Origin of the sequence: Sphingomonas sp. NPDC079357 (genome assembly GCF_044901155.1) — a bacterium.
Taxonomy (GTDB): domain Bacteria; phylum Pseudomonadota; class Alphaproteobacteria; order Sphingomonadales; family Sphingomonadaceae; genus Sphingomonas.
Genome location: NZ_JBJDOM010000005.1, coordinates 163,183 through 214,320, shown reverse-complemented (window position 1 = coordinate 214,320; position 51,138 = coordinate 163,183). Strand labels below are relative to the sequence as shown.

The window sequence follows — 51,138 nt, the reverse complement described above, 5'->3', positions numbered from 1 at the left end:
GCCAGCGGAATATGCTGCATCAGCCGGGGTTAACCCCGGCTGATGCAAGCCGGAAGCTCGCATCACGCCCGGATGAGAAACCGGGGGACTGTCATACCAACCCCGGACTCCAGTTATAACTGGTAGAGCTTTGGGGAGCACGTCATGTCGCCTTCCCGACAGACCAGCCGATAGAACTTAACATGGAGAAGATGCCGGAATATGTATCGCATGTGAACGGTAGGTGGAGGAAGGCATGATCGAAGATGATGTCCTCTATTTCCAACGTCGCGCCGGAGCCGAACTGGAGTTGGCGCAGCGGGCGACCAAGCCTGAAGTCGTAGCGGCGCACCACCGGCTCGCCGAGGCCTATCTCGATCGTATCGCCTCCGTGGAACCGGCGAGGCAGGTGGAACATGCTTGACGAGTTTCGGTCCAGCGGGACCCTCTCACACCAGCGTTCGTCTCACCCGACGCTGCTAGGCACGCGGTTCGCCGCGTCTCCCTTCCTTTCGACGGAGGACCGGCTCGCGCTTGAGAGAGTCGCGCTTCCCGCAAGGTCGGTCGCAGCCGGCAAGGACTTGTTGCGGGAGAGCGAGCGCGCCGCCCACATCGAGGTTCTGATCGATGGGTGGGCGTGCCGCTACAAAATGACGCGAGACGGCCACCGTCAGATCGTGGCGCTCCTGACCCCCGGCGAAGCGGCGAACCTGGACGCTCTGCTCTTCACGCGCATGCATTATGCGGTGCGTACGCTCACCCCGACCAAGGTTCTCACCCTTCCGCGCGACCGCGTCCTGGCGCTGGCCGAGCAGCACAGCGGCATCGCCAAGACTCTCGGCTGGCTCGCGCTGAATGAGAACGCGATCCTCAGCCAGTGGGCGCTTTGCCTTGGCCGGCTGTCAGCCCGGCAGCGCTTGGCGCATCTGTTGTGCGAGATGAGCGCGCGGCTCGGCGATCTGGACGATGGGGAGAGCCGCTTCGAGCTGCCGCTGACCCAGGAGCAGATCGCCGATGTGCTCGGCCTCACTTCTGTCCACGTCAATCGCACGGTCCAGCAGCTGCGCGCCGAGAGCCTGATCGAGACGAAAGGGCGCACTGTCATGATCGCCGACATGGACGCGCTTCGTCAGATCGCGGGTTTCGATCCTGCCTATCTACAGGACGGGCGAGCATCCGCCCACCTCGCGCCATGAACGATTCCGAGATGGCAACGGCCTACGCCAATCCTTCTGCCGGTTATCGGGCCCTGTCGCCGGAAGCCGAGCTGCTGCTGCGCGAAACCAATCATCGGTGCAGCAACGACCTCCAGCTCGTCGTGAGCCTGCTCGCGCTTCAGAGCCGGAAGGCGGCAAGTGACGAGACGCGGCAGGCGCTGATCGACACGATGGAGCGGGTCGCTATCCTCGCGCGTGCCCGAGCGTCGCTCAAGGAAGAACGCCGACCGACGCTGGAGGCGGCATTGCGGCAGGTGTGCGAGGCGTTGCAGAGCCAGGCCGAGCCGCGCTCCATCTTCCTGTCGCTGGAAACGGCGAGCGCCGTGAGCGGCTTGTCGGCGGTTCAGGTCACGACACTGACGCTGATCGTCAACGAGCTGGCGACTAACGCCATCAAACACGCCTTCGCACAGGACCGAAGTGGTCGCATCCGCATCGTCGTGCGCCCGCACGACAGCCGAAGTCTGACGATCATCGTCGATGATGACGGTCTTCCTTTTCCCGAGATCGCAAGTCGAACGACGGGTGGACTGGGGCTCGGACTTGTACGGCGATTGCTCGAGTCGATCGGCGGGGTCGTCATTCTGCCCGCGAACGGATCAAAGTGTTTCGAGATCAGGGTGCCGATGGCGAGCCACTAGGCGTCATCTTGTCGTAGCCTTCGTGTGGAGAGTAGCTGGAGCAGACTGAAGAGGGCGACGTGACCAACGACAATCTCGAATATTATGAACGGCGCGCCCGAGAGGAAGCCGAGGCAGCAGACAGTGCGAAATCGGCCGAGGCGGGATCGGCGCACCGCCTGCTCGCGATCGAATATGAAGCGCACGCGCGCGAATTGCGCAGGCGCACAAAGACCCGTCCGAAGCTGACGATCCGATCAGCCTGACGGGCGAGCAGGAGAGAGCCGATACTCTAGGGAGACAAGGACGACTATACCGATAAGCAGAAGCGTAAGGCTGAGCACATCGAGGAGAGCTACGAGGAACGCGGCAGACCCAAGGATGAGGCCGAACGCCGCGCCCGAGCGACGGTCACCAAGGAGAGCGGAGGCGGCGACGAGCCGGGATCGGGTCGCGGCAAAGCCGACATGCATGACTCCTTGAAGACGGGCGGTAAGAAGGGCGGAGAAGCATCCGCGCACCGATCGGCAGCCGATCGCTCCGCGTCCGCTAAGGCGGCAGCGGCGACCCGCAAGCGCAACGTCGCGGGAAAGTGAGAGATGGGCGGGATGTGGCCGAGAAGATGGCCACCAGCCCCCAGGTCGTCGGCCCAAGGGGCGAGAACCGGAACGCCTCGGATCGCCGTGTTTTCTCACGGAAAGAACATCGCACGGAGAGCGGCAATGACCGACGTTCAACGCGCACGCGATCGCATGATGGACGTGCATATCAAGCGGCGTGGCGTTCGGGATCAGCGCGTGCTGGCAGCGATGCGTGCCGTTCCGCGGGAGCGCTTCGTCGAACCGGGCCTCGAGGAGTTCGCGTATGAAGACGCTCCGCTTCCCATCGCCGAGGAGCAGACCATCTCGCAGCCCTTCATCGTCGCGGCGATGATCGAAGCGGCGGAGGCGCGGCTCGCCAATGTTCGATTTGAGCAAGGAGACGCCGAACACCCCGCCTATGCTGCCAGCAGCTTTGATCGTCTGTTCTGCGCGTCCGCCCTTGTGTTGATGTCGGATATCAACGCGGCCTTGCGCTGTTGGCGTGACCTTCGGAAGCCGGGCGGTACGATCGCGTTCGACACAGCCGCCAAGCCATTCGGCTTTTCGCAACGCGCGTCGGAAGCGGCGCTTCGTCACGGGGTGAGGCTGTCCTACGGCGAAGTGGCGGACACGCCTGAACGGTGCCGGGACTTGCTGGTTCAGGCAGGGTTTGAGGTCGTCGATATCCGCAAAGCTTTCGCGAATACCAACCCAGTCGCGATCGACGACGTGATCGCCATGTACGACGAGCGCCTGGATCATCCGGCGTGGCGGGGCATCAAGGAGGCCAGAGCCGAAACGAGGGAGGCGATCAGGGCCGACTTCATCGGCAGCGCGATTGCCGACGCGGTGAGCGGCTATGTTCCCAATGATATGGCTTTGTTCTTCACAACGGGCAGAAAACAGCCGAGCTAAGGTCACTTGAGTTCGCTCGACCCTCGTCGCTCGCTGCGGCAAATAGCGCTATCAGAACGCCGCCACTTATCACGAGCGTTTACAGGAGTTCGGTGAGAGAAGGCCCGAAAACGTACGCTAAGTCCGGCGCTTGGCCGTGGTGGTGCACCGCCGTCGAAGTAGATCACGTCTCTTGGCTCAGAGGTCATGATATCGGCAAGACCGGCTGGACTGTGCGGACAAGCCCGGCTCGCTTCACGAGGTCGGCGCTGCTGGAGCCGTCCTGGCGCGGTAGAGTGCGGTGACGCGCTTGACATGCGCGATGCTGCATCCGGCAAGCTCCGCCGTCTTCGCGATGCTCATGCCCGCCTCGCGCAGGCCCACGATCCGGCGGTGGTGAGCGAGGTCGGGCTTGCGGCCGGTGTACCGCCCTGCCCGCTTCGCGATCTCGATCCCCTCGCGCTGCCGCTCGCGCCTGGTCTCGTAGTCGTCGCGCGCCGTCTGTAGCGCTACCCGCAGCAGCATGTCCTGCATCGCCTCCAGCACGATGCGCGCCACGCCCGCGCTGTCGGCTACCAGTTCGGACAGGTCCACGATGCCCGGCACCGCCAGGCGCGCCCCCCTGCCGCGGATCGTCTCCACCAGCAGCTCGGCCTCCGCCAGCGGCAGGCGGCTGATGCGGTCGATCTTCTCGGCCACCACCACCTCGCCCGGCTGCAGGTCCGCCACCATGCGCAGGAGCTCCGGCCGGTCGGGCCGCGCGCCGGACGCCTTCTCCCGGTACACGGCCGCCACGTAGAAGCCGGCCGCCCGCGCGCCGGCGACGATGCTCTCCTGCCGCGTCAGGTCCTGCTCGTCCGTGCTCACCCGCAGGTACACCCGCGCCGCCCTCACCTCGCTGCCTGCCACGTGCTCATCACTCTCGCCCGGCGTGCTTGGGTATACTCATCCGAGCTAACCAGCACGCCACCAGCTCAGGTCGGCTAAGCCCGATGCTGCGTAGCCTAGCTCATTATCCCGGATTTATTTGGCCGCCTTCTACTTTCACGTATAGCTGAAGGGTCTCTCTGTGGGCTTGGCGTCGAGAGGCACCTGTGCTCCTTGCTCGCTTGCCGCGGATGCAAGTCGGTGTCTCGCCGAGTTCCCTTAAGCAGCCTGCTAGACATTCTGCGACAGGAGGCATACGAACGTGGGTACACCCGCCGAGTACACCTGCCGGCTTCAAGGGCGGCGAGAACGACGGAAAACCGTGGCTTTCACAGCCGAGCGCCTCCTCCCGTAGGGGTCACCATACTAGGTTTTCCATAACTTGGATGGTCTGACAGCGAGATTGCCTCACAGCTTTGGGTCGCGCTACCGAGAGGCGACACGCCGCGCCGCCATTCACGACGCCGGACATGCGGTTGCAAGTCGGCGAACGCTCATCGCCGAAACATCAAAATTTCATTCGATTGTCGACCAACCTGATGGTCAGCGCGCTTTCAGCCAGCCTTCGGTCACCTCTCAGCCAAGCCTGCGCCGCGATCGACCTTGTTGAAGCTGCGCGACCGGACACGATCGAATTGCGCGCCGGTCGATCGCCGAACGTCGAATCGGGGGCTGAGTGAGGCAGACAGGCTTCTCGCCGCTCACAACCTTGCGGAAGGGCTAGCCAGTCGTCGCGATGGGGCGGTGGCTCCACCGGCAAGGCCGCATCGATAGGGACGAGCTACGTCAGTGGTGAAATACCCAGCGCCTTCGTCGATCGCGATAGCGGCGCCTCGTTGATCCGCTCGTCATCGTCTCCGTGTCGGCCGACCGGACGTTCTTTACAGACCGCAACCGCGGACCGCCGCCCTCCCCGGACATGTTCTCGCGCGGGGGTAGCGGACGGAGATCCGCTCCCGATCAGCCGCCGAAGGTCTTGCGCAGAAACGCATCGCTCCGTGACAGCATCTGCGCCCGCGCTTCACTGTCGTCGAGTTGATGGTCGAGCTTCGGAAATTCGACCAGCGTCGACTGCTTGCCCGCCGCGCGCAGCCGCTTGTCCATCAACCGCGACTGACCGATGCCGACATTGAGGTCGATATCGCCGTGGAACATCAGCACCGGCGCCTTGAAGCGGTCGGCGTGGCGCGCCGGTGAGCCCTTGGCGACATTCTCGCCCGAACCGATCTGCCGCTCGACCAGGTCGCGGTTGGAAAAACCTTCCGCTTCGCTCTTCGCGCGGCCGAAATCGGTCACGGGCGCGATCGCCACCACCGCCTTGAACAGATCCGGATCGACGACGTTGCTCTGAAGCGCGGCATAGCCGCCATAGGACCAGCCGACGATCGCCAGCTTGGCGGGGTCCGCGATCCCCTCCTTGACCAGCCAGCGCCCTGCATCGGTGACGTCGCCGATCGCCAGCTCCCACGATTTAAAGCCGTTGTCCGCGAACCACGCGTCGCCATATCCCGTCGAGCCGCGGAATTCAGGCTGCAACACCGCATAACCGCGCGCCGCGAAGAATTGCACCAGCCAGTCGAAGCCCCATTCGTCGCGCGACGCCGGACCGCCGTGCGGCATGACGATCGTGGGCAAGCCCTTGGTCGCCCCGCCAGGCGGCAGCGTCAGATAGGCGGGAATGATCGTTCCGTCCTTGGCCGGAAAGCGCACCGCCTGCATCGCACCCAGCGGCACGTCTTCCAGCTCGGGCCGCGCGGTCGTCAGCCCATCCAGCTTCCGCGTCGCCTTGGTGTAGAGATAATACATGCCCGGATCAGTATCGCTGCCCGCGTAGATCAGCAGCTTGCTCTCGTCGGCGGTCGCGCCGAGGAAGTGGATCAGCGGCGTCTTGGGCAAGGCGCGTGCCAGCGCGGCGGCGAGTTTCTTGTACTCGGGATCGAAATAATCCGTCTGCCGCCGTTCGGTGATATAGGTGGCGCCGATGATCCGCCCGCGCCGCCCGATCCGCACGATCGAATCGACGTCGACCGTTGGATTGCTCGAGACCAGCTCGCTCTTCATCGACCCGTCGAGCGCGACGCTGTAGAGCGCCAGCCGGCCGTCGAGCCGCCTTGTCGCGAACGCGACATTGCGGGTGCCGTCGACGCCAATCGGGTCGAGCGACTGGCGATCATCGCGCAGCGACTTGCTGAACAACGTCCATTTGCTCTGTCCGGTCGGGCGATAGGAATAAATCGCATCGCCCTTCAACTGCCCGTCGGCCCCGCGCGGCAGCTCCACCTTCAGACGGATATTACCCTGTCCGTCGGCATAATAGTCCTCGGTATCCCCATCGGGACGCTCGATCAGCTCGGCCTTCCCGGTCGCGGCATCGACCAGCTCCACGCCGAGCCCGTCGCGACCATCGTTCCCGAGATTGGAGCCAAGCTCGGCGCGTTCAGGAACGAAGTTTCGCTGCATCAGCACCTTGCCGTCGCCCATCCGCCAGTCGATCACATCGCCGTCGAACTGGTTGGGGCGCTCGGCATGATGGGTCTTGCGCCCAAGATACAGCGGATGGCTGCCGTCCGCATCAAAGGCGAGCAGCCGCGTGAACGGAATACGCTGCGCGCCATAATCACCGATGCCATAGAATTTGCAGATGAGACGCGACGCGGAGGCCCAGCCGCAGCGCTGGGGCGTAACCTTGCCGCCGTCGCCGAGGTCGAGCGGAGTCATCTTTCCACTCACAAGATCGACGATCACGGCCGCGCTGCCATGTGTCCCGCTCGGCACGATATAGGCGATGTGCGATCCGTCCGGCGCCAGGCTGACCTGCCGAACGGCTTCGCGCGCGCCGAACTTGGCTGCGAGATCCTCGCCGCCCGGCGCCGCCTGCACCGCCGCATTCGTCCCCGCCAGCAGCGCCGCCAGCGCTACCCCCGTTTTCCCCAGCAACGCCTATCCCCCGATATGGACCGGCGAACCGCGCCGGCTCCGCCTGTCTGCCAAGCATCAGGCCACTTTGTCGATCGTGTTTCCTCAGCAATTCGCCAGAAAGTGGCGCGCGATGGGTCAAGCGCCTGCCGACGCAACTGACCGCAAAATAATCTTTTAATTTCGATGGAGGTAAAAAAGCATAATCACTATTTAGAATCAGGCAAGCCTATGTATCTTGGCCTTTATTACAGGCTTTCACTTGACCACGAACCGATTACAGCCCGTGCATTACCAATATATCACGGTTAATTTGCTTTGTTAGCAGCAGTTTAGTCAGCTGGCGAAACTGCGATATGCTTGACGGGCGCGGGATCGGTCCGGCGCGCATCCGCAGCGTCGCGGTCGACAAGGGCGTCATCACCCGCGAACAGGCCGATGCGCTGTCGGATCAGGAAGCGATCAACCTCATTTATCGTCCCGGCCTCTCGACCGCGGCGAAGGTGTCCAACCTGCCGGGGCGCGGCGTCGGCATGGATGTGGTGCTCAGCGCCGTGTAGAAGCTGGCCGGGCGCGTCTCGGTCAGTTCGCAGCTCGGGCACGGCACCGTCACGCGGCTGTCGATGCCGCTCAGCATGGCGGTCACGCGCATCATGGTCGTCGACATCGGCGGCAGCCTGTACGGCATTCCGATCGACCATGTCGTCCAGCCGACGCGGCTCGACCCCGACGTGATCGCGCTGCGCCCGACCGGCCTCGACATGAAGGAGGGGTCCAGCGCGGAGGCGGCGCTGGACCCTCTCGCTAACGGCCTGACCACGCGAATGATTTTAACCGACCTCCACATGGACGGGATGAGCGGCATCGATCTGGTGAAGGCGGTACGCAAGCTGCCTGGGGATGGCCTTCACCCCGATCGTGCTGCTGACCACCGAATCACAGGAAGATCTGCGCAAAACCGCCAAGTCCGCGGCGCAACTGGTTGGTCAGTAAAGTCTTTTAACCCGACCAAGCTGGTGGCGCTGGTAAAAGAAGCTGGTCCCCTGACGGACCGCTGACGTCAACGCCCCACCGGATCGCCATACATGATCCCACGCCCGTCAGTTCCCACGTAAACCCTTCCGAACAGGCGTGGATCGCCGCTGATGACGCGCAGCCGCAGACCCCATTGATGCGCGTCGTCGTTGATCCGTGTCCAGCGCGCGCCACCGTCGATCGACCGATAGATGCCGCGCTGCGCTCCTACCGAACCGATCGCATAAAGCGCCGGCCAGTCGCTGCCTGCCGCGCCCTTCCCGAGCCCGAAGCGCGTAATTGCAATGCCTTGCGAGGCACGCGCCCAATGCTCTCCCCGATCGACCGAGCGATACAGATCTTCCCCGACCAGCAGCCACAAGCCGCCGGCGCGCCCCGGCACCGCCACCAGCGGGTTGGCCGCCTCCCGCCCGACCGTCCGCGCGCCCGACAGATCAGCGGGCAGCCCGACGCCTCCTGCGGCGTGGAAGGCCGCTCCCCCATCGTCGCTCCGCAACACGTGCCCCGGGTCCGCATCGACCGCGTAGAAGCGGCGCGCATCCGCCTTGTCGGCGGTCACACGGGTGCGCACTGGTAACCCACGGACAAGGGACCAGTTTTTCCCGCGATCACGCGTCAATAACGGCTGCTCCGTTTCAACCACGAAGGTTTCGCCATCGGCAGAAACGGTGATCGCGGCACTTCCGGTCTGCGCGCGCGACGGTTCTCCGCCTTCCCCGCCCTGCGCCGGAACACGCAACGGTTGCCACGTATCGCCGCCATCCGTCGACCAGGCAAGCGAGGTGTCAGGCACGACCGGCTTGTGCGTATTGCCGCTGCGCACCATCACCAGCGGCGCCATGCCGGCATAATCGAGCGAATTAGTGTTCGTCAGCATCGGGTTACGATGCACGTGCCGCGGCGAGCGCGTCATGTCGTCGTGCCGGAAGCCGCCGAGATCGCCGAAGCCCGACACCAGCGGCGCGCCGCCCGTCGGACTGACCAGGGTGATGATCGCCGTCTGCTCGATCCCGCGCGTCCACGGCGCCCAGCGCATTGCACGCGATTGCGCGAAGTCGTTGGTAGCATAGACCGTTGCGCCGGTGACGTAGGCCGCGTGGCCGGCATCGAACGGATCGATCGCCAGCCCGGCGATCCAGTGCCCGAAGTTAGCCTTGCCGTCGAAATCGAGGAACGGCGTGGCGGACACGTCACGGACGCTATCGCGCGCCAGTTCACGCCACGTCCGCCCGGCATCGGCCGACCGCCACACCGTATCTCCGGGGCGATAGCGATTGACCGTCGCGACCCCGATCACCCGCGGATCACGGGCCGCGACCGCCACGCCCATATAGCCGCCGGGCACTACCTTCGCGCCCTTCAGCGGGGTCACATCGTGCCACGCGCCGCTGCGCGGATCGAAGCGCCACACTGCGCCGCGCGTGATCCCGTTTGGACCGATCGCGTCGCAATAAGTGAGCGTCAGCACGCTGTCGGCACCGATCACGCCTTTCACCGGCAAGAGATCCGCCGCCGGCCCGCCCGCCACGGCCTGCCATTGCGAACCGCCATCGTCGGAGCGGAACAGATGCTGCGCCCCCGGATCGGCGCTGGCGACGAAGACCCGCCCGCGCTGCGCCGGATCGAACAACACGAACGACAGTCCGCCATGCGTCGTGCGCGGTCGATCGGGTCGCCCCAGACCGGCAAGCGGAAACGCCGCGACCTTCTGCCAGTGCACTCCTGTATCGTCGCTGCGCCACAATCCGTCATGCCGCGAGCCGAACATCAGCGTCGCGGTACGATGCGGATCGATCGCCAACCGCTCACCCAGCCCGCGGCCATCCTCGTTGCCGCCCATTGCAAACGGCACGACCGTCTTGCGCCAGTGCGCGCCGCGATCGGCGGAACGGAAGATCGCCGCCGGCCCGCGCCACGACATGCCCGCGGCCAGATAAACGACCTCCGGATCGTGCGGATCGGGAGCGATGCTCTCGATCCCCATGAAGTTTGATTCCGCCTCCTCGTCCTGCAACGGCTCCCAGCGGAGGCTGCGCGAGTCCCGGCGATACGCGCCGCCCATGTCGGTGCGCAGATAGGCGAGCCCGCGTTCGACCGGGCTGAAGACGATCCCGGGTGCGAACCCGCCACCACCGACCGTGACATTCTGCCACTGGTAGGCTGTTGCCGGCGGCGGTGCCGCACCGATAGTGCCCAGAAAGGCCAGCGCGAGCAAAGCCGGATAGCGCATCGCCGTCATCTCCCGTGTGCGCTCGCGCAATGGCGCGCGATGAAGGCGGCGTGATCCGGCATCGCCGCCGCGGTCTGTGCAATCACCCCGTGCAGATGGTGGAGGAAGCGCCCCGCCTCGTCACACGGCAGCGCGGCGAGCAGCGGATCAAGCGCCGCCGGCGCGGCATCCTGCCCGGCGAGCACCGCCACCCAGCTATCATCGGTGAACAGCTCGCCCGGCTCGGGCAGCACCCGCCCGCGCTCACGCCACAGCGCCAGCTTCTCGGCAAGCGTGTCGGGCGGCGGCGTGGTGCGGCAATGCTGCCAGAAGTCCGAGTCGCTACGTTCGGTGGCGTGGTAATGAAGGATAATGAAGTCACGGATCTGGCGGTATTCGGTGCCAAGCAGGCGGTTGTAGGTATCGCGCTCGACCGGGGCGGTTGCCGCGCCGGGAAACAGGCTCATCAATCGCGCGATGCCAGACTGGATCAGATGGATGCTCGTGGATTCAAGCGGTTCGAGGAACCCGCCCGCCAGCCCGATCGCGACGCAATTGCGCTCCCACAGCCGCTCGCGCACGCCCGCGGTAAAGCGCAACGCGCGCGGCTCGGCCGACGCCGCACCATCGAGCCCGCCGAGCAGCGCGTCCGCCGCCCGCTGATCGTCGACAAACGCGCTAGCATAGACATGGCCGTTGCCGACGCGATGCTGCAACGGGATGCGCCAGCGCCAGCCCGCCTTTTCTGCGGTTGCGCGCGTGTAGGGCAGCAGCGGCGCGGTCGGGGCACTCGGCACCGCCAGCGCGCGGTCACATGGCAGCCAACGCTGCCAGCTGACGAACGGCACGCCCAGCGCTTCCCCGAGCAGCAGGGAGCGGAAACCGCTGCAATCGACGAAGAAGTCACCAGCGACACGGCGCCCGTCGGAGAGGACCACCGTCGTGATGTCACCGCTATCTGGAGACAGCTCGACCGAGCCGATCCGCCCCTCCACGCGCGTCACGCCTTCGCCGACGGCCCGCTCACGCAGGAACGTCGCATACAATCCAGCATCGAAATGAAAGGCATAGCGCAGCGACGACAGCACCGCCGCCGGATCGCGCGACGGTCGCGTGAAGCGCGCCAGACGCGCGGCAACCGCGGTCAGGCAATAGTCTTCCAGCGTCCCTGCGCTGTCGGCATCCCGTTGTGCGCGCAGCAAAAGTTGGTGGAACTTCACGCCCTGCACGTCGCGTCCGAACGTGCCGAACGGATGCAAGTAACGCGCGCCGACGCGGCGCCAGTCGACGAACTCGATCCCCAGCTTGAAGGTCGCGCTCGTCGCACGGACGAACGCGTCTTCGTCGATGCCAAGTCGCTGATTATAGTCGTGTAACGAGGGGATCGTCGCCTCGCCGACCCCGACGGTGCCAATCTCCTCGGACTCGACCAGGGTCACGTCGATGCCCGCTGCCGTCAGCCGCGCGAGCACCGCCGCGGTCATCCAGCCCGCGGTGCCGCCACCGACGATAACGACGCTCTTCACGCTGCGCCGAACCCGCGAACACGCGCGTAATCAATAAGTTGTCGGTTGCTCGGCAGATTGGCGACCGCGAATGCCGCTTGCCGCTCAACCTCCGCAAAGGCACGCCGCGCCTCCTCGGCGTAGCGATAAGCCCCTGCGCGGGCGGACAAATCCGTCTTCCAGCCCATGCCGTACAGCACATATTGCCAGCTTGCGTCGGTGAAGATGTCGACGTTGGCGTCCATGTCGATCTCGGTCGGGGGGCGGTAACGCCAGCGTTCCAGCATGTCATGGAGGCTGTCCGGTACCGAGGATGCCGCAATATTATCGCACCAGAAATCGGAATCGCGCCGCTCGGTGATGCAATAATGTAATTTGATGAAGTCGCGTGCGCGTTCGTACCGCTTCAGCATGTTTGCGTTGAACTGCCGTGCGGAGGTCTCGTAGTCGCCGCCCCACGGAAACAGGTTGGCAACCATCCCGGCGGCCACTTCGGAAAAGACGATCCCGGTCGCCTCCAGCGGCTCGAAGAACCCGCTCGACAATCCGATCGCAACGCAGTTGCGGTGCCAGTTGACCTCGCGATAACCGGCCTCGAAGCGAATCTTGCGCGGCTCCAGATCCTGCCCGGTGTAGGCGCGCAGCAATTCCGCCGCGCGCGCATCGTCGGTGTGCGCCGACGAATAGACGTGCCCCACCCCGCGGCGGCGATCGAGCCCGATGTCCCACATCCACCCCGCCTCCTGCGCGGTGGCGACGGTATAGCTGACGATCGGCTCGCGCTCGTCGCGATACGGCACCTGCACCGCCAGCGCGCTGTCGCAGAACAGCACGTCGCGGCAGGACCGATATGGCATCCCCAGCGCCTTGCCGATCAGCTCGGCGCGGAAGCCGGTGCAGTCGATGTAGAGATCGGCGGTCAGCGTGCCGTGGCGGTCGGTGACGATCCCGGCGATCGCGCCGTCCTCACCAACGGTCACCTCGTCGACGCGACCGTCGAGATGCGCCACCCCGCTCGCCACCGCCTTGTCGCGCAGCAGCGCGGCGAGCGCGACCGCGTCGAAGTGGAACGCATAGTTGAGCGGGGCGACATAATCGGGATGGCTGGGCAACTTGGGCGCGCGGTGCGCGTCGGCGGCCTTCTTCTGCGGGCTGCACACCGCGTCCCAATTGTCGGTGCCGCCGTGCCCGAGCAGCCAATAGGGCAGAAGCTCGACGCCGTTCGGCGCCTCGGCGACCTGAAACGGATGCGTATAATGGTCCGGCCCCATCGCGCCGGGGGTGAAGCGCCAGTGCGCGAACTTCGCGCCCTGCTTGAAGCTCGCGCCGCAATGACGGACGAGATCGGCCTCGCTGATCCCGATCGTCGCCAGCGTCTTGCGGATGGTCGGGAAGGTCCCCTCCCCGACGCCGAGAATGCCGATGTCGGACGACTCGATCAGCGTGATGGCGACCCCGCCGGGCAGGTCGGCGCTCAGCCGCTTCGCCAGATAGCCGGCGGTGAGCCAGCCGGCGGTCCCGCCACCGACGATCAGGACGCGCTTCTTCATTACCGACTCCTTCGCAGGCCCGCCCCGGGGGAGCGAGCCTGCGCATCCTATCAGAACGACAGGTTGATGCCGGTACTGATCCGGCGATCCGCCTGGAACCAGCTCCGCCCGACAAGCTCACCGCCGGGATAGCCGCCCATCAACGTCCGTTGCGTCGCCGCGGTCAGGTTGGTGCCCTGGATGCCGAACGAGAAATTCTCGGTCACCTTGAAGCGGACACCGGCGTCGAGAGAGCCGTACGCCGAACCATAGACCGGCAAGGCGATCTGGGTTCCGGCCCCACCGACGGTCGGTCCGTCCTGATCGGTGATCACGCCCGGCGCGCTGTAATAATTGTATGCCGGATTGGTGCCGTTGCTGTTGGTCGATTGCAGATATTTCGACCGCCACGAATAAGCGATCCGGAAGGAGATCGGATTGCGTTCGTAGAGCAGGGTGGCGTTGAGATTATGCTTCGACAGCCCGACCAGCGGCGCGTCACGCTTCACCACGCCGTTGATGTCGCGGTAGAAATCGCCGGGGTTCGAGCTTTCGATGAACGTGTAATTGCCCTCGAACCCGAAGCCGCTGAGCACACCGGGCAGCATATCGAGGAAGAAACGACCCCCGACCTCGACGCCCTTCACGGTCGCGGCACGATCGGCGTTGACATAGTCGCTGGCGGACGCACCGACGCTCTCGGTCGTGCCGTCGGCGAACACCACCGTTACCTGTCGCTGGGTCAGCGAGAAGATCGGCAGGTTGGTCAGACGCTTGTAGAAGGGCGCGAGGTGGAACGACGTGCCCGGCCGCAGATAATATTCCAGCGACAGGTCGAAATTGTTCGACATCGTCGGCTTCAGCAAGGGATTGCCGGTGTCGGCGGTAAAGTTGGTGAAGATCGGCGGGGTCGCCGATCCAGTGGTCGCCACACCGACCGACCCCGACGCGCGCAGCGCGTTGAACGTCGGCAGGTCGATTGTGATGTTGTAGCCGGCGCGCAGCTTGATCTTGTCGGTCGGCGCGAACTCGAGGTTCACCGACGGCAGGAAGCGCGTGAACTCGGCCTTGCCGCCGCGCGGGACGACCGCGGCCGCCAGCGTCTGCTGGACGCCGTTGCGAATGAAGGTGTTGCCGTTCTGGCGGATGAACCCCGAGCCTTCGTTCTTGATGTTGACGACGCGCAGCCCGACGTTGCCCGAAATCCCCGGCGTATCCCCCTGCGGCCCGAACCGCACCAGCGCATAGCCGGCGAGGTTCTCGGTGCGGTTGTTCACCTCGTCACCCAGCCGGAAGCCCGACGGCGTGATGCCCTGGTTGCCGCCATAGCCGCTGCCCGGCGGCAGCATCCCGGCCTTGGTGCAATCGCCCCCCGGGCAGAAGCCGGCCGGCGGTGATGCGACCAGCCCGGTGCGATCGCGGACGTAACGCCGCGCGAGCGCTTCGCTGGCGAACATCAGATTGCCCGGCAGCGTCGTGTCGCCGCGGAAGAAGTCGTTGAACGCGTGGTAGGACGTGTCGCCCGGCGCGGCATTGGCGTAGCTCAGCTGCGGGTCGCCGTTCCAGCCCTGCCCGAGCGCGGCCCAGTTATAGCCGTTCGCGAAATCGCGTTCGGTGCGCTTGGCATAGCGCCCGCCCATCTTCACCGAGCGGAAGAAGCCGTCGTCGAACTTGTATTCGAGATCGACCTGCCCGGCATCAAGCCGCCCGGTGTTGTTCTCGTTGTGCGGCATCGACGCGGTCCACAGATAGCTCGCCGGATCGGCGAACCCGCCCTGCGTCGCCTGCGACACGGTGATCCGCGGCAGATCGCCGGTCAGATCCATCCCGAAGCCGGAACCGAAGCTGACGCTGCGGAAGATGTCGAGCCGGTCGTAGATCTGCTTCGAATCGACGCGCTGCAGCGAACCGCTGATCCGCAGCCCGCTGTCGTCGGGGGCATAGGCGAAGGACAGCGAATAGTCGCGCGTCACGGTGTTGCTGGCGACATAGCCCTTGTTGCCGCTGCTCAGCACGGTGCCGCTCGGCTAGAAGGTGTTCGGGTCGCGGTTGAACAGCGAATTGGTCTTGAGCAGCAGCCCGTTGCTGTCGAACTCGCTGGTCGCGGGATCGACCGCCAGCGTCTGCGACGACACCTGCGCGCCGTAATCGCTCGACGTGCTCTTGTAGCGCGACTGGAAGAAGCTGCCGGTGAACGTCAGCGCCTCGGTCGGCGCCCATTGCACCGCGCCATAGATGCCGTAACGGCGATACTGGAACGCCTCGTCACCGTAGGTGAAGCCGCCGGGAATGTAATAGTCTTTCGAATCGATCCGCGTCTTGAAATACGGCTCGGTACGAATGAACTGCGACAGCGAGCTGAACTGGCTGTACGCAACGTCCGCCAGCACGCCGATCCGTCCGATGCCGGTGTCGAACGACTTCGTGACCAGCACCGAACCCATCGGATCGGCCTTGTTCGCCATGTCCCCGAGGCTCAGCTCACCGGTGCCAGCGACATGCCAGTCGCCGTTGAAGTCGAACGGCATCTTGGTGCGCAGGTCGATCTGCCCGCCGGTGCCGCCTTCGATCAGATCGGCGGTGGACGCCTTGTAGACATCGACCGCGGCCATCAATTCCGGGGTCACGTCGCTCCACAGGATCGCGCGACCGTTGTTGGCGCTGAAAATCTCGCGGCCGTTCAGGCGCGATGCGACGCCGGTCAGTCCGCGCACCTGCACGCCCGAGCCCTGCACCGAATAGTGATCGGGATCGCCCAGCGCGGCGAACCGGACGATCGACACACCCGAGACGCGCTGCAGCACTTCGGTAATCGAATTGTCGGGGAGCTTGCCGGCGTCGTCAGCGACGATCGAATCGACGATCGTCTCGCTACGGCGCTTGCGTTCATCGGCGGCCTGCAGCGCGGCGCGGCGGCCGGTGACGACCACGTCGCCCGCGCCGGCATCCTCACCGGCCGCTTCCTGCGTCGTTCCGACCGAACCCTGCGGCTCGATCTGCGCCTGTGCCGCGGTGGCGAGCACGACGGCCGCGAAAGCGATGGTCGATGCGCCGCGACGAAGCGCGCGCGAGTGACGGTGTGACAGCATATCCTCCCCCTTCGAAAATCAATGTTACGCTTGACGCGTTTTCGATAGCGCTCCCAATACTCTCGCCATTTTTAAAAACAAAGCATTTAAAGATGCTGTTTATCAGCCTGTTGTCCTGTCACGCCGGTCTTCCGCGCACGCCCAAAATGGTACATCGTGGTATGTTAGCGCCAACATTGAGAGATCGCGCCAAGCGCCGGGCGTACCGACAGCGCGCCGCGCCTTGTCGCGTGAGTTCTCGGCACCGAGGCAGCCGCGATGACGCATATGTTCGGGCTGCGATCCTCTTCCCCGCGCCATGTCGGACAATTAGGAGGGCGTGACAGCGTCACCGGGAGAGGGAAAAACATGACCATCACAGCGATCAACCGGCGTGAGGCCCTGCTCGGCGCGACCGCGGCCGGCGCGGCGGCGTTGACCATCACCGAAGCCGCGGCTGTCAAGGGCAAGCAGACGCCGGCCACGCACGATGCCGCCGTCCTTGCCCCGCGCCCGCCGATGGGCTGGAACAGCTGGAACAGCTTTGCGACGGCGATCACCGAAGCGCAGGCACGCGAAACCGCCGCGATCATGCGGGCGAAGCTGTTGCCGTTCGGCTACGACGTCTTCACCGTCGACATCCAATGGTATGAGCCCGAGGCGTCGAGCTACACCTACAACGCGAAGCCGAAGCCGGCGATGGACGGCTATGGCCGGCTGATCCCGGCGCCCAACCGCTTCCCGTCGAGCGCCGACGGCTCGGGCTTCACCAAACTGGCGCGCGACGTTCATGCGATGGGGATGAAGTTCGGCATTCACCTGATGCGCGGCATCCCGCGGCTGGCGGTCGAGAAGAACCTGCCGATCCTCGGCACCGCATATCGCGCCGCGGATATCGCGGACAAGACCAGTATCTGCGCGTGGAACCCCGACATGTACGGCGTCGACATGACGAAGCCGGGTGCCCAGGCCTATTACGACAGCGTGTTCGCGCTTTACGCGGGCTGGGGTGTCGACTTCGTCAAGATGGACGACATGAGCCGCCCGTACGACGCGCACGCGCCGGAGATCGAGGGCGCGCACAAGGCGATCCTCGCCACCGGGCGTCCGATGCTGCTCAGCCTGTCGCCGGGTGAGACGCCGGTGATCCGTGGCGGCCACGTCCGCGACCATGCGCAGATGTGGCGCATTTCCGACGATTTCTGGGACGACTGGGGGATGCTGGAGGCGCAGTTCACCCGGCTGGAGAACTGGAACCAGTGGCGCCGGCCCGGGGCATGGCCCGATGCCGACATGCTACCGCTCGGCCGGCTCGCGCTCGGCCAGCGCGACACCAAATTTACCCCGGACGAGCAGCGCACGCTGATGACGCTGTGGTCGATCGCGCGCTCGCCGCTCATCATGGGTGGCGACCTGCGCCATCTCGACGCGCCGACGCTGGCGCTGCTCACCAATCGCGCGGTGCTGGCGGTCAATCAGGCATCGACCGACAACCAGCCGCATTTCGTCGAGGATGGTACGCGCATCTGGTCGGCCCGCCCCGAAGACGCACCCGCCGATCGCTACGTCGCGCTGTTCAATACCACCGACAAGCCCAAGGAGGTCGGCATCGCACTGCGTCAGCTCGATCTGCCCGGCAGCGCGCGCGTCACCGATCTGTGGAGCGGTGCGGCAGTGGGTCGCGTCACCGCCCGCCTGACGCAGCAACTGCCCGCGCACGGTGCCGCCCTCTATCGCCTGACCGCGTGACATCCCGCGCCTCCCGGCAGCCCTTCGGCGGGTCGGGAGGTGCGCGCCAACCGCGTTGACTTGCCAGCAAAAAGACCCATATTCACGGCATGAAGGCTGACGTTCATCAGCGCTTTCGCGATCATGCAGGGCAGCTCGCCGCACGCCGCTAGCCCGGGTTCGGCGCTACGCCGCGCGGGCCCGGGATCACCTCGCCAGAAATAGCGCGGTCGTCGCCATAAGGTCCGCGCCGCCGAGCCAGCGGAACCCCTGCCATGAACAGCAATATGTTGCCGCGCGATGCCGCGCCCCTGCCCGCCGACCGTTCTTCCGCTGCGGTCAATCGCGACCCCCGCGTCGTGGTGCCCGGCCTCGACGCGCCACCCGCCGCAGCGCCACCGGCCTCCGAAAATGCGCTGGCGCTGGGGCTGCTGGTGACCATCCTGTTCTTCGGCATACCGTTGCTGCTCTATTGCGTCCTCACCTCGCCCTGACGATCCCGCAACGCGTGGACAGCGCCCGCGCCGCTTGGCAGAAGGCGGGCCTGTTCCCGCGGAGTCTCGTCCATGCGTTTGCGTCTTGCCGCCTTGCCCCTTCTCGCGCTGGCGACCGTCGCCCCGGCGCAGACGATCGTCGCGCCAATCTCCGAGCAGACGCTCAAGGACGTGACGAAGGAGCTGTCGTCCGACGCCTATGAGGGACGCGCGCCGGGCACCGCGGGCGAGGAAAAGACCGTCGCCTATCTCGCCAAGCGCTTCGCCGCTGCCGGGCTGAAGCCGGGCAACAAGGGCAGCTGGTTTCAGGACGTGCCGCTGGTCGAACTGACAGCCAAGAACGTCTCCCCGCTGGTGTTCACCGGCGCGGGCGCACCAATCAGCCTCAATTACGGCCCCGACATGGTGGTGGGCACGTGGCGGATCACCCCGCGCATCGAGGTGAAGGACTCGCCCGTCGTCTTCGTCGGCTATGGCATCAACGCGCCCGAGAAGGGCTGGAACGACTATGCCGGGCTCGACGTGCGCGGCAAGACGGTGTTGATCCTCGTCAACGATCCCGACTGGCGCACCCCCGGTCTAACCGGCACATTCGGCGGGCGCGCGATGACCTATTATGGGCGCTGGACCTACAAGTACGAGGAAGCCGCGCGGCAGGGCGCCGCGGCGGCAATCATCGTCCACCAGACCGAGCCCGCCGCCTACGGCTGGAACGTCGTGCAGTCGAGCTGGACCGGCCCGCAACAGGTCGCCGACGCCGCCGACAATCACGCCGGGGACAGCGCGGCGATCGGCTGGATGCAGGAGGCGCAGGCACGCAAACTGTTCGACCGCGAAGGACTGGACTTCGACGCACTCACCGCCGCAGCGGCACGCAAGGGCTTTCGTGCGCGGCCGCTGAACGGCGTCCGCGCCACGGTGTCGTTCGACGAGAACGTCCGTCGCCACCAGTCGCGCAACGTGATCGGCATCCTGCCCGGCACGACGCGACCGAATGATTACGTCCTCTATTCCGCGCATTGGGATCACCTCGGCCATTGTGAGGCCGCGCCCGACGGCGACGACATCTGCAACGGCGCGATCGACAACGCCACCGGCACCGCCGCGCTGGTCGCGCTGGCAGAGGCGAACGTGAAGGCCGGCCCAACCCCACGCAGTCAGGTCTTCGTTGCGGTGACGGGCGAGGAAAGCGGGCTGCTCGGCTCCGAATATTACGCGGCCAATCCGGTCTATCCGCTCAGCCAGACGGTCGGCGGCGTCAACATGGACGCGCTGTCGCTGGCGGGTCCGGCGAAGAACGTCGTGGTGGTCGGCAAGGGCAAATCCGATCTGGACGCCTATCTGGACGCCGCGCTCAAGACGCAGAACCGCGTCGCCAGCACCGAGCCGACACCCGAGAAGGGTTTCTACTATCGCTCCGACCACTTCAGCCTCGCCAAGCGCGGCGTGCCGATGATCTATTTCGACGCCGGCGACGATCTGGTCGCAGGCGGCAAGGCCGCGGGCGCGGCGGCGGCGAAGGATTATGAGGAACACCGCTACCACGGCCCCAAGGACGAGTACGACCCGAACTGGAACTGGTCGGGCACCGTGAAGGACGTGCAGCTCTATTACGGGATCGGCCGCGCGCTGGCGGAAAGCAGCGCCTGGCCCAATTGGGTGGCCGGCGACGAATTCCGTGCGATCCGCGACAAGAGCCGCGCGACGGCTACCAAGTAAGAGGGACGACGATGACCAAGACTCCGCCGCCCGAATGGGCTCCGCATGCCGCCGTCTGGATCGGCTATCCCAGCCATCCCGAATTGTGGCTGGAGGATCTGGACGAGGCGCGCGAAGAGGTGACCGCCTTTGCGCGCGCGGTCCATGCCGACGGGCGTGGCGAGCAGGTGTTGCTGGTCGCCGCCGATGACGAAGCCGCCAGCGACGCGCGCGAACGTGCCCCGTTCGCGGAGGTGGTGATCGAGCCGTTCGGCGACATCTGGCTGCGCGACACCGCCCCGATCCTCGGCGGCGACGGCAAGGCGCGCGACTTCGGCTTCAACGGCTGGGGCGGCAAGTACGAATTGGAAGGCGACGACGACGTCGGCGCACGCCTCGGACGGGCGCGGGGGTTGACGGTGGTGCCGTGCGACTGGATCCTCGAAGGCGGCGCGATCGATGGCGACGGCACCGGGCTGGTGGTCACAACCGAGCAATGCCTGCTCAACCCCAACCGCAACCCGCGCATGTCGAAGACGGAGATTGAACAGCGGCTCGCCGAGGATCTCGGGCTGACGCGCGTGCTCTGGCTCGGCAACGGCCTGCTCAACGATCATACCGACGGGCATGTCGACAACCTTGCGCGGTTCGTGGCGCCGAACCGGCTGGCGCTGCCCCTCGCCGAGGAGAACGATCCGAACTGGCAAGTCTATCAGGACGCCGCGATCCGCGCGCGCGCGATGGGTGTCGAGGTGGCGGAGGTGCCGTCGCCGGGCCGCGTGCTGCGCGACGAACAGGTCGTGCCGGCCAGCTATATGAACTTCTACATCGGCAATGTCGCGGTGGTCGTGCCAGTCTATGGCAGCGAATATGATGACGCCGGCGTGACGGCGATCCGCACGCTATTCCCCGATCGCGAGGTGATCGGCCTGCGCGCCGACGCGATCCTGACCGGCGGCGGCAGCTTCCACTGCATCAGCCAGCAAATCCCGGCCTAGCCGCGCCCGCGCGGCGGTGCGCGGACCTATGGGCCCGCGCAAGGCCGAGATCGGCCGGTGAGCGGCAACGCCGGTCGTCCGACGTGAAGGCGGCGGCGGCGCGGTCGCCCCCTCACCTCGCTGTCGCTCTCGACTTCCACCCGTCATTGCGAGCGTAGCAAAGCAATCCAGGGCCGGATCAGGACGCCCTGGATCGCTTCGCTACGCTCGCAACGACGACAGATTGAGAGGCGCTCACTCAGTCATCACCGTTCGTGCCGAGCCTGTCGAAGGACGGGCGACAAGGCACGTGCTTCGACAGGCTCGGCACGAACGGTGGGTGAGGCCCCGAACCCACCTCACCGATACATCGCCGCCGCATCGGCCTTGAACGACGCGCCGCTGTCGGTGCGGCTGTAGAACATGTGCCCGCCCGGATAGACGCGCAATTGCACCCGCTCGGGTACGCCAAACGCCGGCATCTGGTCGACGATCAGCCGCGACGCGAAGAATGGGCACGACAAATCGTCCCAGCCATGCACGATCATCACGCGCATCTTCGGATCGTTGGCGATCGCCTTGCGCAGATCGCTGACCGGCGTGTCGGCCGGCTGCCCGCGATCCCACGCCGCATTTACCGCGTATGACAGCGCATTGTAGCGCGCGTCGGTCTTCCAGCCGACCTCGCGCGTCACGAAGTCGACCATCGCGCTGGTGGTCGGCGCGATCAGCGAGTCGAGCAGCGGATCGTTCGACTCCTGGCGCGGCGACCATGGGAAGGGATCGAAGGCGGTGACGTTCGAATCATAGATGCTGCCGATCGTGGCATCGTTGCGATGCACCTCGCGCAGGAAGGTGCGGCTGTCGACGCGCCCGCCCATCCGCTGCACCAGCGCCGGATCGAGCCCGGTCAGCCGCGTCACGTTGCTGACGACGCGCTGCACCGCCTCGCTATTCGCGCGGCCGAGCAACAGGTCGCGCGCGAAGTCGCCGCGCGTATAGGCCTCGACCTCGGCCATCGCCGCCGGGGTCAGCTGCCCCTTGCGCTCCAGATTGGCGGCGGCCATCGACGGCAGGTCGATCATCCACGGCAGCGGCGACAAGGCGGTCGCGCCGTCACCCGATGCCGGGTCGAGATACGGCGACACCATGATCAGCCCGTTGATCCCGACCCCGATCTGCGATTGCAATTCGTAGGCGATGCGCGGCGCGCGATAGCCGCCATAGCTTTCACCCATCACGTACTTGGGCGAGCGCAGTCGCCCTTCCTTGACCAGCCAGTCGTAGACGACCTTCGACAGATATTTGATGTCGGGATCGTTGGCGTAGAACGCCTTCTTGGTCGCATCGGCATCGACCAGGCTGCGGCTGAACCCGGTGCCGATCGGATCGATGAAGACCAGATCGGTCATGTCGAGCCAGCTATTGGGATTGTCGCGCGCGATCGGCGCGTCGGAGGGAGAATCGCCCTGTGCGCCGAACTGCACGCGCTTCGGGCCGACCGCGCCCATGTTGAGGTAGACCGATGCCGCGCCCGGCCCGCCGTTGAACGCAAAGGTGACGGGGCGCGACGCGTCGCTGCCGGGCACGGTATAGGCGGTGTAGACCACCTGCCCGATCTCCTTGCCCTTTTCGTCGCGCACCGGGATCGTGCCGACCGTCGCCTTGTAGCTGATCGCACGACCGCCAATCCGTGCGGTCTGCGTGATCGTCTTGTCGGCGGGCAGCGGCGGTTGCTGCTGCTTGTCGTCCTCCTGCTTCTTCTCGACGGTGGTGGTGGTCTTGTCGGTCTGCGCCAGTGCGGGCGCGGCGGTGGAAAGCAGCAGGGCGGCGAGCGACAGCGTACGAACGATCATCGGCAGGGTGACATCCGAATGGAGGCGCCCCGGCGGAGTGCCGGTGGCTGATCGCGCCATGCTACACCCTCATCGCCGGCGCGCAATCCGCCGCTTGCCCGGATTGCCGCCGCCGTTTCCCCCTAATTGGCCCGCACGGTGGCGCGATAGGTCGTCACTTCATAGGTCGCCCGCCGGCACTCGGCGACGACGCGCTCCTCGGCGAGCCTGAAGCGCGCCCCGTCCCACACGAATTCACGCCGCACCCCGCAATCGCGACCCGGCGTGGCGGGCAGCAGCACCGCATAGCGATGCCGCGCCGGCACCCACGCACCGGTCGCGGGCAGATCGACGGCGGGCTGCGCGTCGCCCTTGTCCGGCACGACATAGGGCAGCGCGCCCGCGCCGCGACACGGCGATACCACCTCCAGCAGGCTATGCGCCGCATCCAGCCGATAGCTACGCGCATAAACCGTGCCGCATCCCTCGGCGGGCTTGCCGACCAGCTTTTCCAGTTGCTTGCGCGACAACGTACGCGGCGGGCGCGCGTCGACCGGCGGCACGTCGATCACCCCCGTCACGGGCCGCGCAGCCGCGCCCTCGACGATCGCGGCCAGTGCGGCGCTCAGGCCGGTCAGTGAGAGGCGCGCCCGCACCCGTCCGCCGGGGTCCGCGAGCGTCAGCGCGCGTCCCCGTCGCAGCGCCGTGGCCAGCTTTCCGGTGAACGGCAGCGACAATCCCGCCCCGCGCCCGGGCGCTACCAGTTGCGCGATCGTCCGGCCATCGACCGCCACCGTCATCCGCATCCCCGCCGCAACCGAGGCCGGGATCGGCAGGTCGATCGCCGCCACCGCGCCATCGCGCCGCAGCATCACCATAGGATAGGCTTCGGGCTCACCGCCCTCCGGTACCTGCGACAGGGCGACGCAGCGCTGGCGATCGTCGCAAAACACCCGCCAGTCGCCCGCGTCGACCGGTTCGATCGCGATCGCCGCCTGCAACGCCAGCATCAGCGCGGCGCTCACCCGCGCACCACCCGTGCGCGCCATACCGGCAGGTAATCGGGATTGCCGCGACACTCGCCCATGCTGCGCTGCTCGACCAGTCGCAACTGCGCGCCGTCCCACACGAACGACTGCATCACCCCGCAATCCCCGAGCCCGCGCCCCTTGGCATAGCTGTTCAGCACGCCACCTTCCACCTCGCCGTTGATGACGCTGTGCACCGGAGTTTGCGAATCCGCGCCGGTTTCCTCGAAGCCGGCGGGCGCATCGACCTTCGCTGGTTCCGCCTTGCCGTCCCGAACGATGAACAAGGCGTCGATCTCGTTATACGCGCCCGCCGAACAGGGCAGCAGCACCAGCGTCGCACCATCCGCCAGCCCGTGCGTGCGCGGTCCCGATCCCGTGAAGGACGGGTCGCATTCCGCCGTCTTGCGCAGCGAGGCGAGCAGGTCGGCGGACAGCGTCGCCGCCTTGCCCGCGAACGCCACCGCGCGCACGCGTGGCGCAGCGCGCGCCGCCGGCACCGTCGCCGCGGGCTTGTCGCCGCGCGCGACCAGCGCCGTCACCGTTCCGGCGCGCCCTTGCTGCGCGTCGATATAGCGGAGCGCCGCCGCTGCCCCGGCGGCAGAGATCGTACCGAGCCGCTTGCCACCCTTGTCGAGCGCCTCGATCGTCATGGCGTTCGCCAGCGCACGCGCGATCGCCTCGGCCGACGCATCGCGCTGCCCCTTGCCGGCAACCACGAACGTCCGGCCATCGATCCGCAACGTGGCGGGCGCGTCGCCGTCGCCCTGCGGCATGTCGAGCGCCACCTCGACCACACCGTCAGCGCCGGCAGCACGCGACACCTGCAACGTCACCGCCGGAAAGTCGGCATCGGTGCCGAGCGACGCCATCGCGCAGCGCGCAACATTGTCGCACGCCACCGTCCAGTCGCGGAACGTCTTCTGCTCGCCCGGCCTCGGCACGACCTGATCGTCGCTCACCGTCGTCGCGACCGGAGTCGGGCTCGCAGCAACCGCGGGCGCGGGTGTCGGTGATGCCGGCGCTTCCGCGGGCTGGCGCGAACAGGCGGCCAGACCCAGCAAGGCCGCAAACGCCACTCTTTTCATCGCCCTGCCCCCTGCTGCTGGCGCATCGTCGTCGCGGCAGGTTAAAGGCGCGTCAACATGAATAGGAGATGGCAGATGCAGGTGGTCGGCGTAATCGGCGCGGGGCAGATGGGCGCGGGCATCGCGCAAGTGTCGGCCGCGGCAGGCTATCGCGTATTGCTCAGCGACGTCGACGCGGCACGCGCGGAGGCGGGCAAGGCGGGGATCGCCAAGCGGCTGGCACGCGCGGTCGACAAGGGGCAGATCGACGCCGCCGCGCGCGACACGATGCTGGCGCGGATCGAGCCGGTCGCCGGCGCCAGCGACTTCGCGCCATGCGATCTGGTGATCGAGGCCGCGACCGAGCGCGAGGAGATCAAGCGCCGGATCTTCGCCGATGTCGGCGCGGTGCTGCGCCCCGACGCGGTGCTCGCCTCGAACACCTCGTCGATCCCGATCACGCGACTGGCGCAGGCCGCGCCCGACCCGGCGCGCTTCATCGGCGTGCACTTCTTCAATCCGGTGCCGGTCATGGGACTGATCGAGGTGATCCGCGGCCTCGCCACCGCCGACGCCACCGTCACCGCAATCGAGCAATATGCCGAGCGGCTCGGCAAGGCGGTGGTGCGCGCCAACGATGCGCCCGGCTTCATCGTCAACCGCGTGCTGATGCCGATGCTCAACGAGGCGATCTTCGCGCTCGGCGAGGGCGTGGCGACGATCCGCGACATCGACCTCGCCTGCCAGCTCGGGCTCAATCATCCGATGGGGCCGCTGACGCTCGCCGACTTCATCGGGCTCGACACCTGTCTCGAGATCATTCGCGTGCTGTTCGAGGGGACCGGCGATCCCAAATTCCGCCCCGCCCCGCTGCTCGTCAAATATGTCGAGGCCGGCTGGTACGGCAAGAAAAGCGGGCGCGGCTTCTATGACTATTCGGGTGCGGAGCCGGTGCCGACCCGTTGATCTAGATTATTTTCCGATCCCTCCGCCGGCCGGCGCGACCTTTCTTGCGCCGGCCGATCGGGGTGCGTAACAACCCGATAATGAACGACAAGGTGTATCCGTCCGACCCGAACCGGCATGACGATGTCGACCCCAGTGGACTGGCCGCCGGTCGTCCTGCCGAAGGCACGATGGATGTCGGCGCCAGCGAGCCGATCGAACGGCCCGGTCTGCACCACTGGCGCGAAAGCACGATCACCGATCCGAATCTCCAGGATCGCGGCGGGGTGTTCTTCGCCGCGATCGAGATGACGCGGATGCCGATGCTGCTCACCGATCCCAGCAAGGACGACAATCCGATCGTCTTCGCCAACAAGGCGTTCCTCGACCTCACGGGCTATGAGGAGGACGAGGTGCTGGGGCGCAACTGCCGCTTCCTGCAAGGCGCGCAAACCGATCGCAACGCGGTCGCCGAGCTGCGCGAGGCGGTGCGCACCCGCTCGTCTGTCGCGCTCGAACTGCTCAACTACCGCCGTGACGGCTCGCCGTTCTGGAACGCGGTGTTCATCGGCCCGGTCTATGACACGCAGGGCACGCTGCAATATTTCTTCGCCAGCCAGCTCGACGTCACCCGCCGCCGCAATTCGGAGCAATCCTACCGGCAGGCGCAGAAGATGGAGTCGATCGGCCAGCTCACCGCCGGGCTCGCGCACGATTTCAACAATCTGCTCCAGGTGGTGAACGGCAACCTTGAACTGGTCACGCATACCAAAGACCCGGAGCGGGTGAAGCGCTATGTCGCGGCGGCGCAGTCCGCTGCCGAGCGCGGCGCCAAGCTGACGCGGCAGTTGCTCGCCTTCGCGCGCAAGACCCGGCTCGAGCCGCGCCCGCTCAACCTCACGCATCTGGTGTCCGAATTCAGCGAGCTGATCGAAAGCTCGGTCAACAAGCAGGTCGACATCCACCTCAGCCTGCGCCGCGGGTTGCAGCATGTCGTGGTCGACCCCGACCAGCTTGAGATGGCGTTGCTCAACATCGTCAACAATGCGCGCGACGCGATGCCGAACGGCGGGCTGGTGACAATTTCCACCCTGCCCCGCCACCTCAACGGCGATGCCGCCGCGCACGATCTGCCGTCGGGCGACTATGTCGTGCTACAGGTCGAGGACAATGGCGAGGGGATGAGCCCCGAGGTGGTCGAGCGCGCTACCGAACCGTTCTTCACCACCAAGGGCACCGGCAAGGGCACCGGACTGGGGCTGGCGATGGCCAGCGGCTTCGTCCGCCAGTCGGGCGGGCGGCTGGAGATCGAGAGCACGCCGGGCACGGGCACGATCGTACGAATGCTGTTCCCGGTCATGCAGCCGGAGCGAAAGCCCGTGACCGAACAGGCCGAGGCCGAAGCCGCCACCAGCGCGCCGCGCGACGGCGCCGAACATATCCTCGTCGTCGAGGACAATGACGAAGTGCTGGCGATCGCGCGCGAAATTCTGGAGAGCGCCGGCTATCGCGTCTCGACCGCGATCAGCGCAGAGGCCGGGTTGAAGGTGTTCGAAGCGGTCCACCCGAAGGATCGCTTCGACCTGCTGTTCACCGATCTGGTGATGCCCGGCGGGATGAACGGGCTGATGCTCGCCGACGCGATCGTCGAGCGCGACGCCGCGGTGTCGGTGTTGATGACCACCGGCTACAACGAGGAACTCGTGGTCGGCGGCCCGCGCGCCCGTGCCACCGACGTGCTGAGCAAGCCCTACCGCCGCTCCGAACTGCTCGATCGCGTCCGGCTGGCGCTCAACCGCCGCGGCGAAGGCGGCAAGCGCCGCACCCGCTCCGATTTCGGCGCGGTACAGGCGTAAGCGCCGCCAGCCTCTCCGTCATTGCGAGTGCAGCGAAGCAATCCATAGCGTCCTGGTCAGCCCCTGGATTGCTGCGCTCGCAATGACGAAACACCGCAACCCCGTTCGTGCTGAGCCTGTCGAAGCACGTGCCACGCGGGACACGCCCTTCGACAAGTTCAGGGCGAACGGAGCGTTTCAAGTCCCCCGCGACAAAACAGGCATCACCCCAGCCGCGCCAGCGCCGCTGCGAACCGCTCGGCATCCGCGCTTTTTTCGGCGTGATCGGCGCGCGCCTTCTCGACCGCCTCGGGCTTGGCGCGCTCGACGAAGCTGGCGTTGCCCAGCCGTCCGGCCAGCGCATCGCGCTCCTTCTCCGCCGCCGCCAGCGACTTCTGCAAGCGCTGCCGCTCGGCATCGAGGTCGATCACGCCCTCCAGCGCCAGCGCGAACGTTTCCGCACCCCACAGGATCGGCGCGCGCGCGCCCTGCGCCTCGCCCGCGGTCAGCGTCACCCGCGCCAGCCGCTCGACATAAGGCGCGATCTCCGCCGGAACCGCACCAGCGCCGGTGTGCAGCGCGATCTTCGCGCCCGGCGGCACGTTGAGTTCTGCGCGCGCGCCGCGCACCGCCTCGACCAGCTCGACCGCGCGTCCGATCTGCGCCGTCGCCGCCGGATCGAGCGCACGTGCGTCCGCCATCGGCCAGTGCGCGACGATCAGCTCATGCTCGCGGGGAGCGAGCGCGTGCCACAATTCCTCGGTGATGAACGGCATGAAGGGGTGGAGCAGGATCAAGATCTGATCGAGCACCCAGCCCGCGACCGCCCTCGTCTCGTCGTCGATCGCGCCCTTGATCAGCTCAAGATACCAGTCGCAGAACCGGCTCCACACGAATTGATAGATCGCGTTCGCCGCCGCATCGAAGCGATAGTCGGCCAGCGCGAGGTCGACCGCCTGCACCGCCGCCACCGTTTCGGCGATGATCCACTTGTTGACCGCCAACGCCGCGACGGGCGGCTCGATCGTCGTCGACCCACCAATGCCGTTCGCCTGCGCGAAGCGGCTGGCGTTCCACAGCTTCGTCGCGAAGTTGCGATACCCCTCGACGCGCTTCTCATCCATCTTGATGTCGCGGCCCTGGCTTTCCATCGCCGCCATGAAGAAGCGCAGCGCGTCCGCGCCATAAGCGTCGATCAGCCCGAGCGGATCGACAGTATTGCCCTTCGACTTCGACATCTTCGCGCCGTCCGCCGCGCGGACGAGGCCGTGCAGGTAGAGCGTCTTGAACGGCACGTCGCCCATGAACTCGATGCCCTGCATCATCATCCGTGCGTCCCAGAAGAACAGGATGTCGAAGCCGGAAATCAGCACGTCATTGGGGTAGCGGCCGCCGAGCGTCGGGTCGGCGGCGTCGGGCCAGCCCATCGTCGCGAACGGCCACAACGCGCTGGAGAACCACGTGTCGAGCACGTCTTCGTCCTGCCGCAGCGCGACGCCCTCGCCCGCTTGGCGCTGCGCCTCCTCGGCGCTCTCGGCGACGAAGATGCGGCCATCATCCGCGAACCACGCCGGAATCCGATGCCCCCACCACAATTGCCGCGAGACGCACCACGGCTGGATGTTCTCCATCCAGTTGAAGAATGTCTTCTCCCACGTCTTCGGCACGATTTTGATCTTGCCCGAGCGTACCGCCTCGATCGCCGGCTTCGCCAGCGTTGCGGCATCGACATACCATTGGTCGGTCAGCCACGGCTCGATCACCACGCCCGAACGGTCGCCGTAGGGCGTCTGGATCGTCCGCGCCTCGGCGTCGTGCTCGACGCCCTCCTTGTCGACATGCGGGATCAGCACGTCGTCGGCCTTCAGCCGCGCGACGACCGCCTTCCGCGCCTCGGCGGTGCTCAGCCCGAGAAACTCCGCCGGGATCAGACCATCGGCGGTCTGCACGACCCGCGCCTGCGCATCGAGCATGTTGAGCATGTCGCGCGCCTCGATCCCGGCGCGGCGGCCGACCTCGAAGTCGTTGAAATCATGACCCGGCGTGATCTTCACCGCGCCCGACCCCAAAGCCGGGTCGGCATGTTCGTCCGCCACGATCGGGATCAGCCGCCCGGTGATCGGCAGCCGCACCTGCTGCCCGACCAGCGCGCGATAGCGCTCGTCCTCCGGGTGCACCGCGATCGCCATATCGGCGAGCATCGTCTCGGGCCGCGTCGTCGCGACGTCGATATGCCCCGATCCGTCCGCGAGCGGATAGCGCAAATGCCAGAAGCTGCCGCGCACCTCGCGCGTCTCGACCTCGAGGTCGCTGATCGCGGTGCCGAGGCCCGGGTCCCAGTTCACCAGCCGTTTGTCGCGATAGAGCAAACCGCGCGCGTGCAGCTCGACGAATACCTTCAGCACCGCCTTGCTGAAGCCCTCGTCCATCGTGAACCGCTCGTTGGCCCAGTCCATCGAGCAGCCGAGCCGGCGCAGCTGGCGCGTGATCTGCCCGCCGCTTTCCGCCTTCCATTCCCACACCTTGTCGACGAACGCCTCGCGCGACAGGTCGGTGCGCTTCTCGCCCGCCGCCGCCATCTGCCGCTCGACCACCATCTGCGTCGCGATGCCCGCGTGGTCGGTGCCGACCACCCACAAGGCATCCTTCCCCTTCAGCCGCGCGTGCCGCGTCAGGATATCCTGCAACGTGTTGTCGAGCGCATGGCCAATATGCAGCGAGCCCGTCACGTTGGGCGGCGGGTTGACGATCGTCCACGGCTCCGCATTCGGACGATCGGGGCGGAACAGGCCCTTGTCCTCCCAATGGGCGTACCATTTGGATTCGATGGCGGCGGGATCGAAGGTCTTCGGAAGCTCGGTCATGTCCGTGTCTGTAGCCACGGTCGCCCGCGCTGAGAAGCCGCCGCCCAACACTTGCTTAACCTGCGCGACCTATCAACCGGATCGACGGGGCAAGACTGACGAAATGAAGCGATTCCAGAACGATCATGATGAGATCCGCGCGGCGATGGAGCGCTTTGCCGCGCTGTTGACGCGCGGGCACGATGCGATCGCGGCCGAAATGTTGCGGGAGCGCGTGCTGTTTTCGCAGCTGTTGCACCGCCACCGGGTCGACGAAGACGATCAAACCTCCGCCACGCTACCCGGTGCACCGCTCGCCGCTGCGCTGGCAGCGGACATGCAGTCGTTGCTCGCCGAATATAGCGCACACGTCCGCGCCTGGCCGCCCGCGCGCATCCCCGCCGAGTGGGATATTTATACGAAGGCGGTGCTCAAGCTGCAGCAGCGGATGCGGATGCGACTGGCGTGGGAAGAACGCGAGCTGTTCCCGCGCCTCCCCGCCGCCTGATCTTCAATCAGCGAACGCCCGCCCCCTTCGTCCAGCGGTTCATCCAACCCAGCACCTCGCGATACCATTGCCGCGAATTCGACGGCTTCAGCACCCAATGGTTTTCGTTCGGGAACACCAGCAGGCGCGACGGGATGTCGCGCCGCTGGAGCGCGGTGAACGCCGCCAGCCCTTGCGTGTAGGGGATGCGGAAGTCCTTCTCGCCGGTGATCACCAGCTGCGGCGTCTTCCACTTGTCGACGTAATTGACCGGGTTCCACTTCTCGAAAGCCTGCGGGTCCTGGAAGTACGCCTTGCCGCCATGCTCCCATTCGTCGAACCACAATTCCTCGGTCTCATAGGCCATCGCGCGCGCGTCGAAGACGCCGTCGTGCTGGACGATGCACTTGAACCGATCGGGCCATCGCCCCTCGATCCAGTTCATCATATAGCCGCCATAGCTCGCGCCGAGCGCGCAGGCGTTGTCGCCGTCGAGCCACGCGAACTTCGTCGTCGCGGCGGCGAGGCCCTTCTGCAGGTCCTCGAGCGGCCAGCCGCCCCAATTGTTGCGGATCGCGTCGGTGAACGCCTGCCCGTAACCGGTCGAGCCGTGGAAATCGACCGCGACCAAGCCATAACCGGCACCCGCGAACACCGCGGGGTTCCAGCGGTACGACCAACTGTTGTTGCTCGATCCCTGCGGCCCGCCGTGCACCATAAACGCGACCGGAACCTTGCCCCCGGCGCCATATGGGCGCACCGCATAGCCCCAGACGGTGTCCCCGTTCGCGCCCTTGAAGCTGAACCGCTCCACCGTTGGCATCTCGATACCGGCCAACCGCGCCGCGTTCACCTGCGTCAACCGCAACGTGCTGCGCTGCGGCCCGACGCGATAAAAATCGTCGGGCGCGGTCAGGCTGTTCATCGCCACCACCACGCCCTGCGGACCGACCGCGACGCCCGAGACATGCCCCTCGCCGGTCAGCCGCGTGACCTGTCCATGCGCGATATCGACCTGGAACAGCGGCGTTTCCTGCGTGTCGTCGGCGGTGACATAAAGAGAGCGCGAATCGGGCGCCCATTGCAGGGACCCCGGCGAGCGATCCCAGCGCTCGGTCAGCGAGACGGTCTGCCCCGTCGCCAGATCGCGCACCATCACCACGAACCGATCCGCTTCATAACCCGCGCGCCGCATCGCCAGCCACGCCAGCTTGCGCCCGTCGGGCGACACCGCCGGCTGCGTATCGGTCGCCTGATTGGCGGCGGTCAGGTTCGTCGGCGCGGCGCTGCCGTCGGCAGGTACCGAAAAAATATCGAGATTCGTCGACAGCGGCTCGATCCGTCCGGGCTCGCGCAGCGCGAAATAGACGGTGCGGCCATCCGGGCTCCAGTTCACTTCCTCCGCGCCGCCAAACGGCTTGGACGGCGTGTCCCCCAGCAACGCGGGTGCCAGCGCCTGCCCGTTGCCGCGTGCACCCGCAGCCGTCAGCGGCAGCACGAACAGCTGCGAGCGATTGCCGTCCGCCCACGTATCCCAATGCCGCACGAACAATCGATCGTACGTGCGACCGTTGCCGGCATTGGCGGGCTTCTTGTCGGTCGCCGGCTCCAGCGACGGCGCGCCGGGGCGACGGTCCGCCCAGATCAGCACGCGGTCGCCGGTCGGCGCAACCTTGAAGCCGTTGAACCCGCCCTTGAAATCGGTCAGCCGCCGCGGCGTCCCGCCCGTTACCGGCACCGACCAGAGCGCATCGTCGGCGGTGAAATAGACGGTGTTGCCGACCAGCTGCGGATCGTTCTCGTCGAGCTGCGGATCGGCGGCGAGCTTCACCGCCGGCGCCCCCTTGCGCGACAGGTCGAGCTTCCACAGGTCGTACCGACCACGATCGGCAGCGACATCGGTTTCCCGCTGCGCCCAGACCAGCCAGCGACCGTCCTTTGACATTGTCGGCGCGCCGACGCGGCTGAGCGTGGTCACGTCATCGATGGTGAGTTGCCGGGCGAGCGCGGGCGCGGCGGCGGAGGCGGCAAGCACGAACAGAGTCGCGGAGGTCAGCATCTTCATGCCCGCGATGATAAAGCAGAAGGTTGCGTGAGAGACAATCAGGCCGTCGGGATCAGTTTCCCTGGCCTTCCTTCGTTGCCCCGGGCCCTTCGGCTGTTACCCCTGCTTGGTGATCTTGGCGATCTCGCGCGCCACCATCTGCTCGACCAGCTGCGGCAGGTTCTGGTCGAGCCAGTCGCTCAGCATCGGCCGCAGCATTTCGCGCACCAGACCTTCCAGCGTTCCGTCGCCGTCCGGCTCGGGCTTGACGATCAGCTTCGACAGCGCGCCCAGCGCGCCGCGCGTCGCCTGCACGGTCGCGGCCGACACGACCGGCGGGTCGTCGCGTGCCGGTTCCGGCACAGGCGCCGATGTCGGAGCAGCCGCTACCGGCGCGGGTTCGGGAAGCGGAGCGGGCGTGACGCCCGCAGGCGAGGCAGCAGCCGGAGCCGGAGCCGGAGCAACCGACGGCGCGATCCGCTCCTCGAACGCCTCGGCCATGCGCGGCGGCGCGAACGAGGCAGGCGGCGGAGCCACCGGCTCGGGCGCGCCCAGCGGCTCGTTCAGCTCCAGGATCTGGTCGCGGACCGGTTCGTCATCGTCGCGCGTCACCGGCGCGGGCGGCGGCGCACGCCGCGGCGCGGGCGCGTCGCCCTCCTTGATGACCCGCTTGATCGAGGCGAGGATGTCTTCCATCGACGGCTCGCCGCTCAAATCCCCCATCGGGTCAACCTCACAACGCTGCCCGAGTGATCACGGGCGTGGTGTGTCGACACCTGTCGTCAATGCAGGCGTCCTGTCAACATTGCTTTCGAGCAGCGGATCGAGCGGACGCGTCACGACCGCGGTCTGCGCGGGGCTGTCGGAGGTGCTTCGCGACACCGGAACGGCGCGCTGTCCGTCATCGAAGTCGTTCAGCTTGCCACGGACTTTGGCGAAATGGATCGTCGGATCATACAATGGTCCGCCGTCCAGTCCCAGATCCTCCGCTTCGGCATGGCCCATCGCCGCCAGCAGCGCGAAGCCCGCAACATAAGCGTCGCGGCGCGCCGAAACGAGCGTCACCTGGCTGTTGAGCAGTTCCTGCTCGGCGTTGAGGATGTCGAGCACGGTACGCGTGCCGACGCTGTTCTCGGCGCGCACGCCCTCAAGACTCAGCTTGTTGGCGTTGACCGCCGCCTCGCTCGACGCGATCACCTCCAGCGAGGAGCGCCACACCGCATACGCCGAGCGCGCCGAGGCGATCACCTGTCGCTCGGTCGCGGTCGCCTGTTCGATTGCCTGCCCGCGCAATTCCTGCGCCTGCCGCACCAGCGCCCCCGGACGCCCGCCCTGATAGAGCGGCACGTTCAGCGTTACGCCCGCGCTGGTCGCATTGCCGGTCTGGAGGCTGCCAAGTCCGGTCGCGCTGCCCTGCCCGAGCGAGCCGAGAAAATTGAAATAATTCTGCCCCAACGTCGCGTTCACCTGGGGACGACGGTTGGCGCGCGCGACGCGGATGTCGTAATCGGTGGCGTCGCGCACGCGCCGCGCCGCAATCAGGTTCGGATTGTCCTGCATTGCGATGTCGACCGCGCCATCGGCGGACGGCGGAAATGCCGGCAGCGCGGGCGGTGATTCCAACACACCCGGTGGCGATCCGACCAGCCGCACGTAATTCTCGCGGCTGGAGATTAGCGTCGCCTGCGCCGATTGCAGCTGCGCGCGCGCGAGGCTCAAGCGCGCCTCGGACTGCGCGACGTCGGTGCGGGTCAGATCACCGACCTCGAACCGGTCGCGGCTGGCGCGCAAATTGGTTTCCAGCACGCGGACGTTCTGCGTGTTGAGCCCGACGATCGCCTCGTCGCGAATCACATTGTTGTAGGCGCTGACCACGTCGGTAAAGGTCGTCGCCTCCGTGCCGCGAAGGTTCGCCTGCCCGGCCTCGACGCGCGTCTCCGCCGCCAGCACGCCGTTGCGGACGCGTCCGCCCTGATACAGCGGCACCGTCACGCCCAATTGCGCATCCAGCCGGCGTTCTGGCGTCGTGAAGCTGTTGCCGCCGCGCAGGAAATTGTCGGTCAGCCCGGTCTGCGCCGAAGCACTCGGTCGTCCCTGCGCGCGCGCGATCGGCACGTTCTCGTCGTTGGCGCGCTGCGCCGCGCGCTGCGCGTTGAGCGTCGGATTGTCGCGATAGGCGCGCACCAGCGCCTCGCGCAGCGTCTCCGCCGACGCAGGGATCGCCCCGGCCAGCACCAGCGTGACGGCAACCGATGACAGCAGCGACGGCGAGCGAAGGCGCAAGGGGGTGATCCTTAGAAGGTGAAATTGCGCGGGCGCGCGAAGCCGGGAAGCGGGACCGAATCGATGTCTGCGAACGGCGTCAGCGCAGTCGCCGCGCCGCGGTGCGTTCCTGCCGCCAGCCGGAACACGCCACGATCGACCAGTCCGCTGACGATCCGCCCGCCATCGGCGACCTGCGACGCCAGCGTCGACGGCAGCTCCTCGATCGCGCCGTCGACGATCAGTACGTCATAGGGCGCGCCGGCCGGATGGCCGTGCTCCAGCGGCCCTTCGACCAGCGTGACGTTAGGGGTCTGCGCCAGCGCGTCGCGCGCATGCGCGGCCAGCGCGGGAAGTGATTCCACGGCGACCACCTCGGCGACCAGCGACGCCAGCACCGCGGCGGTATAGCCCGCCGCCGCGCCGATCAGCAGCACGCGGTCACCCGGCTGCAACCGCGCCTGCACCAGCAGCCGCGCGGTGGCGAGCGGCGTGTTGAGCGCGCGCCCCTGCCCCAGCTCGACCGCGCGATCGACATAGGCGAGCGCGGCGGCGTGCGCGGGCACAAAGCGCTCCCGCGGCACCTCGGCCATCGCCGCGACGATGCGCGGATCGTTGACCTGCGTGGTGCGCAACTGGCTGGCGACCATCGCCTGGCGCATCGCGGTGAAATCGTCATTCCGGAGAGCGGGGGCGGAGAGGGTCATGAGCCGTCCTGTGGCATAGCTGTTTTATCGATGCAACACACGTTGCGCCAACGGGCTTGTATCGCGCGCGGAACACACTTTGCAATCGGCGGCTTGACATCATGCCGCCACGCCCGCATCTGCGCGCCCTCACCGGCCTCGAGGCGCGATGGCGGAGTGGTGACGCAGAGGACTGCAAATCCTTGCACCCGGGTTCGATTCCCGGTCGCGCCTCCAGCGGCCCGTGTCATCCGGGCCGCCCGACCGGAACAATGTAGCGCTGCCCCGTGGCGGTGATGCCGGTCTCGACGGTCAGCCCGTAGGTCTCGCCGACCAGCGCGGCGGTCAGCACGTCCTCCGCCGCCCCGGACGCCACCACGCGACCGTCACGTAGCAGCACGACATCGTCCGCCAGCCGCGCCGCGAGGTTCAGGTCGTGGACCACCAGCACCACCCCGCTACCCCCCGCCGCAACCGCGCGAAGCTGCGCGCCGACCTCGAGCTGGTGCGCCGGGTCAAGGCTGGCGAGCGGCTCGTCGGCGAGCAGCCACTCGGGCTGTCCGGCGAGCACCCGCGCCAGCAAGGCGCGCGCGCGCTCCCCGCCCGACAGATGCTCGACCCCGCGCCGCGCGAAGCCGGTCATGCCGGTCGCGGCAAGCGCCGCCTCCACCGCGACGCGGTCCGCAGCCGTCTCGCCCCAGCGCCCGCGCCACGGCAGTCGCCCGAGTGCGACCAGCGTCGCCACGTCGATGTTCCAGTGCACGTCCGCCGCCTGCGGCAGAAAGCCGATCCGCCGCGCCCGTGCCTGCGCCGACAGCGCCCGCACGTCGGCCCCATCCAGCGCCGCACGCCCGGTCGCGGGTACGTGCAGCCCGGCGAGGCACGCCAGCAGGCTGCTCTTCCCCGCCCCGTTCGGGCCGAGCAGCGCGGTGACACGCCCGCCCGCAAAGGCGGCATCGACCGACTCCAGAACGGTCTTGCCGCCTAGCGTCAGCGTGACGCCTTCCGCTGACAGCATGCTCATGCCAGCCGCCGCCGCATCGCGATCAGCAGGTAGAGGAAGAACGGCCCGCCCAGCATCGACATCGCGATCCCGAGTCGCAGCTCGCTGACCGTCGGGGCCAGCCGCACGAGGCTGTCCGCCAGCGTCAGCAGCAACGCACCGGCCAGCGCAGCGGGCAGCAAGGTCGCGGACGGGCGATGCCCCGCAAACGGCCGGACGAGATGCGGCACGATCAGCCCGACGAATCCGATTACCCCCGCCGCCGCCACCGACGCGCCGACCGTCAGCGCGACGCCGACGATCACCGCCAGTTGCAGTCGCCGTGGATCGACTCCCATCGACCGCGCCGCCTGTTCGCCCAGCGTCAGCGCGTCGAGCGACCGCGCGGTCCGTGCCAGCACCGCCAGCCCCAGCGCGATCAGTGGCACCGACACCATCACCTCGTCCCAGCTCCGGTCGGTCAGCGCGCCCATCAGCCATGTCATGATCTCCGACGCGGCGAAGGGCGTCGGCGCGAGGCTGAGCGCCAGCGCGGTCAGCGAGCCGGTGATACTGGTCAGAATCATCCCCGCGAGCGTGAACAGGATCAGGCTGCCCGACCGCCCCGCGATCAGCGCAAGCGCCCCCATCGTGACCGCGGCGCCGGTCAACGCGAAACCAGGCAACAGCCACGTCTGCGCCGCGTAACCGAAATACAGCGAGCACACCGCCCCGAACGCCGCCCCGGACGACACGCCGAACAGCCCCGGATCGGCGAGCGGGTTGCGCAGATAGCCCTGCATCGTCGCCCCCGACATGCCCAGCGCCGCGCCGACCGCCAGCGCAAGGATCGTGCGCGGCAGTCGCAGCTCGACGATGATGATCGAGCGCGGATCGGCGGCGGTCCAGCCGTCGAGCGGCACCCACACCTTGCCCGCCGCCACCGACAGCATGGCGACGAGCAGCACGCCCACTGCCAGCAGCATCGTCGCGCGCGTCATCGTGCCGCCACCTGCGCGCGCACGGCCCGCAACCGCGCTATCGCATCGACGATCGTCGGCCCGCCGCAATTCATCAGCCGCCCGGCGAACGGCGCGATCGTCACGCGCGTTCCCAGCCGCCGCAATGCGCGATGCCGCTCCATCCGCTCCCCCGCCCCTTGCGCGGCGGCGACCGACAGCACGACGCGCGGCGGATCAGCGAGCAGATATTCCAGCGGCAAAACGTCCCAGCGCTTCAGCCCATAGCCCGCGCTCGCGTTGCGAAACCCGGCCAGCCGCAGCATTTCGTCGGGCAGCGTCCCTGCCCCCGGCACCAGCCCGCCCGGCCCGAAGATGACCGCCGGCACCGGGCGCACGGCGGCGGGATGTGCGGCCGCGGTGATCCGCCCGGCCAGCGCCGCTCCCCGCGCGGGATGCCCGATCGCGTCCGCAAGATCACGCACCTGCTGTGCGCTCTCCGCGATCGAGTCGGGCAGCGCGAATTGCCGCAGCCTGATATGCATCCGCGTCAGCGCCGCGACCGTGGCAGGCGCGACATGCCCGCTCGCCACGACCAGATCGGGACGCAACGCCACCACTTCCTCCGCCGTCCCCGAGGTCGCCGGAAAGCGCCGCGCCCAGGCGATCGGCACCGAGGTGGCGCGCGGATCGTGCGAATAGTGGCTGACCGCCGCGATCTGCGCCGGATCGGCGACCTGCATCAGCATCGCGTCTAGACAGGGGTTAATCGACACGACGCGCGGGGCTCGCGCCGGTGCCGCACCGGTCAGCGCCGGCACGGCCAAGGCGACCGCCGCCACGCGCACAATTCGAGAATATCTGTCGCTCAATCCGTCATCCCCACGCCGACCCGACCCGTTCGTCGTCGCGCGGGAAAATTCCCGATCGCCCGGCACACCCCGTCCGCGCGAAGGACAACCGCGATCGGGCAGGTCTCCTGGCTCCCGGGTCGTCGCCGTTCGCCCGGCCTTCCCGGAACGCACGCGATCCAGTGGCACACGGGGGGCGAGCGGCTCGCCGGTCACAGTTGCGGGGGCAGCTCCGGATCGTTGCCTACCGGATTCCCTCACCTGATCGCATCGCCGGGCCTAGCCGTCCGCCAGGGCGCGGGCAAGCGCCGCCAGCAGCGGCACGTCGACCGGCGGCATCGGCAGCCGTGCCAGCACCGGCGGGCGCTCCCAGCACAGCGCCTCCGCCGCCAGCGCCCGCGGTTCGCCACGCCACGCGACGCAGTGATACAGCAGCATCGTCACCGGCATGTCGGTGGCAAAGCCGAGCGGCATCAGCGCGTCGACTGCCACCCCGATCGCCAGCTCCTCGTCCAGCTCCCGAACCAGCGCAGCGGCGGGATGCTCGCCGGGCTCCACCTTGCCGCCGGGGAATTCCCACAGCCCGCCATGGCGTTTGTCGCGCGGACGTTGCTGCATCAGACAGCGCCCGTCCGCATCCACCAACGCCGCGGCGACCACCAGCATCGCTTTCGATCCTTCCTTAACCTGCCGCGGCTATCCTGCCGCCCATGCCACGTCCAGCCGCCCGCCGCTCCCGGTCCGACTTGCTTCGGTCGCTCGCCCGACAGTCGCGCGGCGCAACGGTGGTTGAATACGGGCTGATCGTCGCGCTGATCGCGCTCGCCGCGATCGGCGGCATGTCCGCGATCGGCCATCCGGTGACCGGGCTGTTCGCGTCGATCAACAGCAATCTGACGATGGTGCGTTAGCGCGCGAGGATCTGCGCTGTCCCAGGTTGCTGAACAAAATCATAGGCTCGCACTTAAACCTTTATCAACCCTGCGCTTCTAGAACGATCACTGATGGACCTGAACGGGACGTCGGCGGGTACAGAATTTAGGTTGCTACTGGAGATCGACATGCAGAAGATTCGCTCGTTCCTGAAGAACAGCAAGGGCGCGACCGCGATCGAATACGGGCTCATCGCTGCCCTGATCGCGGTGGCTGCGATCGCCGCGATGCGCGGCATCGGCACGCAGCTCAACACCACCTTCTCCAACGTTCAGACGAAGATGGCGAACAATCCGGGCTAAGCGTTGAACGACGGTAACCAATAGGGCGGCGGGACAATGGTCCCGCCGCCCTTTTCTTTGTCACATTCACCGGGCGCCTAGCCGACGCGCCCCATCTTCAGAAACTTCATACGGCGATCCTGCCGCAGCGCGTCCGGCGTCAGCAACGCCAGATCCCGCAGCATCCGCTCGAGGCAATCGCCCAGCGCGCGGATCGCGCCGTCGCGGTCACGATGCGCGCCGCCCAGCGGCTCGGGGACGATCGCGTCGATCACGCCCAACGCCTTCAGGTCCTGCGCGGTCACCTTCATCGCTTCCGCAGCGTCAGGGGCCTTGTCGGCGGTCCGCCACAGGATCGACGCACAGCCCTCGGGCGAGATCACCGAATAGACCGCATGCTCGAACATCAGCACGCGATTGCCGCTCGCCAGCGCGATCGCGCCGCCCGAGCCGCCTTCGCCGACCACCGCCGCGACCATCGGCACGCCGAGCGCGAGGCACGCCTCGGTCGAGCGCGCGATCGCTTCCGCCTGCCCGCGCTCCTCGGCCTGGATACCCGGAAACGCGCCGGACGTATCGACCAGCGTCACCACCGGCAGCCCGAAGCGATCGGCCATCTCCAGCAAGCGGATCGCCTTGCGATAGCCCTCCGGCTTGCCCATCCCGAAATTGTGGCGCAACCGGCTGGCGGTGTCGTCACCCTTCTCATGGCCCAGCACCATCACGCGCTGCCCGCGAAAGGTCGCAAAGCCACCCAAGATCGCCTGATCGTCACCGAACGCGCGATCGCCGGCCAGCGGTACGAATTCGTCGAACAGCCCGGCGACATAATGCTTGAAGTGCGGCCGCTCGGGATGACGCGCGACCTGCGTCTTCTGCCATGGCGACAGCTTGCCGAACGTGTCCTTCAACAGCTTGTCCGACTTCGCCTGCAGCTTGGCGATCTCGGCGGAAATGTCGACGGTGCCCTCGGCGCCGGTCTCGCGCAGTTCGTCGATGCGCGCCTGCAGCTCGGCGATGGGCTTCTCGAAGTCGAGGAAAATTCGCATCGGGCGCAGCTAGGCGCGCTTTCGCAACGCGTCAACGAGTGGGTGACGCTCGTTGACCAGCTCGATCAGCCGGCTGCTGTCGACATGGGTGTAGATTTCAGTGGTCGCGATATCGGCATGGCCCAGCATCGTCTGCAGCGCGCGCAGGTCCGCGCCGCCTTCCAGCAGGTGCGTCGCGAAGGCGTGGCGCAGCACGTGCGGGCTGATCCGCTCGGGCGCGATGCCCGCTTCCGCGGCGAGCGCGCGCACCAGCTGGAACAGCCGCACGCGCGAGATATGCGTCGCGCCCGAGGGGAACAGGAACGCGCGGTCGGTGGCGACATGCGCGCGCCACGCCGCCACGGCCGCGCGCGCGCGGTCCGAGATCGGCACCAGCCGCTCGCGCCCGCCCTTGCCCTTGAGGATCAGGAACGGCCGATCGGGATGGATCGCACCGCGCGGCAGCGAGACGAGTTCGGTCGCACGCAGCCCCGATCCATAGAGCAGCTCGAACAGCGCCGACAGCCGCAGGTCGGTCGGGATCACCGGATCGCGCGCCAGCCGCGCGTCGATCGCCGCGAACAGCCGGTCGACGTCGCCGTGATCGAGCGTGCGCGGTAGCCGCCGCTGCATCCCCGGCCGCGGCAAGGCCGGCGAGGGATCGTCGGCGCGGTCGCCCTCGTCGATCAGGAACCCGAAGAACCGCCGCAGCGCCGCCGCCTTGCGCGCCACCGTCGCCTTCGACAGCGCGTCCCAGCCATCCGCCAGCCGCTCCAGCGCCGCGCCGTCCGCCGCCGCCAACCCACCGTCCAGCGCCGCGGACGCCAGCATCAGGTCGCGGCGATAGGCGGCCAGCGTGTTCTGCGCCGCTCCCGCCTGTGCCGCCATCATCTCCAGAAAGCGATCGATCGCGGCCGCGTCGCTCACAGCCGCGCGATCGCCTCCGCCGCGATCATCCGCGCCTCGCCGTCCAGCCCGACCGCGCGCAACGCCCGGACGATGTGGAACAGCGCGGCGGGCGGCACATTGGCCCAGCCATCGGCCTGCATCCCGACCGCCGCGAGCAGCAGGACCGTTCCCGCCTGCCCCTCGCCCGCGGCACGCTCCAGCGCGCTGGTCCAGGCGTTGCGCTGCGCGACCGGCACCGCCAGTTTCCCGGCGAGATCGTCGACGGCCGCCGCGGGCAGCCGCCCGAGCCCCGCCATGCCAGCAAAGAACAACTGCCGCTTGCGGTCGGCCAATCCGCCCGTGGGCGCATAGTCAGTGATCGTCGATGCGGACAATTGCGTGATCGCATCCGGGTCGGCGAGCAACAGCATCGCCCAGCCGTCGCTGCCCACCGGCACCGCGCCCTGCCAGCGCTGCGCGGTGCGATCCAGCCCCGCCGACAGCATCGACGCGATCAGCCGGTCGGCCTGCGCCTCGTTGGCGCGCGCCGGCAGCCGTGCGGCGGCGCGTGCGGTCAGCACCAGCCGCGCATAGCGCGTCGCGGGCGTCTCCGCCGCCTCCCACAGCTTGACCATCGCCGCGATCCGCGTCGCGCGATCATTGCCGACATAGGCGTCGCGCAGCATTGCCGCCGTGTTTGACAGCGCGGCGGGCGCGTCAGTCCCTTCGGCGATCGCCGCATAGAGATCGACCATTGCCGCGCTCGACAACACGCCCAGCGCCGCCGCGCGATCCGCGACGGCGGCGCGTTCGGCAAGCGGGATCGCCGGGGCCAGCGCCTGCCAGCCGCGCACCTGCGCACCGACCGTGCCGTAAAGCTCTTCCGGCACCGCGACCCCGGTCGCGGTCGCGAGCCCGAATCGCCACGCCGTCAGCTGGACCACCGGCGCCCACTCGATCGTCACCGCCTGCCGGCTGTTGAGCCCGGCACCCATTACCTTCTGCGCCAGCGCCAGATCGATCCCGCTCGCAACGCGGCGACGGCGAATGTCGGCGATCAACGGCTGGGTACGTCCGGCCCCGGTCAGCCCGGCGCACATCGCGCGCGCGACGATCCACGCCCGCTCGCTCTCACCCGCCGTCGCGGCGAGCGGACACAGCCCGGCGGGATCGCCGGTCGCGAGCGCCGCCTGCATCCACACTTCGCGCAGCTTCGGGGTCACCCGGTCGCTGTCGACCGCCTGTGCGACGGCCCGCGCGGACACCGATTCGCCCATTCGCAACAACAACCACGCGCGTTCGGCGGCGAAATCGGCACCGTTGACGCGCGGTGGCGTGTCGATTTGCGCCACCAACAGTCGCCGCAGGCTGATCGACAGCCACCGCGACGGCAAAGGCGCTGACAGATAGCGCATCAGCCGCTCGACATAGCGCCCGTCCGCGCTCCCGAACGCCTCGCCCACAAACCCCCGGTCGGCCCCGACCGCCGCCAGCGAGCGCCGCGCGAACGATGGCAGCACGTAGCTGGGGGTCGGCTGCGGGCTCGGACTGGCGGTCGGCGTAGAAAACGGAAGCGGCGGAAGCGGCGGCAACGGCCCGGCCGGGGTCGTCGCCTGGACGCGCGGCGCATTGGCCGGCGCGGTCGCGGCCGGGCTCGGCTGCGCGGCCGGCGCCTGTGCAGGCGCCGCGTCGCCGAAGCCGGGCGGCAACAGCGATTCGGGACGGTCCTGCGCGATCGCCGCCGCCGCAAGGCCGAGCGCCGCGACGCCGGCCAGCGCGGCGCGTTTAGCCGGCGAGATTGCCAAGCTCGACCGCCTTCTCGACACGCGTGACCGGCTGCTCGGTCGCGCGGCCCGCAAAGAAGAACAATGCGCCCACCACGATCACCAGCAGCACGACGACGGAGACAATCAACCGGGTCATGTAATTCCCAACCTGCACACGCGACCTGTGACTCAGCCCCGGCGGGCTGCGTGCCTGCTGTTGCCGGGGACGGAACGCGCTGTATAGCCGCAGGGACGATGTTGCAAAGCCCGCCCGTCCCGTCCCGCCGCCCGCCCCGCCGTCCGCCCCGCTGGACCGGCCGCCCGATCGTGCTTGTGGGTTTGATGGGCGCGGGTAAGTCGACGGTCGGCCGCCGGCTCGCGTTGCGCCTGGCGCTCCCGTTCGTCGACGCCGATACCGAGATCGAGACGGCGGCCGGCATGTCGATCCCCGACATCTTCGCGCAATACGGCGAGGCCTATTTCCGTGATGGCGAGCGCCGGGTGATCCAGCGGCTGATCGACGGCCGGCCGAAGGTGATCGCGACCGGCGGCGGCGCGTTCGTCAACGACGAGACGCGCGCGCTGATCCTGTCCGACGCGCTCGCGATCTGGCTCGACGCGCCGGTCGAGGTGCTCGCCGAGCGGGTCAAGCGCCGCGACACCCGCCCGTTGCTGCGCGGCAAGGACCCGGCGACCGTGCTGCGCGAGCTGGCCGCGGTCCGCAACCCGCTCTACGCGCTCGCGCATCTGCGCATTCCCAGCGCGAATACCCCGCACGATATGACGGTGCGCGCGATCATGGAGGCCCTGAGCAAATGACGACCGTGACCGTGGCGCTCGGCGACCGCAGCTACGACGTGCGGATCGAGCCGGGGCTGCTGGCGCGCGCCGGAGAGGCGCTCGCGCCGATCGTCGGCACGCGCCCGGTGGTGATCGTCGCCGATGCCGATGTCGTCGGGCATCTCGCCACGCTTACCGCCGCGCTCGACGCGGTTGGCCTTCGTCACGCCGAGATCGTCCTGCCCTCGGGAGAGGGCTCGAAGAGCTGGGCGACACTCGAGCGGCTCACCGACGAGCTGCTCGCGCTCGGCGTCGAGCGCGGCGATCATGTCGTGGCGCTCGGCGGCGGGGTGATCGGCGACCTGGTCGGCTTCGCGACCGCGATCCTCAAACGCGGCTGCGGCTTCGTGCAAATCCCCACCACCTTGTTGTCGCAGGTCGATTCGTCGGTCGGTGGCAAGACCGGGATCAACGCGCGCGCCGGCAAGAACCTGATCGGCGCGTTCCACCAGCCCAAGATCGTGCTGATCGACCCCGACGTGCTCGACACCCTGCCCGCGCGGCAGGTCCGCGCCGGCTATGCCGAGGTCGTCAAATACGGGCTGATCGACGACGCGGACTTCTTCGCGTGGTGCGAGGCGAACGGCGCGAAGCTCCTGGCGGGCGATCCCGACGCGCGCGTCCACGCGATCGCGCACGCGGTCGCCGCCAAGGCGCGGATTGTCGGCGAGGACGAGTTCGAGACGACCGGCCGCCGCGCGTTGCTCAACCTCGGCCATACCTTCGGTCATGCGCTGGAAGCGGAGGCAGGCTTCTCCGACCGGCTACTCCACGGCGAGGCGGTCGCCGCCGGCTGTGGCCTCGCCTTCGCCTTTTCCGCCGCGACCGGCCGCTGTTCGGCGGACGATGCCGCGCGCGTCGCCGCGCACTGGCGCGAGAGTGGTCTGCCCGACGGCCTCGCCGCCTCGGGCGTCACCGCCCCGCCCGCGCGGCTGGTCGAGCATATGCGCCACGACAAGAAGATGGCGGCGGGCACGTTGCCCTTCCTGCTCGCGCACGGCATCGGCCAAACCTATCTCGACAGTACCGTGGCGCTCGACCAGGTCGAGGCATTCCTCGGCGAGCCTGGGCGCTGACCCCTCCCACGTCATTCCCGCGCAGGCGGGAATCCAGACGCGCGGGTCCGTCGGTAGGAACGCAGCGGCAAAGATCCTGGATTCCCGCCTGCGCGGGAATGACGAAACGGGTGTTGGACTAGGCAAGGAACGCCCTTCCGAACCACCCGTTACGGCTGCTCTGCCAAGGAGAGCCACATGCCGTATATAAAGACGCGCGACGGGACCGACATCTACGTCAAGGATTGGGGCGAAGGTCGCCCGGTCATCCTCATCCACGGCTGGCCGCTGTCCTCGGACAGCTGGGACCCGCAGATGAAGGCGCTCGCCGACGCTGGCTTCCGTGCCATCGCCTACGACCGCCGCGGGTTCGGCCGGTCGGGCCAGCCGTGGTCGGGCTATGACTATGACACGCTCACCGACGATCTCCATGACGTCATGGAAGCTGCGGGTGCCACGGAAGATGTCACGCTCGTCGGCTTCTCGATGGGCGGCGGCGAGGTCGCGCGCTACCAGAGCCGCTACGACGGCAAGGGCGTGACGTCCGCCGCGCTGATCAGCTCGGTCGTGCCGTACATGCTCAAGACCGACGACAATCCCGATGGCGTGCCCGAAGAAACGCTGCAGCAGATCGCCGATGGCATAGTGAAAGACCGGCCAAACTTCTTCCGCTCCTTCTTCAAGGACTTCTTCGGCGTCGGCTATGTCACCAGTCCGGTCAGCGAAGCGACGCTCGACTGGGCGTGGCGGCTGGCGATGCAGGCAGGACTGCAGCCGACGCTGAAATGCGCCGAGAGCTTCGGCCACACCGATTTCCGCCCGGATCTCCCTGCCTTCCGCGTGCCGACGCTGGTTCTGCACGGCACCGCCGACAAAACCGTCCCGATCGACACAAGCGGCCGTGCCGCGGCAGCCGGGATCGCGAACGCGCAACTGGTCGAATATGACGGCGCACCGCACGGGCTGTTCGCGACCGAAGGCGAGCGGCTGACCCAGGATCTGCTCACCTTCCTCGGAAGGTAAGGTCGTCGTTTTCAGGCTTGACCCGGGATATCGCTTCTCCTGTCGCAAGAGAGCGGGGTCCCGGAGCAAGTACGGGACAACGACCCCTCGTCGTTGCGAGCGCAGCGAAGCCATCCAAGGCCGGATACCGGCCCCCTGAGTTGCTTCACTACGCCCGCAATGATGGAGGGACTTTGGTCTAAGGCCTATCTACCGACCGAGAACCTCACTTCAGCGGGACGATCACCTCGTCCGGATGCGCGACGTTCAGTTCCTTGCGCACCAGCTCGTCGACCATATCCGGGTTGGCGTGCCGCGGATCGAGCAGCGTCACGCGGTTCTGCAACATCGCCCGCCGCTGATCGAGCTGCGCGTATTGCTTCTCCCGCGCCACGAGTTGCCGCTTGTAATCGCCCAGCGCGATCAGCCCGTTTGGCCCCAGCACCGCATAGGCACCGAAAAACGCCATCACCGCCACCGCAAGGGCGGGGACGGCGGCACGCCGAAGCGTTTGCGAGAGGCGATTGGATGGGCGAGGCATAACGTCAGCGATTCTCGCGAGTCGCCTCGCCCTTTGCAAGCCCTATCAGCGGTTCCGCAGCACGTCCCGACCCGCATAGCGCGACATCGTGCCCAGTTCCTCCTCGATGCGGATCAGCTGATTGTACTTCGCCAGCCGGTCCGAGCGCGCGAGGCTGCCGGTCTTGATCTGCCCGCAATTGGTCGCGACCGCCAGATCGGCGATCGTCGAATCCTCGGTTTCGCCCGAACGGTGCGACATCACCGCGGTGTAGCCGGCGCGCTCGGCGACGCGGATCGCCTCAAGCGTCTCGGACAAGGTGCCGATCTGGTTGACCTTCACCAGCAGCGAATTGGCGAGCCCCTGCCCGATTCCGTCGCGCAACCGCTTCGGATTGGTGACGAACAGATCGTCGCCGACCAGCTGCACCTTCTTGCCGATTGCGTCGGTCAGCGCCTTCCAGCCCTCGAAATCGTCCTCGGCCATGCCGTCCTCGATCGAGAAGATCGGATAGCGCGCGGCGAGATCGGCGAGATACTCGGCCATCGCGCCCGGCTCGAGCGTCAAATTCTCGCCCGAGATGACGTACTTGCCGTCCTTGAAGAACTCGGTTGCGGCGCAGTCGAGCGCCAGCATCACGTCGTCGCCCGGCGTATAGCCGGCGCGCTCGATGGAGGTCATGATGAAGTCCAGCGCGTCGGTGGTGCTGGCGAGATTTGGCGCGAACCCGCCTTCGTCGCCGACTGCGGTCGCCAGCCCCTTCTCGCTCAAGCCCTTCTTGAGCGTGTGGAAGATCTCCGAGCCGCAGCGCACCGCCTCGGCCAGCGATTCCGCGCCGACCGGCACGATCATGAATTCCTGGAAATCGATCGGGTTGTCGGCATGTTCGCCGCCATTGATGATGTTCATCATCGGCACCGGCAGCACATGCGCCGCGACGCCGCCGACATAGCGGTACAGCGGCAGCCCACGCGCATCCGCCGCGGCCTTCGCTACCGCCAGGCTGACGCCGAGGATCGCGTTCGCGCCCAGCCGGCCCTTGTTCTCAGTGCCGTCCAGCTCGATCATCGTCTGGTCGATTTCGAGCTGGTCCTCGGCGTCGAGCCCGATGATCGCGTCGGCGATCTCGTCGTTGACCGCCTCGACCGCGTCGTCGACGCCCTTCCCGCCCCAGCGGGCCTTGTCGCCGTCGCGCTTCTCGACCGCCTCGTGCGCGCCGGTCGACGCGCCCGACGGGACCGCCGCGCGACCGAAGCTGCCGTCGTCGAGCAGCACATCGACCTCGACCGTCGGGTTGCCGCGGCTGTCGATGATCTGGCGTCCGTGCAGGTCGATGATTGCGGTCACGAAACGATCCTCCTATTTTCTGCCGGCGCGGCAGGGCATGGTGCCTCCTAGCGGGCGCCCGGCGATGCTGCAACGCGATGGAACCGGCAGCCCGGCCACCGGGTTGTTTGACCTCGACCAGGGAAGGATGAATCATGGCCGATGAGCAGGATCGCGACACGCTCCAGCATTCCACTCCGGCGGACGCCGCGCCGCCGCCCGCCGACGCGTCGTTCACGCCGGCGGAGCCGTTGAAGAATGCGGGTGTCGATTTCACGCCTGAAGACAGCAGCGCCACTGGCAGCGGCAGCACGCTGACCGATGCCAAGCAGTCCGCGCGCGACTATGTCTCCAAGGGCCGTGAGCAGGCCGCCGACAAGGCGCGTGGCTTTGCGGAGGACGGCAAGGCGAAGGCGACCGATGCACTGACGCAGCTTTCGCACTTGCTGACGGACGCCGCCGGGCAGGTCGATGAGAAACTCGGCGCCAACTACGGTCAATATGCCCGCTCGGCCGCCGATCGCGTGCAGGGCTTCTCCAGCGCGATCGACCAGAAGAGCGTTGACGATCTGATCGCCGACGCGCGTGAACTGGTGCGTAAGAGCCCCGAGCTTGCCGTCGGCATCGCCGCCGGCCTGGGCTTCGTGGTCGCGCGGCTGGTCGGAGCCGCCGTCGATCAGCGCGATGCCTGATCACCTCGACGTGCACGACCGCGTGCTCCCGGACAGCATACCGCAGCTCGTCACGCAGCTCGCTACAGATGCGCGCGACGTGGCGAAGGCGGAGATCGCGCTTGCCAAGGCCAAGGCGCTGTTCACCGTCACGCGGTACAAGGCGGCGGCGATCCGCTTCGCCATCGCGGGCGTGCTCGGGCTGGCAGCGTTGATCGCGCTGTTGGTCGGCACGATCTTTTCGCTGGCGACGCTGATCGGCCCCGGCTGGGCGACGCTTGCTGTGGTCGGCGTGGTGCTGCTGATTGCTGCATTGCTGGCGCTGTCCGGCAAGTCGGCGCTCAAAACGGGACCGGCCGCATGACCGCCGCCGATGTGACGCTCGCCGAGGCGCGCGCCGCCGAGGCGCGCCGTCGCCTTGATGGAACCGTTGAGCGCTTGCAGACCGAGCTGGAACCGCGCCGCCTTGCCCGCGTCGCGCTCGCCGAGGTGACGGGGAGCGGCGAACGCGCCGTGCGTGTCGGCACCGAGGTGGCGCGCCGCAACCCCGGCGTGTTCGCCGGCGGCGCGACGTTGCTGTTCGCGTTGGTGACCGGGCGACAGGTCGCACGGCTGTTCGGCAAGAAGAAGCGTCAGAAGCGCCTGCCCTCTCCACAAGATTCCGCCACACCCGCCGAAAGGATCGGATCATGACCGAACATACCCACGATCAGGACCAGCATGGCCGGCTCCGCGACGGCGTCGACCATGCGCGCGAAGCCGCCTCGAACGCGCTCGACACCGCGCGCCACCGCGCCAGCGACGCTGCGCACGCCACCGCCGAGACGCTCGAGTCGAACCCGCTCGGCGTGCTCGTCGGCGGGCTGGTGCTCGGGGCAGCGGTCGCCGCCGTCCTGCCGCGCAGCCAGCGCGAGAAGGACCTGCTGGCCGGCGTCGGCCGCAAGATCAACACCGCCGCAGTCGCGGCGCTCGCGGCGGCCAAGGATGCCGGCCGCGCCGAGCTCGACCAATTGGGTCTGACCCCCAATGCCGCCCGCGATCAGGCGAAGTCGCTCTTCCAGGGCGTGCTGAAGGCCGCCGGCACCGCCGGCTCCGCGGCGGCGCAGGCGGGCAAGGAACAGGTCAAGAGCGCGTCCTGACCCCTTCAAACGCGCCGCGCGCCGCGCTAGGGAAAGGTCAGGCCGACCGCCCGACCGCGGCGCCGATCGGGTGACGAGGGAGAGCCGCGGGGCAAGCGATCGTGCTGCCCGCGGCTTTTCCGTGTTCCGGTGGCGACGCGGGCGGGCAGCGCGGTGATGGTTCAATCCCAAGCGGGAGCGCGTGCATGAGCAAGCTTCATCTGGTGTTCGGCGGACGCGTCAGCGATCCGCGCACCCTCGAATACAGCGACCTGTCGTCGATCGATATCGTCGGCGTCTTCCCTGACTATGCCAGCGCCGAAAAGGCGTGGCGCGCCGCCGCACAGCGCACCGTCGACGACGCCGAGATGAAGTACGTTGTGGTCCACCTCCACCGCCTGCTCGAGCCCGATCTGCTCGCCAAGCCGGCGGCGTAAGGCGCGACGTCGTCCCGGACTTGATCCGGGACCCGCTTCTTCCCACCGTTCGCGAAGAAGCGAGGCCCCGGA

At 67.5% G+C, this 51,138-nt stretch carries 51 protein-coding genes, 1 tRNA gene and 1 riboswitch; of the genes, 27 read left to right on the top strand and 25 right to left on the bottom strand.

Annotated elements, in window-relative coordinates:
- Nucleotides 1–235 precede the first annotated feature (235 nt).
- The 6 genes from ACI2JO_RS15720 to ACI2JO_RS15695 all read left to right on the top strand — a co-directional run bounded on the left by ACI2JO_RS15720 (nucleotide 236) and on the right by ACI2JO_RS15695 (nucleotide 3,312).
- Nucleotides 236–403, top strand: a complete 168-nt coding sequence (locus tag ACI2JO_RS15720; RefSeq protein ID WP_404721548.1) for a hypothetical protein — start codon at nucleotides 236–238, stop codon at nucleotides 401–403.
- Nucleotides 396–1,175 (top strand): Crp/Fnr family transcriptional regulator, encoded by a 780-nt coding sequence (locus tag ACI2JO_RS15715; protein ID WP_375272264.1) that lies wholly within the window; start codon nucleotides 396–398, stop codon nucleotides 1,173–1,175. The genes ACI2JO_RS15720 and ACI2JO_RS15715 overlap by 8 nt, the downstream gene beginning before the upstream one ends.
- Nucleotides 1,176–1,186: 11 nt before the next feature.
- Nucleotides 1,187–1,837, top strand: a complete 651-nt coding sequence (locus ACI2JO_RS15710) for a sensor histidine kinase (RefSeq protein WP_404721547.1) — start codon at nucleotides 1,187–1,189, stop codon at nucleotides 1,835–1,837.
- Between the two features lie 59 nt (nucleotides 1,838–1,896).
- Nucleotides 1,897–2,082 carry a hypothetical protein gene (locus ACI2JO_RS15705; protein WP_375272266.1) on the top strand — a complete coding sequence of 62 codons (186 nt, stop codon included), beginning with the start codon at nucleotides 1,897–1,899 and terminating at the stop codon, nucleotides 2,080–2,082.
- A 78-nt stretch (nucleotides 2,083–2,160) separates the two neighbouring features.
- A complete protein-coding gene (locus ACI2JO_RS15700) occupies nucleotides 2,161–2,412 on the top strand; it encodes a plasmid stabilization protein (RefSeq protein ID WP_375272280.1) in 252 nt (83 codons plus the stop codon).
- Nucleotides 2,413–2,538: 126 nt separating this feature from the next.
- Nucleotides 2,539–3,312 (top strand): methyltransferase domain-containing protein, encoded by a 774-nt coding sequence (locus ACI2JO_RS15695; protein WP_404721546.1) that lies wholly within the window; start codon nucleotides 2,539–2,541, stop codon nucleotides 3,310–3,312.
- Nucleotides 3,313–3,546: 234 nt separating this feature from the next.
- On the opposite strand, the gene ACI2JO_RS15690 is transcribed toward ACI2JO_RS15695, so the two are convergent.
- Nucleotides 3,547–4,185 (bottom strand): recombinase family protein, encoded by a 639-nt coding sequence (locus tag ACI2JO_RS15690; protein WP_404721558.1) that lies wholly within the window; start codon nucleotides 4,183–4,185, stop codon nucleotides 3,547–3,549.
- 503 nt (nucleotides 4,186–4,688) lie between these two features.
- On the opposite strand from ACI2JO_RS15690, the gene ACI2JO_RS15685 reads away from it, so the two are divergent.
- Entirely contained in the window at nucleotides 4,689–4,898 is a 210-nt protein-coding gene (locus tag ACI2JO_RS15685) for a hypothetical protein (protein WP_404721545.1), read from the top strand.
- 280 nt (nucleotides 4,899–5,178) lie between these two features.
- Here ACI2JO_RS15685 and ACI2JO_RS15680 read toward each other — a convergent pair whose 3' ends face one another.
- On the bottom strand, nucleotides 5,179–7,155 hold the full coding sequence (locus ACI2JO_RS15680; RefSeq protein ID WP_404721544.1) for an alpha/beta hydrolase family protein: 1,977 nt from the start codon (nucleotides 7,153–7,155) through the stop codon (nucleotides 5,179–5,181).
- A 335-nt stretch (nucleotides 7,156–7,490) separates the two neighbouring features.
- Between ACI2JO_RS15680 and ACI2JO_RS15675 the strand changes: the two genes are divergently transcribed.
- Nucleotides 7,491–7,694 (top strand): hypothetical protein, encoded by a 204-nt coding sequence (locus ACI2JO_RS15675; protein ID WP_404721543.1) that lies wholly within the window; start codon nucleotides 7,491–7,493, stop codon nucleotides 7,692–7,694.
- A gap of 75 nt (nucleotides 7,695–7,769) precedes the next feature.
- On the top strand, nucleotides 7,770–8,192 hold the full coding sequence (locus ACI2JO_RS15670) for a hypothetical protein (protein ID WP_404721542.1): 423 nt from the start codon (nucleotides 7,770–7,772) through the stop codon (nucleotides 8,190–8,192).
- Nucleotides 8,193–8,194: 2 nt separating this feature from the next.
- Here ACI2JO_RS15670 and ACI2JO_RS15665 read toward each other — a convergent pair whose 3' ends face one another.
- Genes ACI2JO_RS15665 through ACI2JO_RS15645 form a run of 5 tightly spaced genes read right to left on the bottom strand, consistent with a single transcriptional unit; the run spans nucleotide 8,195 to nucleotide 16,501 of the window.
- Nucleotides 8,195–10,399 carry a WD40/YVTN/BNR-like repeat-containing protein gene (locus ACI2JO_RS15665; RefSeq protein WP_404721541.1) on the bottom strand — a complete coding sequence of 735 codons (2,205 nt, stop codon included), beginning with the start codon at nucleotides 10,397–10,399 and terminating at the stop codon, nucleotides 8,195–8,197.
- Between the two features lie 5 nt (nucleotides 10,400–10,404).
- Nucleotides 10,405–11,904 (bottom strand): tryptophan halogenase family protein, encoded by a 1,500-nt coding sequence (locus ACI2JO_RS15660; protein WP_404721540.1) that lies wholly within the window; start codon nucleotides 11,902–11,904, stop codon nucleotides 10,405–10,407.
- Nucleotides 11,901–13,433, bottom strand: a complete 1,533-nt coding sequence (locus ACI2JO_RS15655) for a tryptophan halogenase family protein (RefSeq protein WP_404721539.1) — start codon at nucleotides 13,431–13,433, stop codon at nucleotides 11,901–11,903. The genes ACI2JO_RS15660 and ACI2JO_RS15655 overlap by 4 nt, the downstream gene beginning before the upstream one ends.
- Nucleotides 13,434–13,483: 50 nt before the next feature.
- Nucleotides 13,484–15,427, bottom strand: a complete 1,944-nt coding sequence (locus ACI2JO_RS15650) for a TonB-dependent receptor (protein ID WP_404721538.1) — start codon at nucleotides 15,425–15,427, stop codon at nucleotides 13,484–13,486.
- Nucleotides 15,428–15,439: 12 nt separating this feature from the next.
- Complete coding sequence (locus ACI2JO_RS15645; RefSeq protein ID WP_404721537.1) at nucleotides 15,440–16,501, bottom strand: TonB-dependent receptor plug domain-containing protein; 1,062 nt, start codon at nucleotides 16,499–16,501, stop codon at nucleotides 15,440–15,442.
- 348 nt (nucleotides 16,502–16,849) lie between these two features.
- On the opposite strand from ACI2JO_RS15645, the gene ACI2JO_RS15640 reads away from it, so the two are divergent.
- The 4 genes from ACI2JO_RS15640 (at nucleotide 16,850) to ACI2JO_RS15625 (ending at nucleotide 21,398) form a co-directional block, all read left to right on the top strand.
- Nucleotides 16,850–18,229: a glycoside hydrolase family 27 protein gene (locus ACI2JO_RS15640; RefSeq protein ID WP_404721536.1), complete on the top strand. Its 1,380-nt coding sequence runs from the start codon at nucleotides 16,850–16,852 to the stop codon at nucleotides 18,227–18,229.
- 254 nt (nucleotides 18,230–18,483) lie between these two features.
- Nucleotides 18,484–18,702, top strand: a complete 219-nt coding sequence (locus ACI2JO_RS15635) for a hypothetical protein (RefSeq protein WP_404721535.1) — start codon at nucleotides 18,484–18,486, stop codon at nucleotides 18,700–18,702.
- 72 nt (nucleotides 18,703–18,774) lie between these two features.
- Nucleotides 18,775–20,421 carry a M28 family peptidase gene (locus ACI2JO_RS15630; RefSeq protein ID WP_404721534.1) on the top strand — a complete coding sequence of 549 codons (1,647 nt, stop codon included), beginning with the start codon at nucleotides 18,775–18,777 and terminating at the stop codon, nucleotides 20,419–20,421.
- Nucleotides 20,422–20,432: 11 nt separating this feature from the next.
- Nucleotides 20,433–21,398 carry an agmatine deiminase family protein gene (locus tag ACI2JO_RS15625; protein ID WP_404721533.1) on the top strand — a complete coding sequence of 322 codons (966 nt, stop codon included), beginning with the start codon at nucleotides 20,433–20,435 and terminating at the stop codon, nucleotides 21,396–21,398.
- A 338-nt stretch (nucleotides 21,399–21,736) separates the two neighbouring features.
- Here the strand turns inward: ACI2JO_RS15625 and ACI2JO_RS15620 are convergent, their stop codons facing one another.
- The 3 genes from ACI2JO_RS15620 to ACI2JO_RS15610 form a co-directional block, all read right to left on the bottom strand.
- Entirely contained in the window at nucleotides 21,737–23,233 is a 1,497-nt protein-coding gene (locus ACI2JO_RS15620; RefSeq protein WP_404721557.1) for a S10 family peptidase, read from the bottom strand.
- Nucleotides 23,234–23,355: 122 nt separating this feature from the next.
- Nucleotides 23,356–24,237: a DUF1176 domain-containing protein gene (locus tag ACI2JO_RS15615; protein WP_404721532.1), complete on the bottom strand. Its 882-nt coding sequence runs from the start codon at nucleotides 24,235–24,237 to the stop codon at nucleotides 23,356–23,358.
- Nucleotides 24,234–25,328, bottom strand: coding sequence for a DUF1176 domain-containing protein (locus tag ACI2JO_RS15610; RefSeq protein WP_404721531.1), 1,095 nt, complete (start codon nucleotides 25,326–25,328; stop codon nucleotides 24,234–24,236). Before ACI2JO_RS15610 ends, ACI2JO_RS15615 begins: the two co-directional genes overlap by 4 nt.
- A 75-nt stretch (nucleotides 25,329–25,403) precedes the next feature.
- Here ACI2JO_RS15610 and ACI2JO_RS15605 point away from each other — a divergent pair, with 75 nt between their 5' ends.
- Both ACI2JO_RS15605 and ACI2JO_RS15600 read left to right on the top strand, forming a co-directional pair.
- Complete coding sequence (locus ACI2JO_RS15605; protein WP_404721556.1) at nucleotides 25,404–26,273, top strand: 3-hydroxybutyryl-CoA dehydrogenase; 870 nt, start codon at nucleotides 25,404–25,406, stop codon at nucleotides 26,271–26,273.
- 80 nt (nucleotides 26,274–26,353) lie between these two features.
- A complete protein-coding gene (locus ACI2JO_RS15600; protein WP_404721530.1) occupies nucleotides 26,354–28,108 on the top strand; it encodes a histidine kinase famiy protein in 1,755 nt (584 codons plus the stop codon).
- 203 nt (nucleotides 28,109–28,311) lie between these two features.
- On the opposite strand, the gene ACI2JO_RS15595 is transcribed toward ACI2JO_RS15600, so the two are convergent.
- The gene (locus ACI2JO_RS15595) at nucleotides 28,312–30,951 is read right to left on the bottom strand and encodes a valine--tRNA ligase (protein ID WP_404721529.1); all 2,640 of its coding nucleotides are present in this window, start codon (nucleotides 30,949–30,951) and stop codon (nucleotides 28,312–28,314) included.
- Between the two features lie 103 nt (nucleotides 30,952–31,054).
- On the opposite strand from ACI2JO_RS15595, the gene ACI2JO_RS15590 reads away from it, so the two are divergent.
- On the top strand, nucleotides 31,055–31,438 hold the full coding sequence (locus ACI2JO_RS15590; protein WP_404721528.1) for a hypothetical protein: 384 nt from the start codon (nucleotides 31,055–31,057) through the stop codon (nucleotides 31,436–31,438).
- A gap of 7 nt (nucleotides 31,439–31,445) precedes the next feature.
- On the opposite strand, the gene ACI2JO_RS15585 is transcribed toward ACI2JO_RS15590, so the two are convergent.
- The 4 genes from ACI2JO_RS15585 to ACI2JO_RS15570 all read right to left on the bottom strand — a co-directional run bounded on the left by ACI2JO_RS15585 (nucleotide 31,446) and on the right by ACI2JO_RS15570 (nucleotide 36,430).
- Nucleotides 31,446–33,482: a prolyl oligopeptidase family serine peptidase gene (locus ACI2JO_RS15585; protein WP_404721527.1), complete on the bottom strand. Its 2,037-nt coding sequence runs from the start codon at nucleotides 33,480–33,482 to the stop codon at nucleotides 31,446–31,448.
- A 96-nt stretch (nucleotides 33,483–33,578) separates the two neighbouring features.
- Nucleotides 33,579–34,184 carry a DUF2497 domain-containing protein gene (locus ACI2JO_RS15580; protein ID WP_404721526.1) on the bottom strand — a complete coding sequence of 202 codons (606 nt, stop codon included), beginning with the start codon at nucleotides 34,182–34,184 and terminating at the stop codon, nucleotides 33,579–33,581.
- Nucleotides 34,185–34,214: 30 nt separating this feature from the next.
- A complete protein-coding gene (locus ACI2JO_RS15575; protein ID WP_404721525.1) occupies nucleotides 34,215–35,744 on the bottom strand; it encodes a TolC family outer membrane protein in 1,530 nt (509 codons plus the stop codon).
- 11 nt (nucleotides 35,745–35,755) lie between these two features.
- The gene (locus ACI2JO_RS15570; protein ID WP_404721524.1) at nucleotides 35,756–36,430 is read right to left on the bottom strand and encodes a protein-L-isoaspartate O-methyltransferase; all 675 of its coding nucleotides are present in this window, start codon (nucleotides 36,428–36,430) and stop codon (nucleotides 35,756–35,758) included.
- Between the two features lie 142 nt (nucleotides 36,431–36,572).
- Here ACI2JO_RS15570 and ACI2JO_RS15565 point away from each other — a divergent pair.
- Nucleotides 36,573–36,646: transfer RNA gene (locus tag ACI2JO_RS15565), tRNA-Cys, on the top strand.
- Between the two features lie 10 nt (nucleotides 36,647–36,656).
- Here ACI2JO_RS15565 and ACI2JO_RS15560 read toward each other — a convergent pair.
- From ACI2JO_RS15560 to ACI2JO_RS15545, 4 genes are all read right to left on the bottom strand, one after another.
- Nucleotides 36,657–37,433 (bottom strand): ABC transporter ATP-binding protein, encoded by a 777-nt coding sequence (locus ACI2JO_RS15560; protein WP_404721523.1) that lies wholly within the window; start codon nucleotides 37,431–37,433, stop codon nucleotides 36,657–36,659.
- The gene (locus tag ACI2JO_RS15555; protein ID WP_404721522.1) at nucleotides 37,430–38,392 is read right to left on the bottom strand and encodes a FecCD family ABC transporter permease; all 963 of its coding nucleotides are present in this window, start codon (nucleotides 38,390–38,392) and stop codon (nucleotides 37,430–37,432) included. The genes ACI2JO_RS15560 and ACI2JO_RS15555 overlap by 4 nt, the downstream gene beginning before the upstream one ends.
- Nucleotides 38,389–39,222 carry an ABC transporter substrate-binding protein gene (locus ACI2JO_RS15550; protein ID WP_404721521.1) on the bottom strand — a complete coding sequence of 278 codons (834 nt, stop codon included), beginning with the start codon at nucleotides 39,220–39,222 and terminating at the stop codon, nucleotides 38,389–38,391. Before ACI2JO_RS15550 ends, ACI2JO_RS15555 begins: the two co-directional genes overlap by 4 nt.
- A 79-nt stretch (nucleotides 39,223–39,301) precedes the next feature.
- A riboswitch (cobalamin riboswitch) is annotated at nucleotides 39,302–39,481 on the bottom strand.
- Nucleotides 39,481–39,867, bottom strand: coding sequence for a (deoxy)nucleoside triphosphate pyrophosphohydrolase (locus tag ACI2JO_RS15545; protein ID WP_404721520.1), 387 nt, complete (start codon nucleotides 39,865–39,867; stop codon nucleotides 39,481–39,483). (Overlaps the previous riboswitch by 1 nt.)
- Nucleotides 39,868–39,911: 44 nt before the next feature.
- Between ACI2JO_RS15545 and ACI2JO_RS15540 the strand changes: the two genes are divergently transcribed.
- Nucleotides 39,912–40,112, top strand: a complete 201-nt coding sequence (locus ACI2JO_RS15540) for a Flp family type IVb pilin (RefSeq protein ID WP_404721519.1) — start codon at nucleotides 39,912–39,914, stop codon at nucleotides 40,110–40,112.
- Nucleotides 40,113–40,262: 150 nt separating this feature from the next.
- Complete coding sequence (locus ACI2JO_RS15535; protein WP_184033697.1) at nucleotides 40,263–40,436, top strand: Flp family type IVb pilin; 174 nt, start codon at nucleotides 40,263–40,265, stop codon at nucleotides 40,434–40,436.
- A 77-nt stretch (nucleotides 40,437–40,513) separates the two neighbouring features.
- Here the strand turns inward: ACI2JO_RS15535 and ACI2JO_RS15530 are convergent, their stop codons facing one another.
- The 4 genes from ACI2JO_RS15530 to ACI2JO_RS15515 are packed head-to-tail and all read right to left on the bottom strand — an operon-like array spanning nucleotide 40,514 to nucleotide 44,254.
- On the bottom strand, nucleotides 40,514–41,464 hold the full coding sequence (locus tag ACI2JO_RS15530) for an acetyl-CoA carboxylase carboxyltransferase subunit alpha (protein ID WP_404721518.1): 951 nt from the start codon (nucleotides 41,462–41,464) through the stop codon (nucleotides 40,514–40,516).
- Between the two features lie 9 nt (nucleotides 41,465–41,473).
- On the bottom strand, nucleotides 41,474–42,370 hold the full coding sequence (locus ACI2JO_RS15525) for a tyrosine-type recombinase/integrase (protein WP_404721517.1): 897 nt from the start codon (nucleotides 42,368–42,370) through the stop codon (nucleotides 41,474–41,476).
- Nucleotides 42,367–44,136 carry a hypothetical protein gene (locus ACI2JO_RS15520; protein ID WP_404721516.1) on the bottom strand — a complete coding sequence of 590 codons (1,770 nt, stop codon included), beginning with the start codon at nucleotides 44,134–44,136 and terminating at the stop codon, nucleotides 42,367–42,369. Before ACI2JO_RS15520 ends, ACI2JO_RS15525 begins: the two co-directional genes overlap by 4 nt.
- Nucleotides 44,117–44,254 carry a hypothetical protein gene (locus ACI2JO_RS15515; RefSeq protein WP_184033684.1) on the bottom strand — a complete coding sequence of 46 codons (138 nt, stop codon included), beginning with the start codon at nucleotides 44,252–44,254 and terminating at the stop codon, nucleotides 44,117–44,119. The genes ACI2JO_RS15520 and ACI2JO_RS15515 overlap by 20 nt, the downstream gene beginning before the upstream one ends.
- Before the next feature lie 98 nt (nucleotides 44,255–44,352).
- Here ACI2JO_RS15515 and ACI2JO_RS15510 point away from each other — a divergent pair, with 98 nt between their 5' ends.
- The 3 genes from ACI2JO_RS15510 (at nucleotide 44,353) to ACI2JO_RS15500 (ending at nucleotide 47,015) form a co-directional block, all read left to right on the top strand.
- Nucleotides 44,353–44,916, top strand: a complete 564-nt coding sequence (locus tag ACI2JO_RS15510) for a shikimate kinase (RefSeq protein ID WP_404721515.1) — start codon at nucleotides 44,353–44,355, stop codon at nucleotides 44,914–44,916.
- Nucleotides 44,913–46,013, top strand: coding sequence for a 3-dehydroquinate synthase (aroB, locus tag ACI2JO_RS15505; protein WP_404721514.1), 1,101 nt, complete (start codon nucleotides 44,913–44,915; stop codon nucleotides 46,011–46,013). The genes ACI2JO_RS15510 and aroB overlap by 4 nt, the downstream gene beginning before the upstream one ends.
- 177 nt (nucleotides 46,014–46,190) lie before the next feature.
- Nucleotides 46,191–47,015, top strand: coding sequence for an alpha/beta fold hydrolase (locus ACI2JO_RS15500; protein WP_404721513.1), 825 nt, complete (start codon nucleotides 46,191–46,193; stop codon nucleotides 47,013–47,015).
- A gap of 205 nt (nucleotides 47,016–47,220) precedes the next feature.
- Here ACI2JO_RS15500 and ACI2JO_RS15495 read toward each other — a convergent pair whose 3' ends face one another.
- Nucleotides 47,221–47,463, bottom strand: coding sequence for a septum formation initiator family protein (locus tag ACI2JO_RS15495; RefSeq protein WP_335307597.1), 243 nt, complete (start codon nucleotides 47,461–47,463; stop codon nucleotides 47,221–47,223).
- 117 nt (nucleotides 47,464–47,580) lie between these two features.
- Nucleotides 47,581–48,861, bottom strand: a complete 1,281-nt coding sequence (gene eno, locus ACI2JO_RS15490) for a phosphopyruvate hydratase (protein ID WP_404721512.1) — start codon at nucleotides 48,859–48,861, stop codon at nucleotides 47,581–47,583.
- A 134-nt stretch (nucleotides 48,862–48,995) separates the two neighbouring features.
- On the opposite strand from eno, the gene ACI2JO_RS15485 reads away from it, so the two are divergent.
- The 5 genes from ACI2JO_RS15485 to ACI2JO_RS15465 all read left to right on the top strand — a co-directional run bounded on the left by ACI2JO_RS15485 (nucleotide 48,996) and on the right by ACI2JO_RS15465 (nucleotide 51,066).
- Nucleotides 48,996–49,532, top strand: a complete 537-nt coding sequence (locus tag ACI2JO_RS15485; protein ID WP_404721511.1) for a hypothetical protein — start codon at nucleotides 48,996–48,998, stop codon at nucleotides 49,530–49,532.
- The gene (locus tag ACI2JO_RS15480; protein ID WP_404721510.1) at nucleotides 49,525–49,875 is read left to right on the top strand and encodes a phage holin family protein; all 351 of its coding nucleotides are present in this window, start codon (nucleotides 49,525–49,527) and stop codon (nucleotides 49,873–49,875) included. The genes ACI2JO_RS15485 and ACI2JO_RS15480 overlap by 8 nt, the downstream gene beginning before the upstream one ends.
- On the top strand, nucleotides 49,872–50,204 hold the full coding sequence (locus tag ACI2JO_RS15475) for a hypothetical protein (protein ID WP_404721509.1): 333 nt from the start codon (nucleotides 49,872–49,874) through the stop codon (nucleotides 50,202–50,204). Before ACI2JO_RS15480 ends, ACI2JO_RS15475 begins: the two co-directional genes overlap by 4 nt.
- The gene (locus ACI2JO_RS15470) at nucleotides 50,201–50,650 is read left to right on the top strand and encodes a hypothetical protein (protein WP_404721508.1); all 450 of its coding nucleotides are present in this window, start codon (nucleotides 50,201–50,203) and stop codon (nucleotides 50,648–50,650) included. The genes ACI2JO_RS15475 and ACI2JO_RS15470 overlap by 4 nt, the downstream gene beginning before the upstream one ends.
- 185 nt (nucleotides 50,651–50,835) lie before the next feature.
- Nucleotides 50,836–51,066: a DUF4170 domain-containing protein gene (locus ACI2JO_RS15465; RefSeq protein ID WP_159754392.1), complete on the top strand. Its 231-nt coding sequence runs from the start codon at nucleotides 50,836–50,838 to the stop codon at nucleotides 51,064–51,066.
- Nucleotides 51,067–51,138: the final 72 nt, after the last annotated feature.

Excerpts from the sequence above, each read along its gene's own strand:
- ACI2JO_RS15720 (WP_404721548.1), top strand. The coding sequence starts at position 236 with ATGATCGAAGATGATGTCCTCTATTTCCAACGTCGCGCCGGAGCCGAA.
- ACI2JO_RS15715 (WP_375272264.1), top strand. The coding sequence starts at position 396 with ATGCTTGACGAGTTTCGGTCCAGCGGGACCCTCTCACACCAGCGTTCG.
- ACI2JO_RS15710 (WP_404721547.1), top strand. The coding sequence starts at position 1,187 with ATGGCAACGGCCTACGCCAATCCTTCTGCCGGTTATCGGGCCCTGTCG.
- ACI2JO_RS15695 (WP_404721546.1), top strand. The coding sequence starts at position 2,539 with ATGACCGACGTTCAACGCGCACGCGATCGCATGATGGACGTGCATATC.
- ACI2JO_RS15685 (WP_404721545.1), top strand. The coding sequence starts at position 4,689 with ATGCGGTTGCAAGTCGGCGAACGCTCATCGCCGAAACATCAAAATTTC.
- ACI2JO_RS15675 (WP_404721543.1), top strand. The coding sequence starts at position 7,491 with ATGCTTGACGGGCGCGGGATCGGTCCGGCGCGCATCCGCAGCGTCGCG.
- ACI2JO_RS15670 (WP_404721542.1), top strand. The coding sequence starts at position 7,770 with ATGGCGGTCACGCGCATCATGGTCGTCGACATCGGCGGCAGCCTGTAC.
- ACI2JO_RS15665 (WP_404721541.1), bottom strand. The coding sequence starts at position 10,399 with ATGCGCTATCCGGCTTTGCTCGCGCTGGCCTTTCTGGGCACTATCGGT.
- ACI2JO_RS15655 (WP_404721539.1), bottom strand. The coding sequence starts at position 13,433 with ATGAAGAAGCGCGTCCTGATCGTCGGTGGCGGGACCGCCGGCTGGCTC.
- ACI2JO_RS15645 (WP_404721537.1), bottom strand. The coding sequence starts at position 16,501 with ATGCTGTCACACCGTCACTCGCGCGCGCTTCGTCGCGGCGCATCGACC.
- ACI2JO_RS15640 (WP_404721536.1), top strand. The coding sequence starts at position 16,850 with ATGACCATCACAGCGATCAACCGGCGTGAGGCCCTGCTCGGCGCGACC.
- ACI2JO_RS15635 (WP_404721535.1), top strand. The coding sequence starts at position 18,484 with ATGAACAGCAATATGTTGCCGCGCGATGCCGCGCCCCTGCCCGCCGAC.
- ACI2JO_RS15630 (WP_404721534.1), top strand. The coding sequence starts at position 18,775 with ATGCGTTTGCGTCTTGCCGCCTTGCCCCTTCTCGCGCTGGCGACCGTC.
- ACI2JO_RS15625 (WP_404721533.1), top strand. The coding sequence starts at position 20,433 with ATGACCAAGACTCCGCCGCCCGAATGGGCTCCGCATGCCGCCGTCTGG.
- ACI2JO_RS15620 (WP_404721557.1), bottom strand. The coding sequence starts at position 23,233 with ATGATCGTTCGTACGCTGTCGCTCGCCGCCCTGCTGCTTTCCACCGCC.
- ACI2JO_RS15610 (WP_404721531.1), bottom strand. The coding sequence starts at position 25,328 with ATGAAAAGAGTGGCGTTTGCGGCCTTGCTGGGTCTGGCCGCCTGTTCG.
- ACI2JO_RS15605 (WP_404721556.1), top strand. The coding sequence starts at position 25,404 with ATGCAGGTGGTCGGCGTAATCGGCGCGGGGCAGATGGGCGCGGGCATC.
- ACI2JO_RS15600 (WP_404721530.1), top strand. The coding sequence starts at position 26,354 with ATGAACGACAAGGTGTATCCGTCCGACCCGAACCGGCATGACGATGTC.
- ACI2JO_RS15595 (WP_404721529.1), bottom strand. The coding sequence starts at position 30,951 with ATGACCGAGCTTCCGAAGACCTTCGATCCCGCCGCCATCGAATCCAAA.
- ACI2JO_RS15590 (WP_404721528.1), top strand. The coding sequence starts at position 31,055 with ATGAAGCGATTCCAGAACGATCATGATGAGATCCGCGCGGCGATGGAG.
- ACI2JO_RS15585 (WP_404721527.1), bottom strand. The coding sequence starts at position 33,482 with ATGAAGATGCTGACCTCCGCGACTCTGTTCGTGCTTGCCGCCTCCGCC.
- ACI2JO_RS15580 (WP_404721526.1), bottom strand. The coding sequence starts at position 34,184 with ATGGGGGATTTGAGCGGCGAGCCGTCGATGGAAGACATCCTCGCCTCG.
- ACI2JO_RS15570 (WP_404721524.1), bottom strand. The coding sequence starts at position 36,430 with ATGACCCTCTCCGCCCCCGCTCTCCGGAATGACGATTTCACCGCGATG.
- ACI2JO_RS15560 (WP_404721523.1), bottom strand. The coding sequence starts at position 37,433 with ATGAGCATGCTGTCAGCGGAAGGCGTCACGCTGACGCTAGGCGGCAAG.
- ACI2JO_RS15555 (WP_404721522.1), bottom strand. The coding sequence starts at position 38,392 with ATGACGCGCGCGACGATGCTGCTGGCAGTGGGCGTGCTGCTCGTCGCC.
- ACI2JO_RS15545 (WP_404721520.1), bottom strand. The coding sequence starts at position 39,867 with ATGCTGGTGGTCGCCGCGGCGTTGGTGGATGCGGACGGGCGCTGTCTG.
- ACI2JO_RS15540 (WP_404721519.1), top strand. The coding sequence starts at position 39,912 with ATGCCACGTCCAGCCGCCCGCCGCTCCCGGTCCGACTTGCTTCGGTCG.
- ACI2JO_RS15535 (WP_184033697.1), top strand. The coding sequence starts at position 40,263 with ATGCAGAAGATTCGCTCGTTCCTGAAGAACAGCAAGGGCGCGACCGCG.
- ACI2JO_RS15530 (WP_404721518.1), bottom strand. The coding sequence starts at position 41,464 with ATGCGAATTTTCCTCGACTTCGAGAAGCCCATCGCCGAGCTGCAGGCG.
- ACI2JO_RS15515 (WP_184033684.1), bottom strand. The coding sequence starts at position 44,254 with ATGACCCGGTTGATTGTCTCCGTCGTCGTGCTGCTGGTGATCGTGGTG.
- ACI2JO_RS15510 (WP_404721515.1), top strand. The coding sequence starts at position 44,353 with ATGTTGCAAAGCCCGCCCGTCCCGTCCCGCCGCCCGCCCCGCCGTCCG.
- aroB (WP_404721514.1), top strand. The coding sequence starts at position 44,913 with ATGACGACCGTGACCGTGGCGCTCGGCGACCGCAGCTACGACGTGCGG.
- ACI2JO_RS15500 (WP_404721513.1), top strand. The coding sequence starts at position 46,191 with ATGCCGTATATAAAGACGCGCGACGGGACCGACATCTACGTCAAGGAT.
- ACI2JO_RS15495 (WP_335307597.1), bottom strand. The coding sequence starts at position 47,463 with ATGGCGTTTTTCGGTGCCTATGCGGTGCTGGGGCCAAACGGGCTGATC.
- ACI2JO_RS15485 (WP_404721511.1), top strand. The coding sequence starts at position 48,996 with ATGGCCGATGAGCAGGATCGCGACACGCTCCAGCATTCCACTCCGGCG.
- ACI2JO_RS15480 (WP_404721510.1), top strand. The coding sequence starts at position 49,525 with ATGCCTGATCACCTCGACGTGCACGACCGCGTGCTCCCGGACAGCATA.
- ACI2JO_RS15475 (WP_404721509.1), top strand. The coding sequence starts at position 49,872 with ATGACCGCCGCCGATGTGACGCTCGCCGAGGCGCGCGCCGCCGAGGCG.
- ACI2JO_RS15470 (WP_404721508.1), top strand. The coding sequence starts at position 50,201 with ATGACCGAACATACCCACGATCAGGACCAGCATGGCCGGCTCCGCGAC.
- ACI2JO_RS15465 (WP_159754392.1), top strand. The coding sequence starts at position 50,836 with ATGAGCAAGCTTCATCTGGTGTTCGGCGGACGCGTCAGCGATCCGCGC.